Genomic DNA, 57,671 nt, shown 5'->3' with positions numbered 1-57,671 from the left:
CTGTCCACGCATTGAATGTGTATCCCTCTGCCTTTATGGCTGGGAGGAAGCCAAAGCCCTTTGCTTCACCAACGAGCTGGGCTGCCTGACCCTGCACCGTGCCGAGAACATTCACCGAATGTGCTCCACGCGTGCGAGGGGTATAGACCACAGGGATCTTGATCGACGCACCCGGAGGAAGAGTCTGTGGTGCCGGAAGGGTAATAACAAAGTGTGGATCAGTTGGATTCGAAAGCGAGAACGCCGTTATCACGGCAGGGTCGTTGTTGAGATTCGTAACAACGATCGTGTCGTTCACCGGCGTTTGTACACGTACTCTGCCGAAGTCAACACTATCGATCGCAACGCGGGGTTCAACGATCTCAACTGTGATCGTTCCAGTCTGTGTGCCGCACACCGCCGGCAGGCCAAAGGCAATTGTCATCTGCTTGATGCCGGCCGACTGCGCCTTGATATCAATGCTGAGATTCAGGCAGCTATCTGGCTTGATCACAAAATCAAAAGGAGTGAGCAATGCGAGATCATTGTCCTTGGAAACAATTGACATCTTACCAGAGACAACGAGTACTCCGGTGTTCTTCAGTGCGCATGAGATCTGTTGGGTTGTACCCTGACCAAGAACGAACTTGCCAAGGTTCACCGTAGCGCTGTTTTCAAGATCGCAACCGGCGATCGCGTTGCCCTCGAGCAAGACTTGTGCTGTGGCATTGCAGTTTCCGATCACTTCCATAAGTGCCGTTCTCACACCAGTTGCACTTGGCGTGAAGGCGATCTCCAATTGCAGCGTCTTACCTGGCAAGATGCGTTGGTTGAGGTCGGTGCTTGTTCTGCGGAAATCAGCTGCGTTAACGCCAACAATATTGATGGCCTGAATCGTAACAGGGAAGGACCCTGTGTTCGTTAACGTCGCGGTTGCAGAACCCGGTACTCCGCCGATCGGAGTGTCGGGTGTGAAGATGATCTTCGCTTCAACAAAGGAAAGCTGTGGTGCTTGTACAGTGAATGAGGTCGGGCTAGCCGCACTCGAAGCTGGCGTGGAACCATTCTTTGAGACAAAGACGTCTGTGAGTCCAAGGTTTGGAAGGGTGATGGCCGGCGGAGTGAATGACTTCGGTCCGGAATACGAATCTGTATCGTAGACGAAGTTCATGGCATCGGTTGCGCGCTTCGATTTGTAGGTGACACCCGCTGTAGGTGCTGCAGCATTGATCGTGATCCGAGGATAACCGCCAACATCGTACACTACATAGTAGTTGCGGTTCCCAGCTGCCGCAGGTCCGCCTCGTTCGATCGTGCCGCCACGGTTTACACCGACCTCGATATACTTATTGAATTGACCAACAATGACAACCTCGGGATTGTTCGATGCATCATAACGAATGCCGATGTCCGTGCAGCTGGCCCAGCTGCCTTGCGTTGCTGATCCCTTACTGATGTTCGACCATGCAAGGGAACCATCCGGTGCGAATTTGAACACGAACATGTTTCGTGTATCAAGAGGAGCACGTGGTGTAACAGAGAACCCGCCGAATGTTGCCGTTGGGCTTGAAGTATATCCGGCCACATAGTAGTTGCCTTGGTTGTCTGTCACGACGCCGATGACGCGTTCGTCGTTCGAGGCAGTACCTGTGAGCAACATCGTATTCGTGATCGTTCCGTCGGAATCAAACTCTGCTAAGTATCCGTCGGTGTTACCGGCCATGTTCGCTGAGGTTGCAGCGCCGATCTTGGTTGGACCATCGAAGTATCCCGATGCGAAGATCTTAAGACCGTTTGGCTGCACAGCCACTGACGTGGCCGTTTCCGCTCCTGCACCACCGAGTTGTTTTGCCCATTGGTATTGAGCGGTAGGGGGACACAGAAACACGAACTCGATAGGCCGTGCCGGCACGTGGTGGAAGCCACTTGTACACGAGACCAGTGGCTGCAGCTGAGATCGATTTCCAGGTTGTGCCGTTGTCTTCGGAGTATTCGAGCGTGACAGGTTGTGTTGGGAGAACACCTGCCCATTTGATCGTGACCGTGTCACACGTGGAGAAGAGCTCGCCCCCTATCGGCGATTGGAGAAGGATGAGTCCTGTGCCACCAACGAGGGTGATGTTCGGCGGGCATGGAGATCCGGCGAACGAAAGTTGTGCCTGACGGAACGCCTGTGTCGGACCTTGCGTGAATTGTACACGGATCACGCGCTTTGCATTCGGGGCAAGGTTGAATGGCGTGAAGTTCGGTTGGTTGAGCGGATAGTTCCAGTCGACCACCTTGAAGTAGGTGGCCGGTACGATATTGAACGCCGTAGCAGCAAACGTTGCATTCTGTGCTGTGATCGTGACGTTGGCATACGAGGCATTGCTTTGTGGAGGATCGCCGCAGAAAAGAACGGGATCACTCACATCAACCTTGGCAACACTTTTTGGTGGTGCCAGGTATTGGGCCGTGGCCGTTGGGTTGGCGCCACGTTTCATCGTAATGACGGCTGTTCTGTTCTGGCCTTGCTCGTTGCATGTGTAAGGGGCTATCCAGCTGATCTGGCACACCTTGGTCACTTGCGTTTCTAGGGCAAGGTAGGAGAATAGATCTATGATCCCTTTCTCATCGGTCACAACAGCTTTGCCACCTGTTGCACGAGCCAAGGACTCAAGCGTCCAGTGCGTGAAGGTTTCCTTGATCGTCACACTGAAGAAACGAATGCCTTGTGCTTGAAGCTTCTGCGTGTTGTCATTTACGAACTTGATCTCGTTGCCGATCGCTGGGTTCGGGTGTCCGTCCGTGAGAAAGAAACAGTACTTTGGAATGTTTGCCGGACGCTTTTTGAATAGTTCAAAGATGTTGCTCGGCGCGTCAAACGGAAGTTCGTAGTTCGTAACGGTCTGCCATTTCAGGTTGACCAATGAGTCTAAGATCGGTTGAGCGCTGCTGACCCATTCGTTGATGACCACGTAGTTCCCGGCAAAAGAAACCAATGACACACGTGTTTCACCGATGAATTTGATGCGATTGACAAATGCACGCACAGCATCCTTGGCTGTTTCCCAACGTTGTTTGCCATCAACAATCTCACTCATTGACTGGGATCGGTCGAGTATGATCACAATGCTTGCTTCCGGATCCGTGTTCTGAGCCACACACGAGTGCGTCAGCGAAGCCGTGAGATTCACCGGCGTTCCGCCCTGTGGTGTCTCCACGATCGAAAAGTCCGCTGCCGTAAGATCGGTGATCGGAACACCGGTTCCGTCAAACGCTACGTAGTCGGCCGTGATCTTGGGGAATGCAGACGTGTTCACGCCGTAGACGTTGATCGTCTGTGCGAGGACGGATGTTCCTGCAAGCGCAAGGGTGACGGCTAGAAAGAGGGTCATGCGCAAATGATGCATGATCGTCCTTTTACAAAGTGGAGAGCTGATGTTCATATTCATGTCCGTTCTGCCACGGCAGGTTCAAGCAGACGCAACTGTTTGTTCGTTGCATCAAGCTCGGCTCGTACACCGATTGGCATGGTGAGTTTGTTCTTGACGTGACCTACGGGCAGTCCGTAGATGACCGGGATACCGATCGACGCGATCCGCTGTTCAAAGACTTGTTCTAACGTAAATGACGGACCGGTGATAGAGGTTCCTTTGGCCTCACAATCGCGGAAGTTTCCAAGGGCGATTCCTTTGCACGATTGCAGCTTCCCGGCCAGCCAGAGCTGTGTGAGCATTCTATCCACACGATATGGCTCTTCATTGATCTCCTCGAGGAAGAGGATCGAATCCGTTGTGTCGATCTCGTACTTCGTGCCGAGGGTACTGACGATCATAGCGAGGTTGCCGCCCGTTAACCGTCCCTGAGCCAGGCCCGACCGGATAGTGGTAAGGCGTTGATCAGAGAAGGTGAGACGCTTGGGGTCAGAGGAGTCCACTACGGTCTTCAACGAATCAACCGTGAAAGCATTGAATGTGGAGGACGCCACAGGACCATGGAAGGACACAAGTCCGCTGATCTGCTGTACGGCGATCAAGAGCGCCGTGATGTCGCTGAAGCCCATGATGAGCTTCCCGGCCTGACGGATCGAGGCAAAATCAAGCATCGGCAGAATGCGCATCACTCCGTATCCGCCACGAGCACAGACCACGGCGTCAACATTGGGATCTTCGATGAATCCCATGAATTCCGACGCACGGTCGGCATCCGGTGCTGAGAGGTAGCCGTTCCTGCGCGACATATTGCGCCCAAACTTCACCTTCACCCCCCAAGCTGTGCAGAGGTCGACGAAATCCTTGACCTCCGAGGCGTTGGCAGCACTTGCTGGACAGACGATCCCTATAGTTGAACCCGGGCAGATACCTTTTGGTAGGATCCGCGAACGCCCTGCAACAGAGGCATTCACGGTATCCGTGGAAGTCCCTGCTGTGAGTACACTTGATGCCACCGGAAGGGTAGCGAGTGCCTGTATGAACTGGCGTCTTTTCATGGTATCGAACACACCTCTACCACCCCACATGTGGTGGTCAACAAATGTACGAAGAGGGTAGGCCGCAACCATCGCCGGATTTTCTCCTGAATACCTGCAATAACTCAAAACGGGATAGAGAGTTACCGCTGTTCGCCGTATATTGCGCGGACGGAAAGGTGCAAGAGTGGTTGAATTGGCACGCCTGGAAAGCGTGTGTACCAGCAATGGTACCGCGGGTTCGAATCCCGCCCTTTCCGCACACACAGAAGGGGAACATTCGCGTTCGCATATGAGTGATCTATGAGTGACACTCCGCAGCAGGCGGCGGATTCGTCCAGCGAGGACGAAGCGATCATCCGTGACGTGCTTGCAGGGAACACGAATGCCTTCGCAAAGCTCGAACGGAAGTACCGGCGTATCGTGTCCTTCCTCATCCGGAAAATGATCCGGGACGAGGAGGATGTGAACGATCTGGTCCAGGATACGTTCGTAAAGGCCTATCAGGCCCTTTCTTCGTTTCAGTTCGAATACCCGTTCTCGAGGTGGCTCTATAAGATCGCCTCAAATAGGTGTATTGATCACCTGCGTCGGCGTCGGTTCGCGATGGTCTCTCTGGACACTCCACTGCGGTCAAAGGACGGAGGAGAGTTCTTTATGGAACCGGAGGACCGAGGACCTACACCGGATGTGACACTTCTGGCAAATGAGCGTGTTGCCATGCTCAAACAGGCTCTAACGACCCTTCCGGAGAGATATCGGGAGGTGATACGGCTCCGGCACGACGAAGAGCTGGAGTATCAGGAGATCGCCGATCGGCTCAAGCAACCGCTCGGGACTGTAAAGGCAAACCTCTTCCGCGCAAGGAAGATGCTCTTGAAAATGCTTCTGAAGCACGGGAGTCATTTCGAAGAGTATATGGATGACGTTGAGGATGACGCATGACAGCCGAACGACGGAGACCGATCTGGCCCTGGGTCCTGATCGCCGCTCTCGGTGTTGTTGTGGTTGCATTCCTCGGGTCCCTCGTATGGCGATTGATCAACCCTCCGGTCTCACCACTGGTGAACGAAGATGATCCGCGCAGTACGATCCAAGTGGATGTTGTGAATGCCTCCGGTAGGCAGGGGGCAGGCAGGCATACACTCGAATTCCTTCGCGAGCGTGGATTCGATGTTGTAAAGATCTCTTCAACGGGGGATCGACCAAAACGCTCGCTGGTGATCGATCGCATGGGCGACAAGGTCTCGGCGCGAAAGATCGCCAATGCTCTTGGCATCGCCGATACATTGATCGTCACGGAGATCGATTCCATGCGGTTCGTCCGGGCTACCATCATGCTCGGGTCGGACATTGACAAACTTGAACCTTTTCTCGACTGACATAAAAGGACCACCTAGTGGCCACACCAAAACCAAGAACAACCAAGGGGCGCGCAGTACTGTGTGCCCGCATGGCTCAACAAAAACAAGCTCACGATCTGCTGATCCTTGATCTCAATGCCATTGAGGGGGCTCCTGCTGAGTTTTTCGTGATCGTCTCCGTAGACTCTGAAGCGCAGATCAAGGCAGTTTCGGACAGTATCGAAGCAACGATGCGAGAAGTGGGCGTTGGTAATCCACGCTCGGAAGGCCGTGGAACGTCTACATGGGTGATCCTCGACTACTTTGATGTGATGGTCCACATCATGTTGAAGGCAACGCGTGACTTCTACAAGCTCGAACGACTCTGGGGCGACGCGAAAGCGTACACCCTCACAGAATCGGGCACGGCAAAAGCAACGACGATCTCGAAAAAAGCAACGGTCTGACAATGATGATGCAACGGTATATCGAGCCGCAACTCCATGCGGCCCTTGTCTCTCTAGGTGTTACTCCCCCGGATGATATCGCCTTTGGCGTCCCTCGTCAAGAAGGACACGGACACCTCTCAACGAACATCGCCATGACGTTCGCAAAGGGGCTTGGCAAACAACCTCGTTTGTTCGCCCAAGAGATCGTTGATGCCATCGGCACGGTTCCGCTTGTTTCGGCGATCGAAGTGGCGGGTCCGGGCTTCATCAACATCACGTTCTCCGACGATGTCTACCATGCGATGCTGCGCGACCTCGATGCACAACGTGATGACATCGGTCGTTCTACCATCGGTGCCGGACGCAGGGTGAACGTTGAGTATGTAAGCGCGAATCCCACTGGCCCCCTACATGCAGGGCATGGACGGAACTGTGCCGTGGGTGATACCATCGCCAATCTCTTCGCCTGGAATGGGTATTCCGTCACACGGGAGTACTACTTCAACAATGCCGGTAATCAGATGAATAAACTGGGCTTGAGCATCTATGCTCGCGTCCAGCATCGACTCGGGAATGAAGAGTTTCCGTTTCCGGAAGATGGCTATCACGGCGAATACATCCATGAGATCGCCGAGAACATCGTGCGTGATCATCGCGCCGAGATCACGGCGTTGAATGAAGACGATGCACGTGCCTTCTGCCGCAAACAGGGCGAACAGTGGTGCTTCTCATCGATCAAGAAGACGCTTGAGTCGCTCAATATTCACCACGATGAATATTTCAACGAAGATTCACTGTATGGCGATGGCAAGGTAACTGCCACCATCGAGGACCTTCGCGAAAAGGGTTTGGTCTATGAGAAGGATGGGGCTCAGTGGTTCGCACTCACCCAGCTCGGACAAGCTCAAGACAAGGTGATCGTGAAGTCCACCGGCGAACCAACCTATCGTCTGCCGGATATCGCCTACCACCGTGATAAACTCCAGCGAGGATTCGACACCGTGGTGGACATCTTCGGTGCCGACCATATCGCAACCATCCCGGATGTTCTTGCAGGTGTGCGTGCTCTTGGGTTCGACACGGAACGGGTGAAGGTTGTGATCCACCAGATGGTGACCTTCGTAGAAAATGGAGAGATCGTCAAGTTCTCCAAGCGAAGCGGCAAGTCCTTTACACTCGATGAACTCATCGATGAAGTAGCCGCAGACGTTGTCCGCTTCTTCTTTGTGATGCGAGCCGTTGGAACACACCTCGAATTCGATCTCGGCCTTGCCAAAGAAGAAGGCGATAAGAATCCTGTGTTCTACCTCCAGTACGCCCACGCACGTATCTGCTCCATCCTTCGCAAAGCCGAAGAGAAGGGGCTTGCCCCGAACTCTGCAGCGAACCTTTCCGTCCTTACGCATCCTGCAGAGATCGAGCTCATCGGCTTGCTCTCTCGGATGCAAGCAGCTGTGGAGCGTGCCTGCGAAAACCTGGAGCCCCATACCATCGCTGAATTCCTGCGGGATGTTGCGGCAGCGTATCACAACTTCTATCACGACTGTCGTATCCTTGGTGTAGAACCGGAGATCGAAGCCGCACGGTTGTTGTTGGCCGACGTAACAAGACGTGCAATGAGGAACGGACTTCTCCTTCTCGGTGTTGGTACTCCGGAACGTATGTAGCATCCAAAACCCGATCGATTCCTGCCATGATGCGAGACTTCTATTATGACCTCAGCGATCGTGGTGTGCTCACCTTGGATGGTGCAGTGCAGGATGATCCGTGGTTCCTGGATTTCTTCTTTCGACGTCTTGCACCAACTGCCAACCCGGAGTATCCGGAGTATCCATACGTATGCCGCTGCGGCGATGAGATGAACTATCTGCGTCCGGCTGATACTCCTATTGTGTACACGGGGTTCGACGGTTCGCGACTGTATTACGGATATTCTCTTTCCACACCCTTCCATCCAGATCGATTGTCGTATTCGGAAGATGGTGTGCTCTATCATTGGTCACCCATCGGTGATAGGGGGCGAGTTGTACCGCACGTTGCCACGGAGATCGCTAAACACATCGAGCCATGGGGCCCCTTCTATGCCTATCTGGGTGACAATGGTCGAGAACGAGTGCCACTTATGCCGCTGCACCTAGAGGGAGCGATCGAGATCATCCGGCCACGGCGAGACAATCACTGCATTGGCTGCGGAGTAGCGAATCCGTTTTCCCTCCGACTCTCCTTTGTTCGAGATCTCAAGGACGGTGTGATGCGAACATGGCTGCGTCCAGATGAACGGATGCATGGTTCTATGGGCACCACGCATGGTGGTTTTGTTTCGTTGTTGCTCGACGAAACAATGGGGAAGGCACTTAGCTCAGTGGGAATTCGCGCTCCAACAGCCCGATTGGCCGTCAACTTTCGCAGGCCAATGCTCTTGGGCGAAGAATACGAGGTGCGATCGTGGATCGGCTCCCAACAAGGACGCAAGAAATACGTCTTTGGAGAGGTACGAGCAACGAATGATCAAAGTCATGTCGTGGCCGATGCCGAAGCACTCTTCCTCGAGGTGAGAACCCCCGAAGGCGAATGAACAATCAACCAAATGTCTTGCTCTTCAGCGTCATTCTCGGCGCTGTCTTTTTGTTGCTCGATGTCTACGTTCTTGGACATTGGACGGCATACGTGCGCCGCAAGGGAATGAATCCGGGCTGGCACAGATCCATGTGGATCGTTGCCGCCGTGATGATCACACTCTACGTTGTTGCCGTGAGCCGGCGCAACTTCTTCAGACTCGACGGACTGGACGTTGTCCTCTTGGGCATCTCCACATTTTGGTACCTCCCCAAACTCGGCATTGCACCCGTCCTCTTCGTGCGGGACATCATGCGCGGCTTTGCGCGGTTGTTCCGCCGGCCGGAGCGTAGGGGCGAGGCCACGCCTCGCCCTCACAGCGAGGCCACGCCTCGCCCTCACAGCGAGGCAGAAAATCATCCCGAGCGTAGTCGAGGGACAGACCCCGCCCGCCGCACCTTCCTTGCGAACTCCGCCTGGTCGCTTTCTGCCGTGCCCTACGTGATGGTCGGTAACGGCATGTGGCGCACCCTGTATGATTTTCAAACCGTTAGCCTGGATCTGAACATCCGCAAGCTTCCGCGAGCGTTTGACGGGATGCGGATTGCACAGATCTCCGACATCCATGCCGGGTCGTTTCCCGACCACCGCCCGTTCGAAGAAGTGCGGCGTATCCTCGATGTCTTGAAACCCGATGCGATCGTCATCACCGGAGACTTTGTCAACGCAAAGCCGAGTGAGATGTCGGTGATCGCTCGTGAACTTGCACAGCTCAAAGCCCCTTACGGCGTATTTGCTTCACTGGGAAATCACGATCACTACAACACCCCGCAGGAACATGCTGAACTTGTAAAGACCATTCGGGGTGTTGGTGTTGATCTGCTGGTGAATGAGAACCGACGCATCGTAGACGGTGGCTCATCGCTGATCATCGCCGGTACAGATAACACGGGGTTCAAGCAGTCCTTTGCAAAGATCGACAGGGCACTAAACGGTGTGTTGGAAGATGAGGCAACGATCCTCTTGGCGCACGACCCAACGTATTGGGACAAAGCAATCGTAGGTGCAACCAACGTTGATGTGATGCTGTCCGGGCATACCCACGGCGGTCAGTTCGGCGTACAGCTTCTGGGCTTTGAATGGAGTCCGGCACAATACGTGTACAAACAATGGGCCGGACTCTACGGAGCTGGTGAACAACTGCTCTACGTCAATAGGGGAATAGGAACAGTTGGTCCGCCTCTTCGGATCGGCATTCCGCCCGAGGTAACGATCTTCACTCTGCGCGCATCATCGATAGCTGACGGTTTGGCGTGAAACACTGATCCGTATCATTGCACAACCATTCGATCACGAATAAGCAATGAACATGCGCATCCTCGCCACCGTCTTCATCCTCGGCCTCTCCGCTCTGGGGCTTCAAGCACAAAGTCTCTTTGAGTTCGGTGTAAAGGCGGGTGTTAACCACGCCTTCCCGAACAGTCTCTCTGCCGGCATCGAAAGTGAAGACAATTTTGGTTGGCAAGCCGGTGCATTCGTGCAATTCGGTTTGTTCGATATGCTTGCCTTGGCTACCGAGCTCACCATCGATCAACGCTCGTTCACTCTGATCCAAGGTGAACAACGCCTTGATGTAAACACCACATCGCTCAATATTCCCGTTCTGCTGCGTATCGGCCTACCACTGAAACTCATGCTTGAGGTTGGACCGCAGTACACGCATTTCCTGAGCACGGATAACTCTACAAGCACTGACGGACAAGGCTTCGCTGCCCTTGGACTCATATGGAAACCAGCGTTCGGATTGCAGTTCGATCTCCGATACCTTCGTGGACTTTCTTCGATCTCCACGCCAATGGACGGAGACGTCAATGTTAACGTAACGCAGTTCTCGGTTGGCTATCGGTTCTAAATAAGGGGCTTATCATGGCATCAGATGATGAACCGATGAAGGTGTCGATACAGCGATATCAGACGTCGACTGTCTCGTGGCAAGGTATCGTGTTGGTCATAGGATTATCGATCGCATATGCCTTGATCGCATCGTCCGTCAAGGTATGGCTTGAGCTGGATCGACACTCCCCCAGACACTTCCGTACTCATCATCGTCGTGTCATCATCTAGCTATTGGTTGAGTCGAGGTGTCAGTTCATGGAAGAAGGCCTTCATTGCTGGTACGATCTTCCTATGTTATGCGTTAGCAGGCTTCGCTCTCGCTCAGTTCTTGTACACCTTGCTCCGAGGGGTAGAGCCACTTATTCTCAATCGATTTCTTATCTATTTACCGATCTCTGTGTTAGCGTTGGTCGTTGTGCCGATGCTTGCGCTTCGATTCATTCAGAGTCTACCTACTCAACGTCCAACCTTGAGTCCGATCGTTCTCATGGTACTTGTAATCGCATTCACACTCATGATCGCTGGAGCGGAATGGCTCCAGGTTCTGACTGGGTAGTCGACTAAACCTTATTGAGATACTGCGTAGCAGTCTCCACAAGTAGTGCTGCCCCGGTGATCATTGCTTCTTCCTCAGGAGCGAAACGTGGGTTGTGAAGTCCGGGCATTGTTTCGAGTGCCGCAGGTCTTCCGCCAAGCATCCAAAAACATGCAGGCATGTGTTCGGTGTAGAACGAGAAGTCTTCGGCCCACATCTTTGGTTCGAAGTCGGAGATCTTTGACGCATCAAGAACTGTGGCGGCAACTTCTCGGGCAAAGTCAACAGCGCCAGCATCATTCACGAGAGGTGGATATCCTTTGTGGATCTCAATAGTGCCTTCACATCCGTGCAACGCACAGTACAGTCGAGTTTGTTCTTCGAGATAGGTCCATGCATCCTTGCGCCATTGTGCATCGAATGATCGGAGCGTTCCCTTCATCTCTACCACATCTGGGATGATGTTCGTGGCTGAGCCGCCATGGATGCTGGTGATGGTCATCACGCCGGGTAAGAGGGGATTCCGATTCTTCGTGACCAAGTTCTGAAGGTGCTGGACAAGGCCTGTTGCAGCCATGATCGGATCCTTGCCCTTATGTGGCTGAGCTGCATGTGCTCCAAAGCCTTTGATCGTCCAATAGAGTTCATCAGCAGATGCCAGCATTGGACCGGCAACGAACGATACATTCCCGAAGGTGGCATCGGGATCGATGTGCTGACCAAAGATGATCTCCGGCGTTGGGTTCTGCAACGCCCCTTGCTCGATCATGATGCTTGCTCCACCCGGCGTTTTTTCTTCGCCCGGCTGAAAGAGCAACTTTACTACACCGTTGAGGCTGGATTCGTTGGCTTTGAGAACGCGAGCTGCCGTGAGGAGCATGGTTGTATGGGTATCGTGACCGCAGGCATGCATCACACCGGGATTCTGGGATGCGTACTCAAGCCCGGTCTCTTCAACGATAGGCAGCGCGTCGATGTCGGCCCTTAACGCAACACACCGCGACCCGCTTCCGATGTGCGCAACGATCCCCGTTGTGGCGATGGTCGAATGCTCAATGCCCATGTCCGAGAGTTGCTGCGAGATAAACTTCGACGTTTCGAATTCATGGAACGAAAGCTCGGGGTGACGGTGGATGTGCCTACGCGTTTCCACCATCTGCGGAAACAGTGCTCGTACCTGTTCAAGCGTTGTCATATCGTGCATCTCCTTCAAGCGTAAGGCCGGTGATCGTTGTACCGTTATGATCGATGTGTACCATCAGCGGTCTGCCGCTTGGTGGCACGAAGTGGACGGAGTCTCCTGCGCGACGTTGAAGCCACAGCGCAACTGCAGCACTCAAAGCTCCGGTTCCGCACGCTCCGGTTATGGCCTCCACACCGCGTTCAAACGTGGCGATGGCTGCCGTTCCATCACGTCGGAGGTCAACCATGTTCACATTCACTCCGCGCAGAAAGACGGCATGATGTCTCAATGCTTGCACGATCGGACGAGATGCATCACGCGGACCGTCGATCACAACATGGTCGGAGTTCACATCAACATACGTCACGGCCTGATCCACTCCAGACAGTTCTCCGCGGGCAAACGTGCGTACGTCATTCGGTGCAGAGAAGTGGATGCGGATCAGATCATCGCCGAGGACATCTGCAGTGTACGGGGCTCCATTGAGCGTAAAAGTGATCGTCGATGTTGCATCCACGCCATGATCTATGGCGAAGCGCACAATGCAACGGGAACCGTTGCCGCACATCATGCCATGTGATCCATCAGGATTGTAGTAGTCAGCGGCAAATGTTTGGAGTTCCGATGATCGGAGAACAAGAACACCTTCGATCTCTGCACCGTCGCTTCGCGGATGGTTGGCGATGGCGTTGAGTACATCGTCCGGCGAGAGATCCGGATGAGGAGCCGTTCTACCGTCGGCAACGAGAAAGGTGTTACCCGCTCCGCTCATGTGATGATAGATCATCGGTCCACCGATGTTAGGATGTTCACGAGTTCGCCGTGGATGAGTCCGTTCGTTGCGATGATACTGTCGTGACCAAGCCGAAACGGTCTGCCCTCGTAATGCGTAACGGTTCCTCCGGCCTCCTGGACAAGGAGAACACCGGCAGCCATATCCCATGCATGCAGAGCCACCTCCCAGAATCCGTCGAACCGTCCGGCAGCTGTGTATGCAAGGTCAAGTGCTGCACTTCCGAGGCGGCGAACAGGGAGCCCCTTACTGACAATTGCAGAGAATTGTTCGATGCAATGTTGAGGATTCTCGTCGACGTTGTAAGGGAAGCCGGTCACAAGGATCGCGTCGTTCAACGTAGCGGTAGGCGATACCTGAAGCTTGGCACCGTTGAGGAAGGCGCCACCGCCTGATGTGGCCGTGAACGTTTCATTGAGCAAAGGGTTGTGGATCACTCCACAGACTGGCACACCATTCACGGTAGCAGCGATCGAAACACAGAAGATCGGTATGCCGTGAGCAAAGTTCACTGTGCCATCGAGTGGGTCGATCACCCACGTTAAGGAATCATCGTTGTCTGATCCTCCGCTCTCTTCTGCAAGAAAGCTTGCAGTAGGAGTAGCAGAGCGAAGCATGGCGATGATCGTATCCTCGCAACGGAGATCGAATTCTGTGACGAGGTTGTGTCGACCTTCCTTAGAGCGAGACGTAACGGCAGTTCCGAAGCCCTCTCGGAGGATCTCTCCGGCAGCGTGGGCAGCATCGACCGCTGATCGAAGGAGTTGAGATGCATCCATGAATGGGTCCTTATCCGAGGAAGGTATTGGCTTCCGAACGAATGGCGGATGCGAGATAGTGAAGCCGTACGTTGGATGTTGCATCTGCAAGTGGCAGGTAGCGCTCCAAGGTGTTCGTGATGTACACGATCGGATTACGTTTCAGGTTGAACGACAGACAACGAATGTTGTCGAGACGTGCAGAGAGTTTGATCAACAAACAGTCTTCACTGGCAACACGAAGTCTCTCAGCGTGAGCAACATCAACAGCATCTGGGTCGAGTCGTGCCTTTGCAAGGTCCTTTGTGAGCATATCCACCACGTAGGCAACGTATGATCCGAAGTTGTATTCCAGAACACCCTTAGTGATGGTACTCGAGTCTTCCAGAACGTCATGTAAGAGTGCAGCGATGATCAGATCCGTGTCATAGGCATGGAGTTCTTCCATGATGATACGTGCAGTACGAGCGCTATGATAGAAGTACGGGGTGCCGTCATTTCGCACTTGTTGAGCATGTACACTTTGCGCCATCTCATAGGCATCAAGGACCTTGGGGATCGAGATCGGATCGCCGTGACGGTGCAAACGTTCCTCGAGTTCCTCAGTGGTGAGGAACCGTTGATTGTATTGCGGGTTGGATGGGTCTCTGAAGTTCTCCATGCAGCATCAAGATACATCAACGTCGGTTGCGAGGGCGGGTTTGGACCGGAGTCCGCATGAGTTCTTTTGCGCCGGAGATCGAAACATCAGTCACCTCCGAGCCGCTCAGGAGCCGTGCGATCTCTACCAAGGCCACGTCATTGTTGATCGACTCTGCTGTTACCGTGGTAGAACCGCCCGACTCAGACTTCGTCACCCTAACAAAATGATCCGCCAAGGACGCTATCTGAGCAAGGTGGGTGATGCACAGGATCTGCTGTTCGCGTGCCAGCTCGGTCATTACTTCGCCCACCGTTCGGGCTACCCGACCGCTTATGCCGGTATCGATCTCATCAAAGACCATCGTTCCCATGCGTCCATGCTGAGCCAATGCACGCTTGATTCCCAACATTACGCGAGAGAGTTCTCCACCCGACGCCACTTTTGAGAGGGGGCGGAGCGGTTCACCGGCATTACTCGTAAACGTGAATTCGATTCGATCCGCGCCATGCGGTCCGAGTTCGTCTGGATCGACCTGGATATGGAATGCCGCAGACGGCATACCCATCTCTGCAAGTGCGGATGTGATCGATCCTGAGAGGGCCGGTGCTGCCTTCATCCGAAGTTTGCTGATCCGTTTGGCAACGGATTCGGCCGTGGTGCGAGACAAGGCCACCTGCGCCTCGGCTTCATTCACTACGGAGTCGAGATTCTCCAAGAGGTCCAATTCAGCTGCCGTTCTCTCTTGCTCCTTGATCGCAGCTTCGAGGGAGCCGTACTTCCGGACGAGTCGCTGTAGAAGGACCTGGCGCTGACGCAGATCTTCGAGTCGTTCTGGAGAGAAGTCTTCATGTTCAGCCATCGGTGCTACAGTTGCTGCGGCTTCCTTACACGTCACTAAAGCCCCCTCAATATCATCGAGGGTGGACCGGAGATCGGCGTTGAATGGTAGTAAGTGGCGCAGTGCTTCACGTGCTTGCTGGAGCAGATCATAGGCCGATGTGTCGCCGGCATACAACACATCGCGCACGGTTGAGGCAAGGACGATCACTTGTTCGCTGGATTCGGCGCGGAGGAGATCCGCTGCGATCTGCACGTCCTCATCGAGCGCCGGGTCAATGGCCGCGATCTCGTCATGAATGAAGACGAGTCGGGCGCGGTCTGCATCGGCATTCCGTGCTCGCGATTGGACCTCATGCAGGTGGGACTTGGCAGCTGAGAGCACATCCCAGACGTTGGACATCTCCGCCGAAACATCCGGAGTGAGGGCGAAGGTATCAAGAACATCTCGGTGACGTGCCGCATTGAGCAGACCGTGGGTGTCGTGCTGACCATGGAAGTCGATAAGATGCGAGGCTAGTTCACGAACGATGGAAACCTGGGCCGGAGTGTCGTTAACAAAGCAACGTGACGTGCCGGACGCCGTGAGTTCGCGTCTCAACACAAGGTCTTCGGAGTCCCACATAAGGTCGTTCTCGGCAAGCAGAGCCCGAACTGCCGGCAGGGAAGCCGTGTCGAAGGTGGCTTCGACAACTGCCTTCTTTGCACCGGTGCGCAAGGAGTCCGCAGACATCCGCTCGCCGAGGGCGGCAGCGAGAGCATCGATGATGATCGATTTTCCGGCACCGGTCTCACCAAGGAGTACCGTCATCCCCGCGTCGATCTCAAGATCGATCGCATCGATGAGGGCAAAGGAGCGAATAGTTAGACGACGCAGCATGGTACGCGCGAACGTGAACAGATCACAAACGTGTCAATCGCGCTTGAAAGAGTTTGTACGCACCGTACACCGTGGCAGCGAAGACCACGATGGCAAGCAGTGGGTGCACTTCCTGACCTACCACCACGATGCTGATCGTGACGAGATAGGTGCAGACAACAAGCACAACGATCCAGAGGGCCGCCATAGGGTTCTTTACGAAGGATTTGTGGGAAGTGGTGCGTCGGCGGCCATGAATTTCTCGTACCGCGACATGAACAAGGGCAATTTATCGGAAGCAACGCGCACGGACAAGCGAATATCCGTATCGGTGTCTTCTCGATGTAGAACTTCAACGTCTTCATAGATACGAGCAACGGTTCTCATATCCTCATACGGAATGCGAACAGTTCGGGTGATAGCCGACTCTTCAAACGTTTCCTGCATGCTCTGGAGAAGTCGATTGATGTTCAATCCTCGTTCTGCAGAGACGAACACGCAGTTGGGTACTTCTGCCTCTGCATCATTGATCAGATGCGGGTCTTCGATGAGGTCGATCTTGTTGAATACCACGATCTGAGGAGTATCGGATGCTCCTAACGTTTTCAGAGTCTCGTCCACCACTGCCATTTGGTCGCGGAAATGCGGATTTGAGATGTCAACAACATGCAGCAGAACATCGGCTTCTAAGGTTTCTGCCAATGTGGATCGGAATGATGCAACAAGCTGGGGCGGCAGTTTTCTGATGAACCCAACAGTATCAGAGATCAAGGCACGCTGTCCTGATGGCAGTTCAATGCTGCGCACCGTTGTATCAAGCGTAGCGAAGAGTCGATCCTGGACAAAGACATCTGCTTGTGTGATCTGCCGCATCAGTGATGACTTGCCGGCATTGGTATAGCCAACTAAGGCAAAGCGGGGAAGGCCTTCTCTGCCCTTGCGCTGAACAAGTCGCTGCGTATCGATCTCACGAAGTTTCTCTCGGAGGCGTTGCATACGCGTGCGATACATCCGTCGGTCCGTCTCGATCTGGGTTTCACCCGGACCCTTTGTTCCGATACCGCCGAATTGTTTCGATAGGTGCGTCCACATACGGGTAAGACGAGGCAGGAGGTATTCGAGCTGTGCCAGCTCAACTTGTGTGCGCGCCTCTACCGATCTGGCATGGGCAGCAAAGATGTCGAGGATCACACCGCTTCTGTCAAGGACCTTCACGCCAAGTTCTTCTTCGAGGTTGCGTACTTGGGCAGGGGATAACTCATCATCAAAGACCACCATCTCTACAGGTGTTTCCGTGATGATCTCCTTGAGCTCTTGCACCTTGCCCTTCCCAAGTGCCGTTGAGAGATCCGGGCGGTCTCGCTCCTGAGTAAGCCTGCCAACCACGTTGGCACCGGCTGTATCGAGCAGAAGAACCAGCTCATCGAGGTGTTCACGAACCACTTCCGGGTCGACACCCTTTTTCGTGACAGCTACTATGTATGCCCGCTCGCGCGGAAGAAGACCAACGTCGTGCACAAGACCTCGTGGGGAAGAACAGACAGCGAAATTACAATGCAGCGGATGCTTCACCGCCTTGACCGTAGATTTGGAGTTCATGCAGCACCTCACAGCACTCATCATTGGGTTGATCGTCCTTGCACAGCCATCGCTGTCCCAGGACGGTCCGCAGTTGCCGATCGTCCTCCAGAATGCGGATTCCATCGTTGGTACCGGTCCCATGGAGTCCGGCATTCGCGAGTTCCTAGGTAATGTGCGTTTTACCCAGGGAAACGTGACAGTGACATGTGACAGAGCCATTCACAACGTTGCCCTCAACCGTGCCGATCTGTATGGACATGTGGTTGTGAAACAAGGTTCCGTGACCATATCCGCCCCCTACATCTCCTATGACGGAAACACCTACCAAGCCGATGCCACGCGTGGGATCAAGGTTGTTGAGGGGGCAAGCACGATCACGTCGAGGGTCGGACGTTATTCGACCCAGACCCATATCATGACCTTTACGGACAGCGTTGCGGCCGTCGATGATTCTGTCCGGATCTGGGCAGATACGCTTACCTACGACCGAGACGCAGATACCTCCGTTGCCCACGGACGGGTGGTCGTTAGCGATTCCAGTGGGAGTGCGTGGCTTACCGGAGATCATGCCTACCGCAATGCCGTAACCCAGCGGATCAGAATGTGTGGTAATGCAGCGGCGTGGCAGTGGGATCCGGGTGGTCCGGATACGGTCTATGTGGCGGCAGATACCTTGCTTATGACCAAGGATAAGGGGCTAAACAGATACGAGGCCGTCTCGGCTGTGCAGCTTGTGCGTGGTGCTGTTTCTGCACGAGCCGATACGATGGTTTACGTGACCGATCCCGGCCGGATCGATCTGCTGGGGCATCCCATCCTGTGGTCAGATTCCATGCTCATCGTGGCTGACACCATCATTGCCGACGTGCCCGATAAGACCTTGCGGTCAGTGGTCGGGCTCACAAAGGCCATTCTCGTGAGTCGCACCGATACCCTGTATCCCGACAGATTCGATCAGATAGGGGGCGATGTGGTCCTCCTCAGCATTGATCACGATACGGTCCGACAGTTGTCTGCCATAGGGAATGCCCAGAGCATCACCTTTAGGACAGAAGAGAAGCGGCCCGAGGGACTGGCAAAGGCAGCTGCTGACACCATTCGTGCCAATTTCGAACACGGTCAGCTCAGCGATGTCTACTGGTTAGGCGGGATCGAAGGCGAGCATCACCCCGAACCCGTTGTAGCAGGCCGTGCTGAGTCCTACCGACTGCCGGGTTTCGTGTGGCGAGACGATCGTCCGGTAATGGCTCGCCCCGTGCAACCATTCACGAAAAAAACGGTGGTAACGGGTAAACCGTAACGAAATTCCCTGGAGAGAGTTAACATGTCGACCGGGCAGATTTAGAACTCGGGTAATGGGACATGCTGTGCCGATAAGACACCTCGTACTCGGCGTTATCGCGTTATGTCTGTGCGGAGCCACATGGCTCAGCGCACAGGTGGAACGTGTTCTACCCAGACTAAGCTCTTCGTCGCTTGAGGGAACGAGTTTTGTTGTTGGCTTTATGGCCAATGAGATCCTACAAGTGGGTGGTAAGCCCCGTATGGAGGTCTACATTTCGTCGCAGTATGATGCCCATGTGACCATTTCATCCGGCGTCATTGGTTCATACGATGTGTTCGTTCCGGCGAACACCGTGCGCAAAGAGCTGATGAATGAAGGCCATGTGTTGAATGTCTCCGAGAGAGCATACCAACGGGCCATTTTTGTTGAGTCCGACGTACCGATCGTTGTCTACACGCTCAATTCGTACATGTATTCAACGGATTCCTACTCTGCCATCCCGATTCGGCACTTGGGAACCCAGTACTACACGGTAAACCGGCCAACCGATTGGTATCTCCTAGCCGGTCCGGTGGATCCGCTCGATACGATCCCTCGGGTAGGTGAGTTTATGGTCATGGCAACGGAAGACAACACGTTGGTGGAGATCACGCCGACTACAGCTACGTGGGCCTCCAATCCTGCAGGCATTCCCTTCCAGGTAATGCTGCGAAAAGGCGATTGTTATCTCGTGCAGGCAAAGGCAACGGCGTATGGTGCTGATGATCTTTCCGGATCCTTGATCACCTCCAATGTTCCGGTGGCAGTTCTTTCGGGTCATGTACGGTCCAGCATCCCGCTCGATCCCGCAACATCAAAGGACCACTTGGTCGAACAGCTCCCGCCGGTGAATCTCTGGGGGAGATCGTATGCAACAGCCCGTTTTGAAAGCACGACACGTCCGGATACCTACCGAGTGATGGCGTCACGTCCGGGTCAACAGATCGACCTCGTCACAGTGAATGGGACGTCGAATTTTCTCCTTGCAAATGCAGGCTCATGGAAGGACACATCACTTCGCGAACCTGCGTATTGGTCCAGCCCGGAGCCGTTTCTTCTTGTGCAGTTCATGCCAAGCTCAACGCGTACCGATCTCTATTCCGATCCCGCCATGGTGGTCATTCCACCGGTGGAGCAATACGTTACCTCGTCGTTGTTCCAATTCCCTGAGATGGAGTCCTCGGATCCATTCCAAGATCACAGGAACTACATCAATGTGATCGCCCAAGCAAGTGCGCTCAGGTCGTTGCGTGTTGACACAACTCTTGTCATGAACATCGCGCCACAGATCGCCAATCAGAGGATCCCCGGAACAGGATTGCATTGGGCAGCCCTAAGCCTGCAGCGAGGGTCGCATACGATCAGTTGCGACACCGGGAATTTTGCCTGTGTGATGTATGGCACTACGATCCACGATTCGTATGCGAACATGGTGGGCGTAGCCTATGAGCCCCCTCCATCGAATGACCGAACACCGCCTCATTACAACTTCCTTACGGACTGTGGTGTGATCAGCGGAACGGTCAGTGACAGGTCATTGGACACCGTGGAGTTGACCGAGGTAAAGGTCATTACCAATCGATCATTCAATTATCGATGGCAGATATCTCCTCCGTTGGACACAACCGGGATCGTTGAATTCGATGCTGATGTGCGAGACCTCTGGAAGGATGCACAGATCGTTATCCACGCGTACGATCGCGATGGAAACGGGAAGGAATGGCTCTACACCTATGATGCACCGAATGTTCTGGTGCCCAAGGAGACCATCATACGCATTGAGAAGAGCGGAGAGATATGTACCACGGCCGTACTTCGCAACAACGACACAACGCCGGTGAGGATCGTCGGTATCACGATCGCGGGCGACAAGCGTGTGCATCTCGGGCCAGGCCAAGATCTTGATACGATACTTGCGGCTGGTGACTCCCTCGCAGTTACGATCTGCATCACTCCCACGAGCGACACATCTGCTGCGATAGGATGGATGGTTGTAGAATATCCTTGCAAGCTCATCCGTCAGATGACCGTCCGAGGGGTAACCGCTCAGTCCCTTACAGCAGGATCCAAAGACTTTGGCGACGTGCGCGTAGGTGATACTGTCTGCGGACGCGTACCAATTGTGAACGACGGAAAGAAGCCGGTGAACGTACGAACACTCATCGCCGCCAAGGTGGGACGTGGCTTCATCGTGAATTTTGCAGCGTTGCTATTACCAAGAGTGCTTGCACCAAACGACACGATCTGGGTGGAGGTCTGCTTCACTCCGGACACTCTAGGTCCATACAACCGCGTTGATACTGTTCATTCTACGCCTGAATTCGGTGCTCAGACCACCTATACCGGTCGCGGCGTTCGTCCTCGCGTCCAATCAGTAGTTGTCAATTGGGGCAAGCGTCGCATCGGAACAGTGAATGACACCTCCATCGTCCTGCGCAATAGCGGCGATGGCTGGTGTCTGGCCGACGCAGATACATCGGGCGGAACTACGACAGACTTTACTGCACAAGGCCTTCTTGTGCAAGGGATTCGACTCAACCCAGCGGACTCAATCATGGTTCCACTTCGTTACCAACCTTCACAGCGGGGACCTCAGGAGTGGATCATACCGATCGGGATCGATTGGAAACGTCACGAACCTATCTCGATCACCCTGCGCGGAATTGGAGTTATGCCAAGTATCGCTGTGCGGGATATTGATCTTGGAGACGTGGAGGTGGACAGCACCAAGGACAGCGTAGCGGTACTTGTGCGTTCGGGAATTTTGGGTGGCAATGAGCCCCTTACAATCAGATCCGTGCGGGTGAGCGGTCCGGATGCAGCCTCATTTGTGATCCCGCCAACCCTCCGCACGTTGACGCGCTTATTGGATCTTGACTCGCTGATCGATCGTGTGTCCTTCACCCCAAGAAGGATCGGTCCGCACGAATGTTCCATTGAGATCGACCACGATGCTGCCCCGTTCAATGTTCCAGCCACGACCGCATTCCGGATCATCGGCAATGGCATAGAATCTCGGAAAGCCGTACTGGTACTGGATCTTAACATCGACGCCAGTGTGAAGGTCTGCACGGAAGTACCCGTTACCGTAACTGTGGTCAACACCGGGAATGGTCCGATGAAGGTCGACACGCTTGTTTTGGAGGGGGCTGGCAGGTCATTTGACATCCGTCCAAATGGTCAGCCGTTCACCTTGGATGCCTTTACATCGATCTCGATCGACACGATCCTCATGTTCGACCGGAGTAGCGCAACCAGAGTAACCGCCCGTTTGGTTGACAGCGCCGGGGGAGAGCAAACGGATGTGGTTACCGTTGAACTTGATATCCCGGACGCAACGGCCACAGTATCTGTGAACGCCCCGATGCCGTACGTAACAGGCCCGGTGAGCGTTCGCGTGACAGCTGCACTCAATACCGCGCAGGACGATACCACGCAGCCTGTGATCGTTTTGAATGTGGCAGACGACAGATTCCTCGTAGACACGTCCAAGGCCGTGTGGGCCGAGGTTGCAGAGGCTGGGTCATTGGTGCGCACCATTCCCGTGGAGGTTCGTCGCACGTCCAGCAAAGTAACGTGTATTCCTCAGACCCAAACCCGCGGAAGTTGGACCATCGAAATGGAACTGCCGGGGACGTTTTTATGGAAGGATCCACTTTCGTTCCCGATCAGTGCAGAATTGATCGAAACCAGGTGCTTCGATGGCTCTCCTCCAGTGACCATGCAGATCCAGGTAGTTCCGTGTGGGGCTGCCGAGCGTGTTGTGAAGCTAGGTTCCCTTCCTTCATTAGGGGTAAACGTGCTTGGCCAACCGGCATCGGAGACGTTTGAAGTAGAGCTTGAAGCAAGTCATGACATGGACATTTCAGTGTATTGTGAGACCCTCGGTGGACAAAGATTTCTGGTCTCAGAACAATTCTCTTTGCAAAAGGGGATTCGGCATTGTAACTTTTCATGTTCCGGTTGGGCATCTGGTATCTATCGCCTGATTTTCAGGCATGGAATCGGAGTAACGGAGAGATTGATCATTATCGTCAACTAGGGTGCAGGATTATGAGGAGACTAGCTACCGCCTTCGTCGTGGTTTTTCTTGCAGCGACGGGGAGCATGGTTGCACAACAGGAGCTGGGCGCTCGTTCTAATCCGCTTGTACCGGAAAAGAGCGCGCCTCGCATCTATGTGGGCCCTGTGGTCGGATATAACAGATCTCTCCAATCCTCCGGATTCCAATCCGTTGCTGGAGACGTTCTCTGTCCGGAATTCACCGAAGGTACCGGCAACGGATACTATTTCGGCGGATCCATTGAGTATCTCCTCGGGAAGCCTCGTGATTCGAAGTCTTCGCTCATTGGACGCGTGGTGTATGAGTACATGCCTGCGGCCTACACCGAACCAGGTGATCAGCTTCCATCGCTTGATGAGAATGGTGAAGTGGTGTATTCGACCGTGGATCACACGGCAGACATCAAGTATTCCTTCCTCGATCTCGAAGTGATCTACAAGCTCAACTTGTTCAATTCGAACTTCGGTATCGTAGTGGGACCAACTGTTGGTTTCGTTATTGGTTCCGAGCGAGTTCAGCAGATGAATCTTGTTGAACCACTCAATGCCACGTTCGACCCAACGTTCTGTCCTGAGTGTGAGTACACGAATAACGGCCGTACAGTGATCACTGGTCGCGATGATATCCCGGATCACGCCACGCTCCGTATCGCCGTCAAGGCAGGCGTTCAATACGAAATGCCGATCGGCCGTCTGTTGCTCGTACCGTGCATCTATTACAACTTCGGCATCACGGAGGTCAGCCCGTCTGACAACCTCCGTATCAATGCTTTGCAGGCAGGATTCGATCTTCGTTTCGCCCTCTAAAACCAAACACGAACCATGACGATAGATGCCCGCTTCGGCGGGCATCTTCATTTTACCCAAGAACCGTGATGGAACAACTCTGGTCCCCTTGGCGATCCTCCTACATTGCTGCTTCGGCTGAGCGTTCAGCCAGTGGTTGTTTCCTTTGTGCGGCGGCCAAGGAAGATGCAGACGCATTGTCTGTTCTCGTTGTTGCCAGGTTCCCATCAACGATCATCGTTCTCAACCGTTATCCGTACAACGCGGGTCATCTGCTCATCGCTCCATCCGAGCACATTGCAGATCTTACTGATGTAGAACGTAACAATGCGCATGAGCTCATGGACGTAACGCAAATGGCCCTTCGCGTTCTTGAGCGAGAACTGCATCCGCACGGGGTAAATGTTGGAGTCAATCTAGGGTCTGCAGCCGGTGCCGGAGTACCTGGACATCTTCACATCCATCTTGTCCCGCGCTGGAATGGAGACACCAACTTCATGCCTGTCATTGGTGAAGTGAAGGTGGTCTCTGAGCGGCTGGACGAAATGTGGCAGCGATTCACCGAGGCCTTTCGGGAAGTTGCGTCGGTATGAGTGGGTTTGCTCCACGGAAGCAATTCAGCCAGAACTTTCTGACAGATCCGCGGACGGCTGACAAGATCGTTCAGTCGCTCGGGACTGGCCCTGGCGATGTAGTCCTTGAGATCGGTCCCGGTACAGGGGTGTTGACTCAACGACTGCTTCGAACGCCGGCCTCATCAATCCTTGCAATCGACCTTGATCCACGGGCTATCGAGCATCTTCGACAACAGCCTTGGGCACAGGATAAGAGACTAGTTGTCCGTGAAGGTGATGCACTTAAGATTGACCCTGCGACGGAATGGCCAGACATAGCCCGAGAACATAGAGCTGTGATCGGCAACATTCCGTATTCAATTACAAGTGACCTTCTGTTCTGGGCGCTTGAACACCACCGTAGCACGTCGCGAGTGGTGATGATGATGCAAAGAGAGGTTGCACGCAGGTGTGTAGCGCAACCGAGAACAAAAGAGTATGGTGTGTTGCGTGTTGCCGCGTGGCTCTATAGCGAAGCCAAGATCCTGTTCCACGTCCAACCGGGTTCATTCTTCCCTCGGCCAGACGTTACGTCATCCGTTGTACGGTTCCATCTTCGAGAGAGCCCTGCGGCCAACGTAGATCCAATTGCTTTTATGTCCTTCGTACGAGCGGCTTTTTCTATGCGACGCAAGGTGATGAGCAATGCGCTGCAAGATTGGGGTCGACGGATGAGTATCGACGTACGCACATGTGGAGAGATCGGCGGACATGATCTAACCAAGACTCGTGCTGAAGAGCTAAGTCCCGAACAGCTTGCAGAGCTCTATCGACTTCTGGTAGCCACAGTGAAGGATCCTGGACAGTGAAGGGAACGATCAACGGGGAGTCACTCCGCGATCTCTATAAGAGCCTTCGCGTGAATGTCTTATCGCTAGACATCTACACAGGCATTATGCTGCTGCTGTACAGCATCATGGCCTTGATCTTCTATCCGTATGTACCCATGGCTTCGAGCATTCTTTTTCAGAATGTTCTGATCGCATCTACGATCATCGCTTCAATCCTTCTGTATTCTTTGACGGGTTCGCGGGTCTTTGCGTTGCTCCGGTACTTCTATATCATTCCCGTGATCTACATCATGTATGATCAGACGCACTTCTTTGTTCGAGTGGTTCACCCAGTTGATTATGACGATGTACTCATCGTTGTTGATAGAATCATTTTTGGGACCGACCCAACAATGTGGTTCTCGAAATATTCTTTCCCTGCATTAACCGAATATCTGCAGATCTGCTATTTCCTCTTCTATCTCATGCCGATCATGCAGGCCGTGGAACTTTGGAAGCGGAATGATATCAAGCGTCTTGAGTCCTTTGCACGGGCCATGGCTTTTTGCTATTTCATCTCGTACGTGATGTACTTCGGCATGCCCGCTGTAGGTCCTCGGTTCACTCTCCACGATTTCTCAACCATCAATACCGATCTCCCCGGTCTTTTCTGACAAATATTTTGAGGGGGCTCATCGACGCCGGGGGAGGAATTACGTGGGGAGCCGCCGATCCCATCAGTATCGTGAACCGGGACTGTATGCCAAGCGGGCACACCATGCTAACCCTTGTCAATATCTCCTTGGCCTTTTTTAACCGAAGTAAATTCAGATGGTTTTTTGCCGTAGTAGGCGGAAGTCTCGTAATATCAACGGTTTACCTTCGATATCACTATGGCATTGATGTTCTGTTTGGAGCAGCGTTGGTTCTGTTGACCCTGCCCCTTGAGCCGATCGCAGATCGTGCAATCAAGCGTTACCTTGACACAAAGTGATTTATTTTCCTGACAGATGAAACCTTTTCTACCTTCCCGTGTTGTTATCTATTGGTAGTCAAAACGATAGGCCAAACACCCATGTAAGAACATGACGAATAGGGTGTTTGCGCGTATCGAATTCTCTGCTATATTAGAACATGCCACGAGAGTGCGTGGCTGTTTGAGTGTCAACCAATTCCTATTTTTTTTACGCCAGGAGTAAGTCCATGAGACTTGTTTCCACCACGATGAAGACCGCGATAGCCGTCATGTTGATGGTTGTCAGTGGTTTTGGGGTGATCTCGGCCCAAGTGACCGAGCGCCGTGGTACATTGGTTCTAACTGAGGGTCGCCGCTATTTGGTAGCGTTCCCACAAGTTTGGGCCAGTCCGACTGAGAAGCCGATGCCGCAGCCTATGCAGCTGCTCATCTCTTCTAAGACGAAGACGACCGTGCGCATTCAAACACCGGCTGGCATCAATGATGCTGCCAAGATGGACAAGGAATACACAGTTGAGGCCAACAAGGTCCTCAAAGTGCCGATTTCCACGGCCTACATGAATGTCGAGTCTGAGACGCGCAAGGGTTATGGCATCATGGTATCGTCGAAGAAGCCGATCTCGGTTTCGACGTACCAAGCCTGGCAGGGTAACGGTGAAATGGCTCGGCACCTTCCTGTTGAAGGATGGGGCAAGAACTATTACACGATGAACTTCTATCAGGATCGTTACGGCAATAGCGCAGGCTATAAGTATCGCCCTGGTCAGATCCTCATCATTGCAGATAAGGACAACACCGTTGTTTCGTATACACCAACGGTTGATACCGAAGGTGGCATCGAAGCGCCAAGCGTACGCAAGGGTGCAACACAAACGGTAACACTCGAAAAGGGTGAAACCTTCCTCATCAAGGCAAAGATCAACGAGCCACTCAACAAGGAGTGGGAGACAGACCTTACAAGCACATGGATCCGCGCTAACAAGCCGGTCGGTGTTGTTTCTGGTCATACGAAGGTTGCTATCATGCGTTATCCGGACGTGCTTCCGCCGACCGGTATGTTCGCAGCTGAAGCTCACTTCGTCCGCAACAACGTTCACGATGCTATGCTCCCGCTCGAAATGTCGGGAACGAAGTTCGTAACTACACCATGTATGTACACACCAACACGCGTTGTTGGTCAAGCATCGATCGAATTCGGTATTGATGATGACCGCGGTGATGTTATCCGCGTTGTTGGTCTCGAAGACGGAACAACAGTAAAGGCAATGCGTCAAGACGGTTCAGGCCTTCTGAACAAGTTCATCCTCAAGAAGGGTGAAACGCGTCTCGAAACAGCTCTTGAAGTTGCAACGTATTGGGAATCAGACAAGCCGATCCTCATGGGTCAATACGGCAAGTCCTATGCAAAGATCCTTCCTCCGCTGAAGGTTAAGGGCAAAGACGGCGAAGAAGCACAAGGTCACCCGACTGTTGAGTCCGGCATGCCTATGCTCCAGTATATCCCATCGGTAGACCGTTGGGTTGAGTATGGAGTGTTCCACGCCCCAGAAGGCATGGACAACTTCTTCAATATCGTCTTCAAGTCATCTGAGATCGGCAAGATCAAGGTTGACGGTCGTTCGCTTACTTCAGCCTTCGGTGGTGCAATGCGCCTCCTCAAGGGTACTGATTTCGCTTATATCCGCACGCCGATCGGCAGCGGTGACCACGTGATCGAATCGACAGACAATACTGTTCGTTGGGCCGCTTGGAACTACGGTTCGCTTGATGGTCTCCAACAAGGTCGTGCTTATGGCACCCCGATTTCGATCGACATGACGATCCCATGTGATGACTCACTTGCAGTTAACGAAGTGATCGTCTGCGGTGATGTTCAAGGTAAGGGTAACATCCTTCCTGAGAACACCACATGCGGTTCGATCTTCGCTGTCTATCCTGAAGACCTCAATAACTATGAGCTTATCGTAGATGAGAACTTCAGCAGCGGTGATAAGGTTGTTGACTTCCAAGTAAAGGTTCTCGACAAGACAAAGGATGCAACAGCAACGATCAAGGTCGTTTCTCGCTCTGGTAAGTTCGTTGAGAAGACCTACACGTATATCGCCGACAAGATCAGCTGGACTCCAACCAAGATCAACTTCGGAACGATCGCATATAACACTCCTTCGTCGGCAACATTTACGATCAAGAACGAGAAGACAGATCGTCCTGTTCTGATCCGTAAGATCAAGGTTATCGCACAAGGAACGGTATTCGCAGTATCACCAGAAGGTCCTGTATCTCTCGGCCCAAGCGAGTCGAAAGAATTCACTGCGACAGCTACGATCCAAACAGCTCCTGAAGTTATTGACACAGTTCTCGTTGAACTCGAGTGCTATGATCAAAAGACGGTGGAACTCCGCGTTCGCGGTGAAGAGCCAAAGATCTATGTTTCAGATGTAGACTGGGGTACGATCCCTGCAAGCTCACCTGGCGTAGAGCGTACGGTTGAGATCCGTAATGGTAGCCGTGTTGCCCTTGCGATCTCCGGATACAATCAAGCCCTTATGCCAGACAAGGTTGAAGATGGCAACTTCTTCAATCCAAGAACAATGGATGGCAAGCCGCTTCTTTCGGCATTCCCGCTCACGATCGCTCCGAACGACAAGTACGAATTCAAGGTAACGTACAGCCCTAAGAATGAGATCGGCGTTCGTCATACTCAGAACGTTCCGTTCTACTCAAATGCTAAGGAAGTTGACTCGATCGCAATCCTTAACGGTATGGGTAACAACGTTCAGCTCGCAGCATATGTGTCGCCTTGGGTTGAGCGCGTTATCGACGTGATCCAGACGAACCAGAACATTCAGCAATACACGCAACAAGTCAAGTTTGAGAACCTTGGTGCTCAAGCCGTGACGTACTTCGCACCGCAGCTTCGTGGTGCTGATGCGTCGAACTTCAGGATTGTTGACAACGGTAATGCTGGAAGCTTCCCGATTCAGCTCGTCAACGACGGAGCAAACACATCACGTTATATCACTATTGCCTTTGTACCAACGGTTCTCCCGAACCGTGCTGCAGAGCGCAATAACTACACAGCGGAACTCTTCTTCCCAACAACGTCATCCAATGGCGTGCAGACGGAAGTAGCAGTCACACTTCAAGGCACAGCATGGCAACCGCAGGTCAAGGGTGCTGATCTTGATTTCCCTGGTATCATGAATGTTGGCGATGCTGCTCAAGTTCTTGAGATCCCGATCTCTAACGAGCACTTCCTCGGCGAGTCGAACCCAACAACGGGCACGCAGGTCGGTACATATGATGTAGTCGTAACGGGTATCACGATCACAGATGTGAATACGAAGTTCGAACTGCTCAATGCGCCAACACCAACAAGCCCATGGGTTATCAAGCCAGGTGAAGTTCCTCAGATGCTTCAAGTTCGCTTTGACCCAACAGTCGCAGGCGACTTCAGCTCACCGTATGTGATCAGCACAAATGTTGGCACAAAGGGTCAGGCAGCTTACGAGCCATCATATAAGATCACAGCTCGCGTTCAAGGTGGAGACTTCTCAGTAGAAGGTGCTACAGCTGAACAGTATGTCTTCAACTCGAAGGACATGGTTGTTCGCGTCAAGCATACAGAGAACACAACCATCCGCTTCAACATTGCTCAGCCTTCAGGTCCAGATGCTGGTCGCTTCACAGTAACTGATCAGTATATCGATGTTCCGCCAGGACCAACAGGTGCAACGTTCAATGTCACGTTCACACCTGACTTTGTAACGAAGCTTGCAACAAATCAAACGAATCTCCAAGATGCCACGAACGAGTGGACGATCAAGGCAAAGACACAGGGCATCCTGTGGCGCACTGGTCTCTTCTCTGCTGACATCGAGATCACTGATGATCGCAATGCAGCCAAGAAGCAAGTCGCAACAGTTACCGGTAACGGTCTCTTCCTCGAAACAACTGATCTCGTAAAGGACAACTACAACGTTGCTCCTGGTGCTTCTACGGAGGTTGCTGTTGAACTCAACAACACTCCAGAGTCGCTCGATGCAGTTGGAATCACGGAACTCCGTGTTCGTCTTGCCTACGATCCTAAGCTCGTAAAGCCACGTATCAACACTGGTGATATCATCACCACTGGTACGCAATCTGAAGGCTGGACGGTTCTTTCGGTATCGAAGAACGGTGCTCCTGGTGATGCCTCGAACTCTCTTGAGATCGACATCGCAGATCGCCGCACTACGAAGTCCCCACTGCGCAACATCAATGTTCCAGTGTTCAAGGTCACGTTCGATGCCTTCCTTGACAAGGGTCAAGCTGGTACGTTCGTATCCCCACTGAACGTCTATGCATACACAGTAGACTTCGATAACTCGGGTGAGCGCGTTGACTATACGCTCTTCCGCGATATCCCTGGTAAGATCACTGTCACGCTTCCTTGCGCTACAACAACACGTCTCGTGTCGCTTGGCTCAGTGAAGTATGCTGTGAACCCAATGCGTCCAAATCCAGTAACGAACTCGGGTGTTATCAGCTACTCTGTCGGTCTTACAGCTGATACTCGTATCGTTCTCTATAACAGCAATGGTGAAGCGGTTCAAACTCTTCTCAGCGACAAGGTGCAAGCCGGTACGTATGAGATGACTGTTGACTTCTCCACTCTCTCTGCTGGAACCTACTACTACCGCGTAGTGTCTGGTCCGTTCACATCTGAACTCCAGACTGTCTCGGTTGTCAAGTAAGCTGCACTTCACGTAAAGAACTTTCACGGCCTCCTCTCGGTTTATCCGGGAGGAGGTCGTTGCTATTTTGGGGTACCTATGATTTCATACATGATCGCTCTAGCCGTAGTCTTCATCCTTGGCGCGGTTGCCGTAGTTGGCCAAGAACCGGGTACGATCCCGTGGACTCCGATAGAATCAGGGGGACTTGTCTCTGTTTCGATCGAGGTGCCAAGTAAATACTCTGCGGTAGGGTTGAGTCCTACGCAACACCGAATATCCATACCACAAGGGTGGAAGGCATCGGTGTACTACGCCGGAGCTCCGATGGATAAGGGGCGATTCATGGCGTGGGGACCGGACTCTGTTCTCTTTATCGCGAGTATGAACAGCTCACGTATCCTTGCCCTTCCTGACAGAGATCGAAACGGTATAGCTGATACGGTCATCGAAGCTGCCCGTGGTTTCAGTACCGGACACGATGTACGTTTCTGGAGAGATACGATGTACGTTGGACAAGAAGCCGGTGTGGTGAAGCTCTGGAGAAGTAACCCATCAACCTATGTCTATGACAATCGTGTTACGATCATCAACAAGGCGGACCAAGCGAATCAACTTGGTGGCAATCACCGAACGAGAACGGTGGTCATTGATACGAATCGCAAGAAGCTCTATCTCAGCGTAGGCTCAAGGGGGAATGCTGATCGCGAAACGAATCGCGCTGTGATCGAGGAGTATGAATTGGATGGAAGCGGAAGGAGAGTGTTCGCTTCGGGTACAAGAAATGCGGTAGGTATGACCCTTCACCCGAGAACCGGGAAACTTTGGGCTAACAACAATGGCAGTGACAATCAAGGAAACAACGTCCCGCCCGAATGGGTCGATATCGTGCGTGATGGCGGATTCTACGGATATCCGTTCGCATATCATTTCAGACGTTGGTATACCTTCACCGGCGATTATGGTGACATCCTCCCGATAACCTCCGCAGATACTGCCAGACTTGCTACCATGGTTCCTCCCGGAGCTCTTGTTGATGCTCACTGTGCACCAATGGCTCTTGTCTTTACGGAATCATCAGCACTGCCGGAGTACCGATATGGGGCCTTCATGGCCATGCGTGGTTCGTGGAACCGAAACCCGCCAAGTGGAGCCAAGATCGTGTTCTTGCGGTTCGATAGCGATGAGGATACCATCGCCAACGCCGTTGTCGATTTCTGTACCGGATTCATCTCCGATACCAATAACGTGAGCACGCGTTGGGCTCGTCCGGTCGGACTTGCCATCGCTGCCGATGGAAGTGTCTACGTCTCACTTGATGAAGGGAAACAATGCATTCTGAAGCTCACACCACCAACGACCACATCGGTCGATGATGAAGCTGAAGCACAAGAGTTACGGGTGTATCCGAATCCCGTTCGTGATGTCTTGGAATGTACTGTTCCTATCGAGACTACACGCATAACACTCTACGACGCACACGGCGCACGTGTTGATCAGCGGATGAACGTCAATGGTACTGTACGATTCCCAACTGAGGGTATTCCCAACGGCATATACATCGTTGTCGTTGAAGGAAAGTGGCGGATCCTTACGAAGAACGTTGTTGTAGCACGTTGATCTCTTCAAGGATCATCGCAGCGTAGTCTTCGGATGCTCCGGTGTTGGCAAGGATGAATGTCCGCAACTCATCCTTGATGATGTTTAATGCGTTCGCATTCTTCACGACATCAGTGATCCATTCAACAACATCGCCCACATTTGTCACTACCGTCAACGCCATCCCGTGCTGAAGGGTTGATGCTTCATCCGAGCGTTCGATGTGTGGACCGCATGCGATCGGAATGAAATACCCCGCTGGTTCGGTAACGCTGTGTACGCCTACGCCATGCCCGCCCCCTACAAGCGCGGCATCTGCGATGGAGTACAAGCCGAGGAGTTTACCGATACTGTCAACAACGATATGACCAGCTGTTTCGGATGTTGCAGCACTGAGTCGCGTAACTGGGATTGCCTTCTCAATGCGCGATAGTGTTGCTTCGGTTGGTTCGTGAGGAACGATAACGATCCGAAGATCCGGGTCTTTCAACGTAGATAACGCAGAGATCAAAAGGACTTCGTCAGGGGGCCAGGTGCTTCCGGCAACGATCGTCACAATACCTTCGCGTTGGAGATAGGAGAACTGGTCGTTGACATCTTTCTTCCTGGACAGCACGCGGTCTCTTCTCGTGTCGGGCTTGTACTGAATCTCACGACGCATAAACACTTCCAGTTGCTCTGCGTGCGATGCAGAAATGGCGGTGATCGTTCGGACCTGTGAGTAAACATGGCGCATCCACGACCGCAATACGAGCGATCTGCCGGCTGAGGGCATCGTAGCGTTGATCACGTGGATCGGAATGCGACGTTTTGATGCGGCAGAGATGAAATGTGGCCAGAGGTCATATCGATCGATCACGATCAAATCCGGACGAGCGGCATCTAAGAAACGCCTGACGTTGCGACGTGTATCAAGAGGGAGGTAGGATGCTCCGGTAAGACCAGAGAGACGTTGTGCGTGGTCAAAGCCCGACGGAGAGCTGCAGGAAACCGTCAATTCAACGTCCTGACCGGATCCACGTATCTCATCCATCACCGGCACACACTGCTCCAGTTCGCCCATAGAAGCTGCGTGAAAATGGATACGATGTGCACGTTTCGTTGATGCTGCCAGCGCTTGTTGTGAAGGGGCTTCCTGGACTACTCTGCGTTTCATCTTGGAATTCACCATTGCGAGGAGGTGCATTCCCAGCCACATCGCCGGTAGAGCAATGAAGGAATAGATGAACTCGACCAGGTGTCTCACTGCCTCAAGAACCGGTGAACGTGGCCTGACGCTTCTGCAAGAAGGCATAAGTGCCTTCCTTGAAGTCACTCGTTCCGCATGTTCGTCCAAAAATGCTCGCCTCGATATGCAAACCTTCAAGGGCAGAGGTCTCGCCGGCGATCTGAACAGCCTCGAGACATGCCGTCAGGGCAAGTGGGGCCTTTGAGGCAAGGGCTGTTGCAAAGGTCATTGTGGACGGAAGAAGATCGGCAGCAGGGTAGATCCTATTGACCAACCCTAGGGCAAGTGCATCCTCGGCCACGACCATGTCTCCGCTGAGGATGAGTTCCAAGGCCTTTGGTGCACCCACCAAACGAGGGAGACGCTGCGTTCCGCCATATCCGGGGATGATGCCAAGGTTGATCTCCGGCTGACCGAACTTGGCTGTATCAGAGGCGAACCGCATATGACAGGCCATTGCAAGCTCACATCCACCGCCAAGCGCAAACCCGTTCACTGCTGCGATCACGGGCTTGCCAAGCTTCTCGATGAGATTGAAGACGCGTTGCCCACGCTCGGCAAAGAGTCTGCCGGAATAGGCGTCCTGCGCATGCAGTTCACCGATGTCAGCGCCGGCTGCGAACGCCTTGGGGCCACTTCCGGTGACGACAATCACGCGCACCGAGCGGTCCGTTTGGACGCTGTGCAGCATGGCTTCAAGCCTTCCCAGCAGCTCGGCATTGAGCGCATTGAGCTTGTCCGGGCGGTTCAATGTGAGGACGGCTACTCCGTCGCTCTGGGTCAGGATCACGGTTTCACTCATGATGCGAAACTACAACGCAGGGTCGGTCTCAAAAACCCCGGAGATGCGCCCCGGGTATCCATGTGTATAACTCGGGTTGTTGCCTCTCTGCTTCGTCCCAATATTTGCCTCACAATGCCCTTGGTACGCTCCATATCCTCCTTTCGATCCATTCGCGCGATCCTGATCTTTATCCTGGTTCTCCTCGTTGGGATCGCTCCGATAGATGTTGAGGGGGCTGTCCAACGGTCGAAAAAGAAGACGTCACAATCGGCTAAGAAGAAGTCTTCCGGTTCAAAGTCTGCGAGTAAAAAGTCCACTCGCAGCAAGGGCGGATCAAAGAAAAAGACCCGGCGCACCCGGCAGCGAGCAGTGCCCCTTAGTGCCTTAACGGTGTTGAGTGAACGCGAGCTCTCCCCGGGAGTACGCTATATCCAATACCGATCCAATGGCTCCCGTTCGGTGGTCGTGCACGTGATCTCCATGGACCGAACGGTTCCCGGAAACGCCCTGCGTTTGATCAAGGGCGAGGATCATGCGACCGGCTTGGAACGTCTTGGAGATATGGCCAAGAGATACGATTCCACGAGCGACAATCAGCTCTTCGCCGTGGTCAACGGCAATTTCTGGCGAGCGGTGCGGAATACCATGATCGGACCGTGCGTGATCGACGGAGAGGTGGTTGAACTCAATCCCTATAAGAAGTGGACCAGTGCCTTCATTGACGTAAAGAGTCAGGTGATCATCGATACGTTCGCATTGACCGGTACAGCACTGCTTGGTGGTAGAACCTATTCGATCTCTTCCGTTAATCGACGGAATGATTCCGGAGTAGTGGTCTATAATGGATTCGGCGGCGACAACATTCCGCATGTGAACACCAAGGAGATCGAGAAGGCCTTTCAAGAAGCGGTCAAGGATTCGGTTTTCACCGATAAGGACTCTACCGAACTGGCACTCACAAAGGACGTTCTCAAGAGTGAGATCCTGCGCGCGCAGCGCGAGGCGAACGGCGAGTATCCGATGGTAAAGGTGCGAGTGCGATACCTGCGTTCGCCATCGGTGAACGTGCCCTTCCCGTGCCAGGTGCTGAGCGTCGACACAGGAACGGTCGCAATGCCCCTTCGCGGGGCCGTGGTGTCGTTCCCGCGCACAATGCTCAATGGTGTCTGGCCTCGACAAGGCGACACGCTCATGCTCACGTATTCAACCAGCAAGCACTCATCAACTCGATTCATGAATGCCGTGTGTGGAACGCCTCGACTCGTTCGAAACGGCATCCCCAAACACGAGGCTCAGACAGAAGGCAGCACAGGCCGCCGGTTCATTCAAGACAATCTTGCCCGAACAGCTCTGGGAGTTGATCGTAGTGGCAATCGCATCATCCTGGCCGCCATTCGTCCGGATAGGCCTGAAGACGGTTCACATGGAGCTACGCTGCAACAGACTGCTCAGATCATGGCACTCCTTGGGTGCTACAACGCTATGAATCTCGATGGCGGTGGATCAACAGGTATGGTGGTAGGAACAGACCACGTTTTCTTTGATGGGGTCGATCCGCTTACCCGTCGCGTTGGCCTTGGTGTGGGAGTAGTGAAGCTCTCGAAGATCCTACGCGGACCACGCTAGTCGTAGAGCAGGTGCTTCTTCCGCCGCTCCACAAAGTCCTCCACACCCTTACGCCCGATTCGCTCAAGTTCGGCAAGGGGCTTACCGTTCACGATGGCTGCCACGAGTTCCGATGAGCCGCATGCTTTTGCGAACATCTTGCCGTGTTTTGTTGCGGCCAAGGTGTCGGGGAACGACTCCGGACGTAACGATCGAAGTCGCCATAACAACGTCAGAGCAACATGGTAGGGCTTCCACGATCGTTGCGTAGAGAGGTAATACCCTTCGCACACAGTGTTGGCATACTTGGCAGAGGTTGGCTGAAACCGCGCTCGCGAAGCCAGAACGCCATATCGTTTGCAATGGATCTCTAACAGGGTATCACGCGGAAAATCGGGAGCTCCGATTGCGGTAAAGGGGCTTGCTGTTCCCATACCGATACTGCACGGACCAAGTTCGCCAAGGAGCCCCGTCATGGCATATCCACGCACTGCATTGATGGTTGGGATGTTGGGTGATGTTGCATACCAGCGTAGGCCGGTCTCTTCCCACGTCATGCCGCGCTTCCATCGCTTACATCGCACTACGGTGAGAGAGCATCTGCGGGCTGTACCAAGCGAGTCCTTTGAGAGCCACCCTTCGGCGTTTGCCATCGTTGCCAGTTCACCCATGGTCATCCCGTGCACGTAGGGAACAGGGAGTCTGCCGATGAACGACCGAAGCGTATCGTCAGGCAGATTGCCATCCACGATCGTACCGCCAAGCGGATTGGGACGGTCGAGGATCATCAGCCGAACATTCCATTGGGCACATGCTTCCATCACCTCCGTCATGGTGGAGATGTAGGTATAGGAGCGAACACCGATATCCTGCATATCGACAACAACAACATCAGCCCCTTCCAACATCGCGCGGTCGGGACGGCGCTTGGGACCGTAGAGGGAGATAACGGGTACGCCCATCACCGTGTCATCGGCCACGGTCTTGCCTGCTGCGATCACACCAAAGTAGCCGTGTTCGGGTGCAAGCAGTCTGAGTGTTGCAACGTCTGTTCGTTGAAGAAACTCCTCGGCGGTGGACGTGCCGCGGTAGGTGCGTGCTGCAGCGTGTGTAACGAGAACAACCTTCTTCCCGCGCAACAATGCGAAGTCGGTGTCGATCAGATTATCAACGCCGCACTTGACCTGTGCCGATAGATCAACGACGGTCAGGACAAGAATGCAGATCAGTATGATCGATCGTGTGAACTTCATCTGCGCTGATGCGATCGTGGATGGAAGAGGGTGTGAACTTCCTTGACGTAGTCGCGGTCGATATGCGTGTAGATCTGTGTTGTTGCAATGTCTGCGTGACCAAGCATCTCCTGCACGGCGCGTAGATCAGCACCACCTTCAAGGAGATGGGTGGCAAATGAATGTCGGAACATATGCGGATGTACGTGTTGCTCGATACCGGCCTCGGCACATGCCTTCTGAATGATGTTCCACACCGTCATACGCGAGATCTGTTTGCCGCGGGATGAAAGGAAGAGAACGTCGTCTGTCTCTGCTGTGCGAATGAGTTGACCGCGTGCTGTTGCCTGATACTTCGAGATCCACGTCAACGCTTCATGGCCGATGGGAACGATGCGCTCCTTTGAACCTTTGCCGAAGACGCGGATAAGTTCAACATCGAACAACACATCGCGTTGACGCAGGGACGTGAGCTCGCTGACGCGGAGTCCGCACGCATACATCGTCTCCACCATCGCACGGTCTCGAAGGGAATAGGCGTCATCTCCCGAGAATGCTTCGAGGATCGCACGCATTTCATCTACCGACAAACAATCGGGGAGTGTTCTCTTTGACCGCGGCAGCTCCATTGCTTCCGTTACATCTACAGTGATCCGTTGTGATCCAAGGAGGAAGCGGTGGAGATGTTTGAGTGAGGAAAGATACCGCGCCCTGCTCGACGGGCTCAGTCCGGCCTCAGCCAACGTTTCGAAGAATGCACGAGCAATGGCAAGACTAGACTCTGCGAACGAAGACAGATCACGTCCCGCCAGAAACTCTGCGTATTGACGCACATCGTGTTCATACGCCTTGAGTGTGGTGTCGGCAAGCCCCCTTTCAAGACGGATGTATTGAAGGAACTGTCGTACATCACGCGTCAGTGCGGGCGGAAGGTCCATTACGATCTCGCAGGTTCCTGCGGCGGCGGAACGTCCTTGTAGCGAACTCGTTGGTGGGAAGAGCCAAGCAGGCTCTTCACGAACGACTCCTTGATGATGTCAAGGTCGTTGAGAGTAAGGGGCGTATCATTGAGTTGTCCGTCGGCCGTACGATCGGTGATGATCTTCTCAACGGCGCGCACGATCTCCTCGCGTTGACTGGTGTCTACAAGTCGGGAAAGTGCTTCGGCTGCATCGGCAAGCATCACGATGGCCGTCTCCTTCGAATCGGGCTTTGGACCCGGATACCGAAAGTCTTGCTCATCCACCAAGAGCTCCTTCTCAATGGCCTCGTCGATGGCCTTTGCGTAGAAGTGTTTGATGAGAATGGTGCCGTGGTGCATTGGAATGAACTTCCAGATGCGATCAGGAAGTTTGTATTCACGAGCAAGTTCAATGCCGTCCTGTACGTGCTGACGGATGATGCCGGCACTACGTTTGGGAGTAAGGCGGTCGTGCTTGTTGTCGATGTCGATCTGGTTCTCGATGAAGTACTCCGACTTCTCGAGCTTGCCAACATCATGGTACAGCGCGCCAACCCGTGCCAGAAGCGCATTGGCACCGATGGCAGATGCAGCGGTCTCACTCAATCGGACAACGGCCATGGTATGTTGGTACGTGCCGGGAGCCCGTTCGTTGAGTTGCTGCAACAACGGATGATTGATGTTGTCGAACTCTTCCAAGCGCAGATCGGTTGCAAGGTTGAGCGCCCGTTCCATGATGAGGATCACGGCAAAGGCGATAAGGGGCGATAACACGGAGTTCACGGCAGATGCACCGAGCTTCAGGATCAATGCAATGGCCGGCGTTGCGCGTTCAAGTTCGATGGACAGCGTCACAACGACCAGACCGATGAGGATCGAGAGGATGAACGTAAAGACCTGCGTGCGAGAGCGAAGGTTTGTAGCAGAGTAGGCAACCATTGCACTGCCAACGATCATCACCACGGCGATCACGTGGTCGTTGCCGCGAGCGGCGGCAACCGAAAGCGAGCATGCCAGCGTGACAACAATGGCCGTGCGCACATCGTACAGGATGGACACCACCATGGCCATGCCGGGCACGATGATGACGTATTCCAACGGAAGGGTTGTGGGGAGAGCAATGGTCAACCAACCAAGACCTGCCGACACAACAGGCATGGCCAAAAGACTTGCGAGTTGTCCGTTACGTTCAAAGCTCGACCGACGCACGTAGTACAGGTAGAGCGCCACCATGCTCATGATGAAGAAGGCATGACCAAAGGCACCGAGAACCACAAGGAAGGAGAACTGCGATGTTGAGCGCAGATACTGACCGAAACGATAGGCAGCGAGACGTTCTAGGATAGGGGCGTCAACCCGCTGCCCCTTACGAACGATCACATCGCCTCGTTGAATGATCTCTGTTGTTGTTGCAACGTTCTGAGAGGCAACAGACCGAGCGTTTGCCCATGCACGATCATCCACACGCAGGGTAGGGACGATGGCGTTTCGAAGAGCTTCGGTGACAGAGCGTCGGGTTCCTTCTGCGAGGTCGGAGAAGGATGACTCAAACGAGAGTGCAACATCGATCGAATCGCGGAGCGACGTAACCGGTAGCACGAGTTCTTCTGCAGACGATACCAGTTCGATCACAACCTCGCCCGGCAACTGGGCATTATCCCGATCGATGATCTCTCCGTTGTAGGCCGACGTTAGTGCAGCGAGTCCACGTCCGGCGAGAATGGACGATGCCGGATCTGAAGCACGACCGATCTCCGATTGTAGTCGCGTCCGAGCTTGTTGGAGAGCATCCGTTGTTCGACGAACAGTGGCCGGTGTAGCTGCCTGTGCTGCTTCCCGTTGCTTCGCGAGTGTGTCGATGTCCTTGTTCACCGGGAACGGATACTCGGCGATCACCGACTCTTCCGTCCAACTTGTACCGATCCGTGATCTATCGAACGCGGTGCGTTGGGTGTCACCCAAACGTCCGGGTAGGAAGGCCATCAAGAGCAGCGTGGCCCCAACAAGGATCACGATGCGTAAAGCCTTGTTCGTTGCCATGCCGCCGGCAGTTGCCGCGGCTCGGTCTTCCTCGCGGATCTGTTCAAAGAGAGTCGGCTTTTGACGTGCCATGAGGTAGGGGGCTTATCGTCCGGTGAAAGAAGGCGAACGTTTCTCGATGAAGGCTGCAACACCCTCTGCGTAGTCCGAAGAATCACCGGCACGTTGTTGATAGTCCGCTTCGAGTTCAAGCATGTCTTCCAAGGAACCGGAGAGCCCCTTTTGCAACAGTGACTTTACGAAGCCATAGGTCTGTGTAGGTCCAGAGGCATACTGTGTTGCAACAGCAGCAACAGCATCGGCAAATGCTTTTGGATGGACGATGGAATTCACCATCCCAAGTTCAAGCGCTTGTTCTGCGGAGATCGGCTTGTTGAGCGTTGCGAACTCAAAGGCTTTTGCGTACCCAAGCATGCGCGGGTAGAACCACGTTGCTCCGGAGTCGGGAATGAGGGCGATCCCAATGAATGCTTCTACAAGTCGTGCTGACGAGCTCATGATCCGCACATCGGCCGCAAGTGCAAGAGAGAGTCCGGCGCCAGCTGCAACACCATTGATGCCGCAGATGATCGGCTTCGGCATGTCTCGCATGAGTCGGATGATCGGATTGTACCTGCGCTGCAACGAATCCGTGAGGTCGCGCTTACTGCCAGACTTTGGAGCATCCTTCAGATCCTGACCTGAACAGAATGCCTTGCCAGCGCCGGTGAGGACAACACATCGCACGTTGTTGTTATCGCGAGCATCTGCAAGTGCTGCTTGAAGCTCTGTAGTGAGCTGCTCGTTTGCGGCGTTGAACGAATCCGGACGGTTCAGGGTGATCGTGCCGATACCGTTCTCGATCGTATAGAGGATCGTTTCGAAGTTCATACGATCACTTTCCTTTCCATTCGGGTTTACGTTTTTCAACAAAGGCAGACATCCCTTCCTTTTGATCCTCGGTTGCGAAGAGCATGTAGAAGTTCTTGCGCTCGAACTCCAAGCCCCCTTCGAGAGTTGTGGAGAAGGCCTTCAGAACCGACTCCTTGGCAAGTCTGGTGGCAAGGGGCGCCTTGGACGCCACATCACCGGCCAGGGCAAAAGCTTCTTGCAGGTAGAACTCAGCTGGGACTACGCGATTGACGAGTCCGGCTTGGAGTGCCTGCTGCGCCGAAATGCTGCGACCAGTTAGGACGATCTCCATCGCCAAGGCCTTGCCCACTGCACGCGTGAGTCGCTGTGTTCCGCCGGCACCAGGCATCACGCCGATGTTGATCTCGGGCTGACCGAACTGCGCTGTGTCGCTGGCAACGATCATGTCGGCCAGCATCGCAAGTTCACACCCGCCACCGAGCGCAAATCCGCTCACAGCGGCGATCACCGGAGTTTTAACGGTTCGAATGCGCTCCCACCGAGCGAATTGGTCGCGTTCCAGCATGTTCACCGTGGTAGCGTCCGACATCTCCGTGATGTCTGCGCCGGCGGCAAAGGCTCGTGTACTGCCGTGGATCACGATGCAGCGAACGGCTGGATCTGCGTCATAGGCCTCAAAGGCCTGGACAAGTTCGATCATCGTTTGCAGGCTCAACGCATTGAGAACTGCTGGTCTGTTGAGCTTGATCGCGCCAACGCCCTTCTGCGGAACGTAGGTCTCGATGCAGGTATAGTCTGTACTCATGGTCCGAGTGTTGGTTGAGAAGAGCCCGAAAATACGCATGTTCGCAGTCCGTAAGACGAGAACTCTGACATGGACCACATCTACATTCGAGAGTGCGAACCAACGCATACAACAGCCCCGTTGAGTGTCGACGCGGCGCGTCACATCGCTGCCCTGCGCCTGCGAGACGGGGAGCAGGTAAAGGTCCTCAACGGTAGGGGGCTTATCGCCCTTTGCGCTGTGCGGCGGACCGACGGCGCGGCACGGCTTGACGTCACGTCCACCACCATGACCCCCAAGCCCCCTTCACTCACGCTTGTGATGTCGGTTCTCGACAATCGGGACCGCTACGAATTCGCCCTCGAAAAGGCCACCGAGTTAGGGATCACCCGTTTCATTCCGCTCTTGGCTGAACGATCACAACATCACCGCGTGAATCACGACCGACTCGTAGCCAAGGCCATTGCTGCCGTAACCCAGTGCGGAGTTCCGTGGCTGCCGGAGATCATGCCCGCTGTAGGGATCGATCACGTGGATTGGAGCGAGACGATCGTTATGGGCGATGACAAAGGTGCTCCTCCAAACACCGCGGACCTCACCGGCGACGTCTGTGTGGTGGTTGGTCCGGAAGGCGACTTCTCCGACCGTGAGAAGTCCTTGTTAACGAACGATCTCCGCACAAAGCGATGGGCCATTGGCCGTAATCGACTTCGTGCGGAGACCGCAGCGATCGCTCTGATCGCAAATGTTGTTAGCGTGCGATGATGATCTGTGCCGTTGCCTGACGTCCACTCGCAGTTACCCGCACAGAATACGTTCCACTCGGCACATTCATCCCACCGATCACAAATGATTGTGGAGAGGATGTTACCTGCTCTGTTCGTGAGGTGATCACATTCCCCAGAAGATCGATCAGTTCGATCGTTGCTGCACCGCGCTCAATGGTTGTAAGCGTAAGTGTTGCTGTTTCATTGGTCGGTTGGGGAGTGACAGTAAAGGAGAGCCCCGTTGTTTCAGCTTCGCCTGTGACGGAGGTTGTGGTGTCCACACGCGCACGAACACTGTATTCAGTGAGCTTCATTTCACGACAATTCGTGCGAACCACAAGAGTATCTCGAACAGTATCGTCCGACAATAATCGACATGACACGACAATGCGAATGAATGACCTCCCAACTAGCCGATACGGGGTTGAGAATCCAGATAGTGTGAATGTCGGATCTCCGTTTGCCATGGCGATCTCTGTTATCATTATCGGAGTCTCTGGGTAAGGATTCCTGATAGTGAGTGTGTCAGTTGTTGTAGACTGCTTCACCTGTGCACCGAAGTCATGCCTGGACTTGGATGAGGTGATCGAATCGGGAACGTATTGAATGACACGGTCGATGAAATCGCCAGAGCGACTGACAGTCCGAACTGATGCACTTGCGGACTTCAATGAATCAATGACCTTCACCCGATAGACACCAATGGAATCACCGGATCGAAAACCCTCATCAATGGTCAAGGTGGCGTTCTTGAGATCTACAGCGTGGATCATGTAAATGGAGCCACATCCGGATGAGGTAACCCATGATGTTACCGTCGTCTGTCCACACGTATCCGATACAGCGATGTCAAAAAGTGAATCATCTCCACAAGGAGTCGTAAGGTCAATTCCTACTGCTTCTCCGCACGCCCTGCCTGCTTGTAGACCATCAAGAGAGCTATAACTCCAGGCCATCCAGCGAACGGTGTTATCAGCCGACTCAACTACGTGGTCACCGCTGCCGAGCGGCGTACGAATGTAGGCGTATTCAGTGCCTGTGAGGAGGCGCATTGATTCACCGAAAGCTGTAGCCAGCGAACGACCGTCAATCTTGATCTTGTTGATCTCGGAAGCCTTGAAAACGATGTTAAAGAAGTTGTCCATTCCTTCAGGTGCATGAAGTACGGCGTGTGTTATCCATCGATCAATCGGTGGAACCATTTGAAGCATTGGCATGCCGCATTCAACGGTGAGATGACCCTGAGGTGATTCCGTGGAGTTGGTCCCAGCCGACATCTTCGGGGGAAGTAGCTTCGCATATGACTTTCCGTATTGACCCATTAGGATGGGTTTGTCGGATACCCAATTCGTTGCATACTCAAGAGCTGTATCGAGTCGACTTTCTCCCTTATTGAGTATGAATTTGGTTATGAAGCCAGGGTGGTCACTTCTTCTGATTCTCACCGTAGTCCCGTCCTCTAGACCCACGACACGAATCACATCACCACGATCGTTATCGATTCCATTATCACTTGTTCCCTGACCCAAGACTCTAGTTGGTGTGTACATGATCGGAACGGTAATGAAAGTTGTTCCGGCAAGGTTTGTCGGATGCATTGCTTCGTGCACATTATTGCGGACGTATCGTCCTTCAGCAGCAAACGAGCCCGTGGGTGGCAAAAGATCAGGCATTCGCATGATAGCGCCCTTGGTATGACCCGAGACAATACCGATGGGCTTTGTTGATGTGATGTAGGTTCCGGAGAGATCCGTTGATTGATCACGAAAACGTAGCGTGTCGATAAGTGATCTGATGAGGAAAGTTTCGCCCTTCATTAACAAGACTGACTGTGATGTCCCCTTTGCAATTGAAGGCAGGTCAACTCCTCCCTCAGTGTTCACAGTGGGAGTGAGCGTGACTATGGTACTGTCCTCACTGGAGATAATGAGTATCTGGCTCGGACGGTGATGGTAATTCGTTTCGAAGCCGAATCGATCCTGATAGAAGTTCATCGAATAATACGAGGTGCCCCAAGACTCAATTGGAAGGTGCCGCGCCATTTCGCCGTTACCCTGCCAGGCTTGGTATGTCGACACCGAGATCGGACTTTCGCCAACGATGCTTATGCCCAGCCCGCTTCTCACCTGCGACTCTGAGTTCATGTAGTCCGTGGAGATCGGCACTTTGAGTACCTTATTGGCCTCTACAGTGAATACCTTGTCGATCTTCGCAGCAGGATTGATGCTTGCTGGCGTCTGAATGCGCACGGTCGTCTTCGTCTTGGATGAGATGAGCAGCTGCATTGGCTGCGGCATCGGCTTCTCTGTTGGCTCAGCCCAGACCTGCGGAAATGCTGCCATATAACGTAGGCCCTCCGTGACCATCATTGTACCATGAGTTGTCTGTCCGCGCGTTGGAAGGCACGTGGTACAAAGCAACGAGACGAGGATCAGGATGAGGCTCTTCATTGGTTCAACGAGCGATGATGATACGCGCCGTGGCTTGACGTCCATTCGCGGTGACACGCACAGAATACGTTCCACTCGGCACATTCATCCCACCGATCACAAATGATTGCGGTGAAGATGTCACTGTCTCTGTTCGTGAGCTGATCACGTTACCCAAGAGATCGATCAGTTCGATCGTTGCTGTTCCGCGCTCAATGGTTGCGATAGTTAGTGTAGCTGTTTCGTTGATCGGTTGGGGAGTGACGGTAAAGGTCAAGCCTGGTGTCTCAGCTTCGCCGGTGACGGAGGTTATGGTGTCCACGCTGTTTGCTCGAAGGCGCATCGTAAGCGTGAGTCCTTGTACGTCTGTGGAGAAGCGATGCAGTTGCTCAAATTCACCGACCACTTCGGGAATACACTCTACGATCAACTTCAGCGACTGGCCAGGTTGAAGTTCGGTCGTTAGATACGGCTTGATTGGAACGCCGTCGATCCCAAGTACGCGGAATGAACTTCGTGGACCACTCAATGTTTCAGATCGGTGGTCCCGTATCGACACGACAACAGAGTCGCGGTTGATGATCTCAACGGTGTCGGCAATCGGAGTCGACGAAGTGGAGATCGTTCCAAAATCCACGTCAGGAATCGTGAGCGTTGGTCTTAATAGACGACCTACATACTCCGTGAGCTTCCAATCGATGCAGCCGGTACGTGCGATCAGCGTATCCTTGGCTAGGGTGTCGGTGCCCATTCTACACGTAACAGTGACGTCGACACTTCCACCTGGATCGAGAACGAATGGGGTAGGTGGTGCCTCCACGTCAAAGGCGTTGTTGCCGTGCATCATCGACACGTTGGTGACCACGACTGATCTATCGACATGTGGGTTTGTCAGTGTTTGCGTGGATCGAACAGGCGTGAACCGTGGTTGTCGACCAAAATCGTGCGTGATTCTCGACGAGCTGACATTGCCCGGCTCAAAGTGCAGAACACGATCAAGAACCTTACCTGAGCTACTGACAGTTCGAATGGTCGCGCTGCCAGGCAAGCTGTCATGAACAACCCTCACAGAATACCGAGCTGTTGATGATCCATTGTTGAAATCATTCTCAATGTCCAAGGTCGTGTTCACGAGGTCAAGAGGGTAGATCATGTGCCCCCTTGCACACCCTGAGCTCGAAACCCATACGACCACTCGCTGCTGATCACACTCTGCGTTTTCAACACTGTCCGCGAGAACGTCATCGTCACACGGCGTTGAGAGATCTATCCCTACAGCCGTACCATATGCTCGACCCTGTTGGAGTCCGTCGAGTGAAGCATAATTCCAGGCCATCCATCGCACGTTGTCCGAGAGCGATGTAATGGTATGAGTTCCTGATGCAACCGGTGTCCGAATGAAAGCGTACTCAGTGCCCTTAAGAGGGCGCACGGCTCCTCCAAATGCAGACGTCATCGGACGACCATCGAACTGGATCAATGAGATCTCATCAGCCTTGAATACGATGTTCAGGAAGGCGTCCATAGCCTCAGCAGAGGAGAATGTACCGTTCGTGATCCATCGCTCAGCAGGAGGAACCATTTGAAGCATAGGCATACCTGCTTCAACAGTCGGTGCACCTTGCGCCTCATCTGTTGAGCCTGCCTTGGCCTTGATCTTGGGTAAAACGACTTTGGCAAAGGATTTCCCGTATTGACCGACGAGGACGGGGGCACTTGCTTCCCAGAATGAAGCTTCTTCATGGGACGGGATGATCTTTGTTTCACCCTTCTGAAGTGTAAAGACATCCACGAATCCGGCCCCATCCTGACTCATGCGCCGAACATTGGTGTTGTCCTCAAGAGCGATAAGACGTATCACGTCACCACGGTCATCACCGATGCCAGATCCTGGAGAACTTTGACCAACTACACGTAACGGCGTATACATCGTGGGCAAGGTAACAAATGTCCTTCCGGCCATTTCTGTAGGATACATTACGTCGTGTACGTTGTTCCGCACCATGGATGCATCGCCCGCATAGAAGCCCCCAGGAGGTAACACGTCAGGCAGGAGCGTTGTTGCCACCTTGGTATGACCAGACACAACACCGATCGGTTTTGTTGACGTGATGTAGGTGCCCGAAAGATCGGATACGAAATCCCGTGACGTCGAGGTATCGATCAGCGACTTGATGAGGAACGTCTCTCCGCGCATAAGAGTAACGGTTTGGGAAGCCCCCTTCGCAACGGAAGGTGCGTCTTTCCCGCCCTCAGTTGGGACCGTAGGTCGGAAGGTGACCACTGTACTGTCTTGGTCGGCGATCACGAGGATCTGGCTCGGACGATACTGGTATCCCTTTGCGGCAAAACCGTACCTGTCCTGATAGAAGTTCATGGAGTAGTACGACGTTCCCCAGGCCTCAACTGGCAGATGCTGTGCCGCCTCCCCGTTGCCGTGCCAGGCTTGGGCCGTTCCGACAGAGAAGGGGCGATCAGCTGTAACACTGATGCCAAATCCATGTATCGTTTGCGACATCACGTTCATTGCGGCTGTAGATATTGGGACCTTTAACACAACACCTGGCCGTATCGTATACTCCTTCTCCATCCTTGGAGCATCACTGTCCAATGCCGGAGTGGATATCCTGACAATGGTTGTATCTCGTGCACTCAACAATAGCATCATCGGCATGGGAAGGGGCTTCTCGGTTGGTGCGGTCCAAACCTGCGGAAACGCTACCATGTAGCGTCGGCCCTCCGTGATCACCATCGTACCGTGAGTTGTCTGTCCACGCGTGGGAAGGAACGTGGTACAAAGCAACGAGACGAGGATCAGGATGAGGTTTTTCATTGGTTCAATGAGCGATGATGATACGAGCAGTGGCTTGACGTCCACTCGCAGTGACGCGCACGGAATACGTTCCACTCGGCACATTCATCCCACCGATCATAAATGATTGCGGAGAGGACGTTACCTGCTCAGTGCGTGCGGTGATCACGTTCCCCAGAAGATCGATCAGCTCGATTGAAGCTGCACCACGCTCAATGGTTGTGAGCGTAAGTGTTGCCACATCGCTGATCGGTTGGGGAGTGATGGTAAAGGTCAAGCCTGGTGTCTCGGCTTCACCTGAGACGGAGGTTGTTGTATCGCCAATTGCACGAACAAGGTATTCGGTGAGCTTCCAATCAACACATTCGGTGCGAACCACGAGGGTGTCGCGTACTGTATTGTCCGACAACAAACGGCTAGAGACGATAACATTCACGCTTGCCCCTGCGGCCAATACAAACGGCGTTGCGGTGCTAGTTAGAGTGAATGTTGGCCCGTTGTTGATCATGGAAATGTCTGTGACTACCACCGAACGATCTGTATGTGGGTTTATGATCGTGAGCGTGTCCGTTACCGTAACTAGACTAGGCTGCTGGCCAAAATCGTGTTTGGACTTGGAAGCAGTGACGGTGTCCGGCACATATGTCACTACCCGATCGATCACGTCGCCGGAGGCACTTATTGTGCGAACGGTTGCCGAAGCGACCTTTGAACGATCAAGGACCCTGACGTTGTACACGCCAACGGTGTCTCCTGAGCGGAACTCTTCATTGATCATCAGCGATGCGTTGTTGAGTTCAACAGCATGGATCATGCGAATAGATCCACATCCGGACGATGGAACCCACGAGGTGACGGTTGTGAGTCCGCAGGTGCTTGATTCAGCTTGGTCGTAGAGCGTGTCTCCGCTACACGGTGTTGATAGATTGATTCCAACAGCAGTACCAAAGGCCCGGCCTTGTTGAAGTCCATCGAGCGAGGCATAATTCCATGCCATCCAACGAACAGAATCTGAGAGTGAGGAAATCGTATGATTGCCGGCTTGAATCGGAGTGCGAATGTAGGCGTAATCAGTTCCGCGGACGAGGCGCAGTGATTTTCTATAGAGTGTGTCCAGTGGTTGTCCGTCAAATATGATCATCGAAAACTCGTTGGCTTTGAAAACGATGTTCACAAAGTCATCCATTCCATCCGGTGACGAGAAGGTGGCATGCGTGATCCACCGATCGATCGATGGCACCATCTGCAGCATCGGCATGCCTGCTTCAACGGTAGGGTGACCTTGTGCTTCTTCTGAAGAGCCCCCTCCAACAGTGACTTTTGGTGCAAGGATCTTTGCATACGACTTGCCGTATTGGCCCATCAGGATCGGCTTGTCAGATTCCCAATAGGTTGCAAACTCAAGTGCGGTTTCTACTCGAGTTTCGCCTTTATCCAAAATGAACTTGTTAAGCATACCCGAGCCATCTTGCCGGCCGACTCTTACCATTGTTCCGTCTTCAAGGCCAACAACACGAATAACATCTCCACGGTCGTCGTCGATTCCGTGTTCGACTGAACCCTGACCAACCACTCGAGTTGGTGAGTACATCAATGGGATGGTCACAAAGCTCTTCCCGGCTAGCGTTGTTGGATACATTACGTCGTGCACATTGTTGCGTACGAAGTGTGCATCATCGGCAAACATCCCTGTTGGAGGAAGAATATCCGACATACGCATGATGGCGCCCTTGGTATGACCCGATACAACTCCAATGGGCTTTGTTGAGGTGATGTAGGTTCCGGAGAGGTCCGTGGCAACATCACGAAACAACAACGTGTCGATCAGCGATTTGATAAGGAATGTTTCACCCTTCATCAGGGTGACGGATTGGGTAGCCCCCTTTGCAACAGACGGCAGTTCCACTCCTCCCTCCGTGTTGACGGTGGGGGTAAGCGTTACCACCGTACTATCCTCACTGGAGATGATGAGGATCTGTCCCGGACGTTGTTTGTAACTGGCATTCTTGCCGTATCTATCCTGGTAGAAATTCATCGAATAATAGGACGTGCCCCACGACTCAACGGGCAGATGTTGTGCGGTTTCTCCATTGCCTTGCCATGCTTGCAATGTTGCAACAGAGAATGGCCGGTCACCCGTGACACTGATGCCATAGCCCCTGCGGGACTGCGACTCAACGTTCATGTAGGCTGTGGAGATCGCAACCTTTGTCACTATCCCAGGCAGGATCGTTACCACCTTGTCGATCTTTGCCGCATCTGTGATCGAGGCAACGGTAGTGATCCTTACCGTTGTTGTATCCCTGGCAGATAACAGCAGCTGCATTGGTGTGGGAAGGGGCTTCTCGGTTGGTGCAGCCCAGACCTGCGGAAACGCCACCATGTACCGTCGGCCTTCGGTGATGATTGTGGTGCTACGGGTGATCTGGCCGACGGCATTCAACGTGCCGAGTGCCATCATCAAAACGAAAAGTGTTGCGCGCATCATGATTCCCTCATTGCGTGATGATCAATGGTATGTGTTATCGAACGATCGTAAATAATGCTGTTGACAAAGCCTTGTCAGTTGACACCTGCAAAACATACGAACCCGGCTCATAGGCAGACACGTCCACAGGATAGGTGGAAGCCCCTAATGAACCTTGATCGCTTAAAAGTGGGTATTGCCGACCCAATACATCAGTGATCGAGATCGTTAAGGGGCTTTGCACTGCTTGGTAGATCTCAATCCGGGCAGACGCGGAAGCAGGTGACGGAGATATCTGAACGCGAAGCGAGCGTGTGCCGGCCTCGTCATCAATGCTCGACGTTAGAATGCCTTTCCCATTGAGAATGCAAATAGAATCTTCCGTTTGAGCGTTGGAGAAAAAAGCAACGTTGGAAGTATGGCCAGCCAACTCGCCCATCGGAGAATACCAAACCCAAAACACTAGCGAATCTGATTCGGATAAAACAGCAGGAAACGCCGTCTTTAATGGATGCCCAAAATCAGTTCTAGGATCGAAAAAGTTATTCGTTCCATTCATTTTTGGTTCGTCATATCCCGTGATCACCAAGTCCGACACACCAACGTTTCGGATCACACCCCTTTTCAGTTCGCCATTGGACAAAGCGTCAACCTCACCATAACTGATGTCGCTTACCTGGATGATCGGTTCATCGGTTCCGATGCGTATCTCCGCAAAAAACACTTTACGGTCGTCGGAGACGAATTCGATTGTGTCAACAATGATGGTGTCCACGGTGATCTGTGCTGTTACCCGAAGAAGCAGGGTTGAACCAGCATCTAAAAACGCCGGTCCGGACGAACTGATCTTGATCTTGTCCGGGTGATGAAGCACGTAGATACTCTCGACAAGTAAGCCCCTGTCAGTTCTTTCATTCGAGAGGTTGACTGTTCTCGTCACGGGCTGATTCAATGGGATCTTGCCAAAGTTCACAGTCGTTCCTCTCCCTTCTGCCGACCAAAGGTCCACAGACAGGAGGAACGTACCCATGAACACGGCGCTAAGGATCACCCGAATTATCATACCCACCCCTCATAGACATACCAAAGGGGGCCACGGCATTACCGTAGCCCCCTGTTTAAACAACGAACGGTGAAAAACGTTACCGAATGACCATCACTGGGGTGGAGGAGACCACTCCATTAAGGGTCACAACGAGTCGGTAGGTGCCGCTTGTGAGCTGGGAGACCGGGAGAACGAGAACGCGCACCGACGGTGCTACGGATTCGTTCACAAGGGCGAGTTGCTCGCCGGTGGCTGAAACGAGGTCCACACGCAGCGTGCCGCCGTAGAGTGCGGTGATCTCTGCCATGCCGGAGGCCGACATTGGGTTCGGAGAGACACGCACGGTGGAGACGGGGGTTTCTGACCCATCTACAGACACAGCTCCGTCGATGGCAAGACGAACGGTCACCGGTCGGTGATCCGATACGGTGCTTGAGTACGATGGCATGAAACGCTCTGGTGCTTCCAAATAGGTGCGATAGTGTTCGTCCGCAAGCTCATTGGAAACGAGGATGTGATCGATGAAGGATCGGTTGAATCCAACATAGGAGGAAAGCCCGGCCTCTTCGAGTGGAGCAGTTGCAGCAAACCAGTTCTGAGTGTCGTTCACAAACGAGAGATAACACGACGGAAGTGCTTCGTCAACGTTTGTTGCCAAGAGCCGATCGTTGAAATCGCCCATCACGATCACGTTGCTGTCCGGGTAGAAATCTTGCAGATAGGTATGGAAGGTCTCAGCGTCGGTCTTGCGTCGCTCATAATCAACCATGGCCGTGGCCGAGTCCGTTGCTTTTGCGTGCAGGTCGAATACAACGATCCGCTTCGTAGATGATCCAATGCGCGCATCGAACGTCATCCGGTATGGGTAACGACCATTAGCCCATGCCTGTGCTCCGCCATTCACGGCAAGACCGGTGGAGACAGGTGTGATCGTGGCGGTGTTGTAGATATACGCCAGCTTTTGTTCAGAGGTGATGTCGGTTGCAAAGAACCGTGCATAGCTGCCTTGGATAGAGTCGCTCAACGATGCGAGAGCCTCATCCGTAACGATCTCCTGCAAGGCATAGATGTCGGCCTTGATGCTGTCCATTACCTGACGAATACGGGTGCGTTGCAGGTCTTTGTTGTCCGGACCACGTGTTGAGTCTGGCCAACCGAACCACTCAAGGTTCCAGGTTGTAAGATCCAAGGTGCGATCCTTCTGCACCGTATCAATTTCGATAGGGGGCGCACCAATATCCGACGCTACGCGCGGCAGGATCTGATAGGATCCGCGGAACTGACTGATCACGCCGGTTACATCAACCTCCTCTGTAGGAATGTCCAGTGAATTGGTCCCGATCTCACAAGCACGATCGATACGCACAACGATATCGTTGCCTGAGTTGTCGATGGCGTTGAAGCTGGTGTTGGCTTGGAACTTTCCTGTTTCTACAAAGCGCAGACGACGGATCTTCACGAGCTGCCCCTCAACTCCTTCTCCGATGAGCGGAATGGAGAGGTTGCGTGGTGTGGGTTCGATACGGGCGGTTGGAATAACCGTGAATCGAAGGTCCTTGCCATCAAGCTGTGTAAGACCTGTGCCGGGTGCGCCAACAGTGTTGCCGAACTCGGCTAGGTTGCCACTCTCGATCATCACGGAATCCCCAACACGAACCGCTGTTCGCATGTTCTCGTTGAAGATGGCAATGCCGCCTGTTTTGTCTTGAATGTAGGCTACGTTCGAGAGTTCGACCGAGGAGCTCACGCGTCCGGCGATCTTGGTGACTGCAGTGCCAAACTCCTGCTTCTTCGCATCAGCGATGGAGATCGGGTCTTGCGCATGGAGCGCCGTTGCAGTGCAAACGACAACTGTGGCAAGAAGAAGGGAACGAATGTTCATTGAATGGACCGATAAAAAGTGTATCAAAAGATCGAAAGGGAAATGCTGTCTACCGTGGGGGGATCCGCATCGTAGGTATAGAGCATGTAAGAACGTCCGGCAGAGATCTGAACGTTTGGCAGGACGGCAAGAACGTTGGTAGTGCCACCTTCACGTACTTCAAACGAATACGTGCCGGGTTCAATTCCATGATAGACAGGAGAACTGATCCCGATATCATATTCTTCCGGTAGGAGTCGGGGACCGCCAGTGATCCAAACTTCCAAATACGACACGCTCTCCAGTTTCTCAGCCATATGGGTAAAGCGGATCACTGACGATGTTGCTCCGGCTGGCAACACGGTGTCTTGGATCTCGCGTCGGAACTCCACGAGACTGGTGGTGTCACCGCGAACAAAGAGGATCACGCGACCATTACCACCAAGAGTGTAGCGGAGATTGTCGCGGTAGACCGTTGTAGGACTTCCGATGAAGAACGTCACCGGACGTCCGGCGGCAACTTGCGTATAGGCAGAGGCATCACCTCGCGTCACATCGACATTGATCGTGCTGTCCATGGTTACGCGCACGGTAGGCACGTTCTGCGTGGTATTCACGATCAGAACCGAAGCCGGATCTGGTGTTGGAAACGTGATCACACCGGATTCACATCCTATGACCGAAAGGATCACAACACACATTCCAAGCAGGCGAAGAGAGTTCATGGTGAGCCCCTTAGAATGTGTAGCGCATGCCAAGCTGCATACGCCAACGTGAGTAGAAGTTGTCGGTGTTGTATACGCCGGGTCTGCCGTTGGTAACGGGCTCGGTATAGGTCATGCGCAGTCTGCCTTGAGCATCGAAGGGTTTGCCGTTGTTATCAAGCACCAACCCAAAGAGGTTGGCACTTTGGAAGTCTACATAACGCTGCAGTCCCCAGTCTGGATTGAGGAGGTTCAAGACGTTCTGCACATCAAGCGTGAATTGGACGCTGTGATCAGAGAACGCCGGGAACTCCTGTTGAATACGCAGATCGAGTTGATTGATCCATGGCTCGCGCAGGGCATTTCGCGGAAGGATCTTGCCTTGATACTCTTTGAGGATCGGATTGGCATCAATGAGCGTCATGATCTGTGACCAGATCTGGTCCGGTGATCTGAGGTCCGTAGCATCGGTAGGGGGCGGGATCACAACGCGCGTGTTGTAGTCTTCATCAGTAGGGATGTAGACAAGGTCATTTCCACCCACGGCATTGTCGCCGTTATAATCCTGGGCATAGGACAGAGAGTATGGCCGACCGGAGTTACCCGAGTAGAAGATCCCAAACGACGTCCAGATACCCTTTGACCAGGTTACACGATACGATCCGCTCACAGAAACGCGATGTAAGAAATCAAAGTTTGATGTCCCAACGGTTGCATTGTTCGGATCGATCACATCTGTACTGGTCCACTGCGACGATGCCGTTGCAGCAGTGGAGGAATTGAGATCCTGCGTGCGACCGTAGGTGTACTGCATCATCATCGAGAGTCCGGGGATGATCTTGTTTGTCTCGTCGACTTTGATCTGACCGGACACGCTGTATTGCTGACCTTCTGACCGACTTCTCATGAGGATCACCTGTGTAAAGCGTCGGTCCACAAGGGAGTCTGGAGAGCCCCCTGCATAGAGCGGGCGACCATCCAGCGGCGAAACACCGACCAACGTATCTCCATCCTTGATGAAAGTGAGATTCGATCGCGTAAGGTTGAGGTTGGCGTAGTCCACCTGATTGATGAAGGCGCCATACATCCCTTCGAGTGTGAAGATGATGCCGTCCGTGAGCTTGATATCGGTTGCAAGCGTAGACCTCCATACCTGAGGCATACGGAAGTCTTTATCGGTGATGTTGATCGCCGATGTATTAATGGGGCTCCCAGGATATCCAGAATCACCTGGACGAGGTGGTGGCACACGCAGGTCCCACTCTACGGGCACGCCATTGCTGGTGATCGGATTTGGGAGGTTGTTGCCACCAAGCTCGGCGCGGTAAAGATCCATGCCGGTGTTGGAGTATTGATTCGAGAGCCAAACTCCGGCGACGCGTCCGGTGAAGATCCCGGTACCGCCGCGGATCTGCCACGACTTGTCTCCGGAGATGTCGTAGTTGAATCCAATGCGAGGGGAGAAGAGCAAGCTCCCTGACGGGACCTCGCTTGTGGATCTGCCGGGAAATGCCTCGGCAAAGGCCGGGTTCTCGTATGGCGTTGTGAGGAAGATCGGTGCATCCACGCGCAATCCGAACGTTAGACGCAGTTGCGGATCCACTTGATACTCATCCTGAGCATAAACGCCAAGCTGCATCATGTTCCACGCAGAGCGCGGCATGGGATCGCCGCCCGTTACCGCTTCATTGGCATAGCTCACGCGGTAGTAGTTGGCCTGTCCGGCTTCGTAAGCATCTACGGTTGGGAACTGATAGCTTGCGTAGTAGTCCTGAATGAAGAGGTTGTTGAAGCGAGAGAATTCGTTGTGTGTTCCAAACGTCAATGTGTGATCGCCGAGGAACCATGTGATATCATCGGTAAGTGCAACCAGTGTCTGATCCAACGCGTTGGCCTGTGAACTGCGTTCCGGACCTAGGATAACATTGAGACCCGAACCAACCTGCACACGCACTTCGCCGAATGGAATGGGGTTGCCGGCTGCATCAGACGGCAGGATACGAGCATCATTCGTTTGTGTGTACGACACACGCAGCTCATTGCTGAGCTCACCGGAAAAGACGCTGTTCCATTGAAGAACTGTTTGATTGTTGATACTCTCAAACGTATTCATCCTACTCGTAAGACTGTAGTTGGTATTGCTGCGTTGGAGGTTGCGGTCTTGAATTCCGTATGTGAAGTTGTGACGCAGCTGCAGCTTGTTCTGCTCATCAACGTTGTAGTCAAGACGGGCAATGATATTGACCGTATTGTTCTGAATGTTCGTTGTTCCGTATTCACCGGCATCGTATCCGTATCGACTCTTTGTGATCGAGACGATCTCATCAAGCACCGAAGAGCTTACGGGGAAGTTGTTTAGAGCTGAGGGGTCGTTGAGTGCCACTTCGACCGGAGTGGAGCGGAGTCGGCCTTCTGCTGTTACGTGAAACAGAAGTTTGTTCTTGATGATTGGTCCGCCAACACGTCCGCCGAATTGATAGTCGTAGAAGGTCTCAAAGGGGCGCCGTGCCGCGTCGGGACTTGGTCCTACAAGATCCTGATTCCGCCCAAAGAAGAAGATCGAACCATGGTAGTCGTTGGTGCCACCACGCGTGATGGCATTCACCAAGCCCCCTGTGAAACCACTCTGACGGATGTCGTAGGGTGAAACGTTCACACGGATGCGCTCAATGGCATCAAGGGAGAGGAAGTTCGAATTGGCCTGCGACCCTGCCGTGCCGGCAGAACCAAGGGCGAACACATCATTCGCAACTGCACCATCGATCTGGAAGTTGTTGAAGCGTGAGTTCACACCCATGATGCTCAGACCCTGAAGTCCGTCGCTCCCCGCAGTCTGCGTCTGATTCGCATAAGGATTGATCCGTGCGATATCGCTGATACTCCGATTGATCGTTGGCGCAGCGCTGATCGCTGCTTCGTTGATCACCGAGCCGGAACCCGTTCTGCTTGCATCGAAGATGGCGTCACGTTCACCTGTTACCACTACCTCTGAACGTTTGGAAGCCGAGGTCTCGAGCTTGATGTTGATCGTGGTGGCATCACCTTCGTCAACCTTCACATTCCGTACGGTATCCGAGCGATATCCCACGAACGAAGCGATCAACGTATAGGTGCCCGGCCGAACACCCTTGATAAGGTAGTTGCCCTTGCTTTTGCAGATCGCGCCGTAGATAGAACCGGTTGTGGTGGAGATGATCTTCACCGTGGCACCGTTCAAGGGTGTCTCACCGATTACGGTGCCCGTTACCGATCCCGTTGTAACGCCTTGGGCGAACAGGTGCGTGGGCAGACCAAGTATGAATAAGCTCCAGAGAACAACGGCGCAATACTTCATGACGTCCTGTGCGTGGCGAGTGAGGCGATGGCAAAACTACGGGTTTTCCGTTCCGCGG

The 57,671-nt window shown here is 53.5% G+C and carries 43 protein-coding genes and 1 tRNA gene (1 of these 44 cut by a window edge); 21 read left to right on the top strand and 23 right to left on the bottom strand.

Going from position 1 to position 57,671, the window contains the following annotated elements; genetic code table 11:
• Together IPI29_03695 and IPI29_03690 are read right to left on the bottom strand one after the other, a co-directional pair.
• A protein-coding gene (locus IPI29_03695; GenBank protein MBK7411639.1) for a choice-of-anchor D domain-containing protein crosses the window boundary here: on the bottom strand, positions 1-1,891 show its 5' portion. The gene continues 1,307 nt to the left of window position 1, outside the view; 1,891 of the gene's 3,198 nt are visible here — the first part of the coding sequence; its start codon is at positions 1,889-1,891; the stop codon falls past the left edge of the window.
• Between the two features lie 1,518 nt (positions 1,892-3,409).
• Entirely contained in the window at positions 3,410-4,450 is a 1,041-nt protein-coding gene (locus IPI29_03690; protein ID MBK7411638.1) for an LD-carboxypeptidase, read from the bottom strand.
• A 152-nt stretch (positions 4,451-4,602) separates the two neighbouring features.
• Here IPI29_03690 and IPI29_03685 point away from each other — a divergent pair.
• The 10 genes from IPI29_03685 to IPI29_03640 all read left to right on the top strand — a co-directional run bounded on the left by IPI29_03685 (position 4,603) and on the right by IPI29_03640 (position 11,229).
• Positions 4,603-4,689: transfer RNA gene (locus tag IPI29_03685), tRNA-Ser, on the top strand.
• 43 nt (positions 4,690-4,732) lie between these two features.
• On the top strand, positions 4,733-5,374 hold the full coding sequence (locus IPI29_03680; protein MBK7411637.1) for a sigma-70 family RNA polymerase sigma factor: 642 nt from the start codon (positions 4,733-4,735) through the stop codon (positions 5,372-5,374).
• Positions 5,371-5,811: a LytR C-terminal domain-containing protein gene (locus IPI29_03675; GenBank protein ID MBK7411636.1), complete on the top strand. Its 441-nt coding sequence runs from the start codon at positions 5,371-5,373 to the stop codon at positions 5,809-5,811. Before IPI29_03680 ends, IPI29_03675 begins: the two co-directional genes overlap by 4 nt.
• A gap of 17 nt (positions 5,812-5,828) precedes the next feature.
• Entirely contained in the window at positions 5,829-6,239 is a 411-nt protein-coding gene (gene rsfS / locus IPI29_03670) for a ribosome silencing factor (protein MBK7411635.1), read from the top strand.
• Positions 6,240-6,247: 8 nt separating this feature from the next.
• Positions 6,248-7,888: an arginine--tRNA ligase gene (locus IPI29_03665; protein ID MBK7411634.1), complete on the top strand. Its 1,641-nt coding sequence runs from the start codon at positions 6,248-6,250 to the stop codon at positions 7,886-7,888.
• A 26-nt stretch (positions 7,889-7,914) separates the two neighbouring features.
• A complete protein-coding gene (locus tag IPI29_03660) occupies positions 7,915-8,796 on the top strand; it encodes a DUF4505 family protein (GenBank protein MBK7411633.1) in 882 nt (293 codons plus the stop codon).
• The gene (locus IPI29_03655) at positions 8,793-10,094 is read left to right on the top strand and encodes a metallophosphoesterase (protein ID MBK7411632.1); all 1,302 of its coding nucleotides are present in this window, start codon (positions 8,793-8,795) and stop codon (positions 10,092-10,094) included. Before IPI29_03660 ends, IPI29_03655 begins: the two co-directional genes overlap by 4 nt.
• A 52-nt stretch (positions 10,095-10,146) precedes the next feature.
• On the top strand, positions 10,147-10,689 hold the full coding sequence (locus tag IPI29_03650) for a porin family protein (protein MBK7411631.1): 543 nt from the start codon (positions 10,147-10,149) through the stop codon (positions 10,687-10,689).
• Positions 10,690-10,703: 14 nt separating this feature from the next.
• Complete coding sequence (locus IPI29_03645; GenBank protein ID MBK7411630.1) at positions 10,704-10,901, top strand: hypothetical protein; 198 nt, start codon at positions 10,704-10,706, stop codon at positions 10,899-10,901.
• Entirely contained in the window at positions 10,888-11,229 is a 342-nt protein-coding gene (locus IPI29_03640) for a hypothetical protein (protein ID MBK7411629.1), read from the top strand. The genes IPI29_03645 and IPI29_03640 overlap by 14 nt, the downstream gene beginning before the upstream one ends.
• A gap of 4 nt (positions 11,230-11,233) precedes the next feature.
• Here IPI29_03640 and IPI29_03635 read toward each other — a convergent pair whose 3' ends face one another.
• The 7 genes from IPI29_03635 to hflX are packed head-to-tail and all read right to left on the bottom strand — an operon-like array spanning position 11,234 to position 17,880.
• Positions 11,234-12,403: an amidohydrolase gene (locus tag IPI29_03635; protein MBK7411628.1), complete on the bottom strand. Its 1,170-nt coding sequence runs from the start codon at positions 12,401-12,403 to the stop codon at positions 11,234-11,236.
• Positions 12,390-13,178: a diaminopimelate epimerase gene (gene dapF, locus IPI29_03630; GenBank protein MBK7411627.1), complete on the bottom strand. Its 789-nt coding sequence runs from the start codon at positions 13,176-13,178 to the stop codon at positions 12,390-12,392. The genes IPI29_03635 and dapF overlap by 14 nt, the downstream gene beginning before the upstream one ends.
• Positions 13,175-13,963 carry an inositol monophosphatase gene (locus tag IPI29_03625; protein ID MBK7411626.1) on the bottom strand — a complete coding sequence of 263 codons (789 nt, stop codon included), beginning with the start codon at positions 13,961-13,963 and terminating at the stop codon, positions 13,175-13,177. Before IPI29_03625 ends, dapF begins: the two co-directional genes overlap by 4 nt.
• A 10-nt stretch (positions 13,964-13,973) precedes the next feature.
• Positions 13,974-14,603, bottom strand: coding sequence for a bifunctional (p)ppGpp synthetase/guanosine-3',5'-bis(diphosphate) 3'-pyrophosphohydrolase (locus IPI29_03620; GenBank protein MBK7411625.1), 630 nt, complete (start codon positions 14,601-14,603; stop codon positions 13,974-13,976).
• Between the two features lie 16 nt (positions 14,604-14,619).
• On the bottom strand, positions 14,620-16,302 hold the full coding sequence (recN, locus tag IPI29_03615; GenBank protein ID MBK7411624.1) for a DNA repair protein RecN: 1,683 nt from the start codon (positions 16,300-16,302) through the stop codon (positions 14,620-14,622).
• A 22-nt stretch (positions 16,303-16,324) separates the two neighbouring features.
• A complete protein-coding gene (locus IPI29_03610) occupies positions 16,325-16,489 on the bottom strand; it encodes a hypothetical protein (GenBank protein MBK7411623.1) in 165 nt (54 codons plus the stop codon).
• A gap of 8 nt (positions 16,490-16,497) precedes the next feature.
• The gene (gene hflX, locus IPI29_03605) at positions 16,498-17,880 is read right to left on the bottom strand and encodes a GTPase HflX (GenBank protein MBK7411622.1); all 1,383 of its coding nucleotides are present in this window, start codon (positions 17,878-17,880) and stop codon (positions 16,498-16,500) included.
• Here hflX and IPI29_03600 point away from each other — a divergent pair.
• The 9 genes from IPI29_03600 to IPI29_03560 all read left to right on the top strand — a co-directional run bounded on the left by IPI29_03600 (position 17,879) and on the right by IPI29_03560 (position 32,729).
• Entirely contained in the window at positions 17,879-19,162 is a 1,284-nt protein-coding gene (locus IPI29_03600) for a hypothetical protein (protein MBK7411621.1), read from the top strand. The genes hflX and IPI29_03600 overlap by 2 nt on opposite strands.
• Before the next feature lie 67 nt (positions 19,163-19,229).
• Complete coding sequence (locus IPI29_03595) at positions 19,230-23,228, top strand: IgGFc-binding protein (GenBank protein ID MBK7411620.1); 3,999 nt, start codon at positions 19,230-19,232, stop codon at positions 23,226-23,228.
• Positions 23,229-23,293: 65 nt separating this feature from the next.
• Positions 23,294-24,055 carry a hypothetical protein gene (locus IPI29_03590; protein MBK7411619.1) on the top strand — a complete coding sequence of 254 codons (762 nt, stop codon included), beginning with the start codon at positions 23,294-23,296 and terminating at the stop codon, positions 24,053-24,055.
• Between the two features lie 68 nt (positions 24,056-24,123).
• The gene (locus IPI29_03585) at positions 24,124-24,627 is read left to right on the top strand and encodes an HIT domain-containing protein (GenBank protein MBK7411618.1); all 504 of its coding nucleotides are present in this window, start codon (positions 24,124-24,126) and stop codon (positions 24,625-24,627) included.
• Complete coding sequence (gene rsmA / locus IPI29_03580) at positions 24,624-25,457, top strand: ribosomal RNA small subunit methyltransferase A (protein MBK7411617.1); 834 nt, start codon at positions 24,624-24,626, stop codon at positions 25,455-25,457. The genes IPI29_03585 and rsmA overlap by 4 nt, the downstream gene beginning before the upstream one ends.
• Entirely contained in the window at positions 25,454-26,092 is a 639-nt protein-coding gene (locus IPI29_03575; GenBank protein ID MBK7411616.1) for a phosphatase PAP2 family protein, read from the top strand. The genes rsmA and IPI29_03575 overlap by 4 nt, the downstream gene beginning before the upstream one ends.
• A 104-nt stretch (positions 26,093-26,196) precedes the next feature.
• Positions 26,197-26,412, top strand: a complete 216-nt coding sequence (locus tag IPI29_03570) for a phosphatase PAP2 family protein (protein ID MBK7411615.1) — start codon at positions 26,197-26,199, stop codon at positions 26,410-26,412.
• Positions 26,413-26,621: 209 nt separating this feature from the next.
• Positions 26,622-31,130 (top strand): choice-of-anchor D domain-containing protein, encoded by a 4,509-nt coding sequence (locus IPI29_03565; protein ID MBK7411614.1) that lies wholly within the window; start codon positions 26,622-26,624, stop codon positions 31,128-31,130.
• A gap of 90 nt (positions 31,131-31,220) precedes the next feature.
• Complete coding sequence (locus IPI29_03560) at positions 31,221-32,729, top strand: PQQ-dependent sugar dehydrogenase (GenBank protein MBK7411613.1); 1,509 nt, start codon at positions 31,221-31,223, stop codon at positions 32,727-32,729.
• Here the strand turns inward: IPI29_03560 and IPI29_03555 are convergent.
• Positions 32,701-33,954 carry a hypothetical protein gene (locus IPI29_03555; protein MBK7411612.1) on the bottom strand — a complete coding sequence of 418 codons (1,254 nt, stop codon included), beginning with the start codon at positions 33,952-33,954 and terminating at the stop codon, positions 32,701-32,703. The two genes, IPI29_03560 and IPI29_03555, sit on opposite strands and share 29 nt — an antisense overlap.
• A 4-nt stretch (positions 33,955-33,958) precedes the next feature.
• The gene (locus IPI29_03550; GenBank protein ID MBK7411611.1) at positions 33,959-34,738 is read right to left on the bottom strand and encodes an enoyl-CoA hydratase/isomerase family protein; all 780 of its coding nucleotides are present in this window, start codon (positions 34,736-34,738) and stop codon (positions 33,959-33,961) included.
• Positions 34,739-34,852: 114 nt separating this feature from the next.
• Here IPI29_03550 and IPI29_03545 point away from each other — a divergent pair, with 114 nt between their 5' ends.
• Positions 34,853-36,346 (top strand): phosphodiester glycosidase family protein, encoded by a 1,494-nt coding sequence (locus tag IPI29_03545; GenBank protein MBK7411610.1) that lies wholly within the window; start codon positions 34,853-34,855, stop codon positions 36,344-36,346.
• Here the strand turns inward: IPI29_03545 and IPI29_03540 are convergent.
• The 5 genes from IPI29_03540 to IPI29_03520 are packed head-to-tail and all read right to left on the bottom strand — an operon-like array spanning position 36,343 to position 42,215.
• Positions 36,343-37,578 carry a DUF1343 domain-containing protein gene (locus IPI29_03540; GenBank protein MBK7411609.1) on the bottom strand — a complete coding sequence of 412 codons (1,236 nt, stop codon included), beginning with the start codon at positions 37,576-37,578 and terminating at the stop codon, positions 36,343-36,345. The genes IPI29_03545 and IPI29_03540 overlap by 4 nt on opposite strands.
• Positions 37,575-38,495 (bottom strand): site-specific tyrosine recombinase XerD, encoded by a 921-nt coding sequence (xerD, locus tag IPI29_03535; GenBank protein ID MBK7411608.1) that lies wholly within the window; start codon positions 38,493-38,495, stop codon positions 37,575-37,577. Before xerD ends, IPI29_03540 begins: the two co-directional genes overlap by 4 nt.
• Positions 38,495-40,630: an HDIG domain-containing protein gene (locus tag IPI29_03530; protein ID MBK7411607.1), complete on the bottom strand. Its 2,136-nt coding sequence runs from the start codon at positions 40,628-40,630 to the stop codon at positions 38,495-38,497. The genes xerD and IPI29_03530 overlap by 1 nt, the downstream gene beginning before the upstream one ends.
• Positions 40,631-40,642: 12 nt before the next feature.
• Positions 40,643-41,428 carry an enoyl-CoA hydratase/isomerase family protein gene (locus IPI29_03525; GenBank protein MBK7411606.1) on the bottom strand — a complete coding sequence of 262 codons (786 nt, stop codon included), beginning with the start codon at positions 41,426-41,428 and terminating at the stop codon, positions 40,643-40,645.
• Between the two features lie 4 nt (positions 41,429-41,432).
• Positions 41,433-42,215 (bottom strand): enoyl-CoA hydratase/isomerase family protein, encoded by a 783-nt coding sequence (locus IPI29_03520; protein MBK7411605.1) that lies wholly within the window; start codon positions 42,213-42,215, stop codon positions 41,433-41,435.
• A gap of 69 nt (positions 42,216-42,284) precedes the next feature.
• On the opposite strand from IPI29_03520, the gene IPI29_03515 reads away from it, so the two are divergent.
• On the top strand, positions 42,285-42,959 hold the full coding sequence (locus IPI29_03515; GenBank protein MBK7411604.1) for a 16S rRNA (uracil(1498)-N(3))-methyltransferase: 675 nt from the start codon (positions 42,285-42,287) through the stop codon (positions 42,957-42,959).
• Here IPI29_03515 and IPI29_03510 read toward each other — a convergent pair.
• The 7 genes from IPI29_03510 to IPI29_03480 all read right to left on the bottom strand — a co-directional run bounded on the left by IPI29_03510 (position 42,946) and on the right by IPI29_03480 (position 57,613).
• Positions 42,946-45,411: a T9SS type A sorting domain-containing protein gene (locus IPI29_03510; GenBank protein ID MBK7411603.1), complete on the bottom strand. Its 2,466-nt coding sequence runs from the start codon at positions 45,409-45,411 to the stop codon at positions 42,946-42,948. The genes IPI29_03515 and IPI29_03510 overlap by 14 nt on opposite strands.
• Positions 45,412-45,415: 4 nt before the next feature.
• Positions 45,416-48,223, bottom strand: coding sequence for a T9SS type A sorting domain-containing protein (locus IPI29_03505; protein ID MBK7411602.1), 2,808 nt, complete (start codon positions 48,221-48,223; stop codon positions 45,416-45,418).
• A gap of 4 nt (positions 48,224-48,227) precedes the next feature.
• Positions 48,228-50,690, bottom strand: a complete 2,463-nt coding sequence (locus IPI29_03500; GenBank protein MBK7411601.1) for a T9SS type A sorting domain-containing protein — start codon at positions 50,688-50,690, stop codon at positions 48,228-48,230.
• A 34-nt stretch (positions 50,691-50,724) separates the two neighbouring features.
• On the bottom strand, positions 50,725-51,699 hold the full coding sequence (locus IPI29_03495; GenBank protein MBK7411600.1) for a T9SS type A sorting domain-containing protein: 975 nt from the start codon (positions 51,697-51,699) through the stop codon (positions 50,725-50,727).
• A 112-nt stretch (positions 51,700-51,811) separates the two neighbouring features.
• Positions 51,812-53,596 carry an endonuclease/exonuclease/phosphatase family protein gene (locus tag IPI29_03490; protein MBK7411599.1) on the bottom strand — a complete coding sequence of 595 codons (1,785 nt, stop codon included), beginning with the start codon at positions 53,594-53,596 and terminating at the stop codon, positions 51,812-51,814.
• A 23-nt stretch (positions 53,597-53,619) separates the two neighbouring features.
• A complete protein-coding gene (locus tag IPI29_03485; protein ID MBK7411598.1) occupies positions 53,620-54,300 on the bottom strand; it encodes a DUF4397 domain-containing protein in 681 nt (226 codons plus the stop codon).
• 10 nt (positions 54,301-54,310) lie between these two features.
• Positions 54,311-57,613 (bottom strand): carboxypeptidase regulatory-like domain-containing protein, encoded by a 3,303-nt coding sequence (locus IPI29_03480; GenBank protein MBK7411597.1) that lies wholly within the window; start codon positions 57,611-57,613, stop codon positions 54,311-54,313.
• Positions 57,614-57,671 lie beyond the last annotated feature (58 nt).

The sequence above is a fragment of the Ignavibacteria bacterium genome (assembly GCA_016707005.1).
GTDB lineage: Bacteria > Bacteroidota > Ignavibacteria > Kapaibacteriales > Kapaibacteriaceae > UBA10438.
This window is presented reverse-complemented; position numbering and strand designations above follow the sequence as displayed.

Coding starts and splice junctions, on each gene's coding strand:
- IPI29_03690 (MBK7411638.1), bottom strand. CDS start 4,450: ATGAAAAGACGCCAGTTCATACAGGCACTCGCTACCCTTCCGGTGGCA.
- IPI29_03680 (MBK7411637.1), top strand. CDS start 4,733: ATGAGTGACACTCCGCAGCAGGCGGCGGATTCGTCCAGCGAGGACGAA.
- IPI29_03675 (MBK7411636.1), top strand. CDS start 5,371: ATGACAGCCGAACGACGGAGACCGATCTGGCCCTGGGTCCTGATCGCC.
- IPI29_03665 (MBK7411634.1), top strand. CDS start 6,248: ATGCAACGGTATATCGAGCCGCAACTCCATGCGGCCCTTGTCTCTCTA.
- IPI29_03660 (MBK7411633.1), top strand. CDS start 7,915: ATGATGCGAGACTTCTATTATGACCTCAGCGATCGTGGTGTGCTCACC.
- IPI29_03655 (MBK7411632.1), top strand. CDS start 8,793: ATGAACAATCAACCAAATGTCTTGCTCTTCAGCGTCATTCTCGGCGCT.
- IPI29_03650 (MBK7411631.1), top strand. CDS start 10,147: ATGCGCATCCTCGCCACCGTCTTCATCCTCGGCCTCTCCGCTCTGGGG.
- IPI29_03645 (MBK7411630.1), top strand. CDS start 10,704: ATGGCATCAGATGATGAACCGATGAAGGTGTCGATACAGCGATATCAG.
- IPI29_03635 (MBK7411628.1), bottom strand. CDS start 12,403: ATGACAACGCTTGAACAGGTACGAGCACTGTTTCCGCAGATGGTGGAA.
- dapF (MBK7411627.1), bottom strand. CDS start 13,178: ATGATCTATCATCACATGAGCGGAGCGGGTAACACCTTTCTCGTTGCC.
- IPI29_03625 (MBK7411626.1), bottom strand. CDS start 13,963: ATGGATGCATCTCAACTCCTTCGATCAGCGGTCGATGCTGCCCACGCT.
- IPI29_03620 (MBK7411625.1), bottom strand. CDS start 14,603: ATGGAGAACTTCAGAGACCCATCCAACCCGCAATACAATCAACGGTTC.
- recN (MBK7411624.1), bottom strand. CDS start 16,302: ATGCTGCGTCGTCTAACTATTCGCTCCTTTGCCCTCATCGATGCGATC.
- IPI29_03610 (MBK7411623.1), bottom strand. CDS start 16,489: ATGGCGGCCCTCTGGATCGTTGTGCTTGTTGTCTGCACCTATCTCGTC.
- IPI29_03600 (MBK7411621.1), top strand. CDS start 17,879: ATGCAGCACCTCACAGCACTCATCATTGGGTTGATCGTCCTTGCACAG.
- hflX (MBK7411622.1), bottom strand. CDS start 17,880: ATGAACTCCAAATCTACGGTCAAGGCGGTGAAGCATCCGCTGCATTGT.
- IPI29_03590 (MBK7411619.1), top strand. CDS start 23,294: ATGGTTGCACAACAGGAGCTGGGCGCTCGTTCTAATCCGCTTGTACCG.
- IPI29_03585 (MBK7411618.1), top strand. CDS start 24,124: ATGGAACAACTCTGGTCCCCTTGGCGATCCTCCTACATTGCTGCTTCG.
- rsmA (MBK7411617.1), top strand. CDS start 24,624: ATGAGTGGGTTTGCTCCACGGAAGCAATTCAGCCAGAACTTTCTGACA.
- IPI29_03570 (MBK7411615.1), top strand. CDS start 26,197: ATGCTAACCCTTGTCAATATCTCCTTGGCCTTTTTTAACCGAAGTAAA.
- IPI29_03565 (MBK7411614.1), top strand. CDS start 26,622: ATGAGACTTGTTTCCACCACGATGAAGACCGCGATAGCCGTCATGTTG.
- IPI29_03560 (MBK7411613.1), top strand. CDS start 31,221: ATGATCGCTCTAGCCGTAGTCTTCATCCTTGGCGCGGTTGCCGTAGTT.
- IPI29_03550 (MBK7411611.1), bottom strand. CDS start 34,738: ATGAGTGAAACCGTGATCCTGACCCAGAGCGACGGAGTAGCCGTCCTC.
- IPI29_03545 (MBK7411610.1), top strand. CDS start 34,853: ATGCCCTTGGTACGCTCCATATCCTCCTTTCGATCCATTCGCGCGATC.
- IPI29_03540 (MBK7411609.1), bottom strand. CDS start 37,578: ATGAAGTTCACACGATCGATCATACTGATCTGCATTCTTGTCCTGACC.
- xerD (MBK7411608.1), bottom strand. CDS start 38,495: ATGGACCTTCCGCCCGCACTGACGCGTGATGTACGACAGTTCCTTCAA.
- IPI29_03530 (MBK7411607.1), bottom strand. CDS start 40,630: ATGGCACGTCAAAAGCCGACTCTCTTTGAACAGATCCGCGAGGAAGAC.
- IPI29_03525 (MBK7411606.1), bottom strand. CDS start 41,428: ATGAACTTCGAAACGATCCTCTATACGATCGAGAACGGTATCGGCACG.
- IPI29_03520 (MBK7411605.1), bottom strand. CDS start 42,215: ATGAGTACAGACTATACCTGCATCGAGACCTACGTTCCGCAGAAGGGC.
- IPI29_03515 (MBK7411604.1), top strand. CDS start 42,285: ATGGACCACATCTACATTCGAGAGTGCGAACCAACGCATACAACAGCC.
- IPI29_03510 (MBK7411603.1), bottom strand. CDS start 45,411: ATGAAGAGCCTCATCCTGATCCTCGTCTCGTTGCTTTGTACCACGTGC.
- IPI29_03505 (MBK7411602.1), bottom strand. CDS start 48,223: ATGAAAAACCTCATCCTGATCCTCGTCTCGTTGCTTTGTACCACGTTC.
- IPI29_03500 (MBK7411601.1), bottom strand. CDS start 50,690: ATGATGCGCGCAACACTTTTCGTTTTGATGATGGCACTCGGCACGTTG.
- IPI29_03495 (MBK7411600.1), bottom strand. CDS start 51,699: ATGGGTACGTTCCTCCTGTCTGTGGACCTTTGGTCGGCAGAAGGGAGA.
- IPI29_03490 (MBK7411599.1), bottom strand. CDS start 53,596: ATGAACATTCGTTCCCTTCTTCTTGCCACAGTTGTCGTTTGCACTGCA.
- IPI29_03485 (MBK7411598.1), bottom strand. CDS start 54,300: ATGAACTCTCTTCGCCTGCTTGGAATGTGTGTTGTGATCCTTTCGGTC.
- IPI29_03480 (MBK7411597.1), bottom strand. CDS start 57,613: ATGAAGTATTGCGCCGTTGTTCTCTGGAGCTTATTCATACTTGGTCTG.